Origin of the sequence: Acinetobacter sp. MF4642 (assembly GCF_002018925.1) — a bacterium.
Lineage (GTDB): Bacteria > Pseudomonadota > Gammaproteobacteria > Pseudomonadales > Moraxellaceae > Acinetobacter > Acinetobacter johnsonii.
In genome coordinates, this window is record NZ_MVON01000017.1 from 1 (window position 1) to 55,588 (window position 55,588).

General features: G+C 42.6%; 65 protein-coding genes, 4 tRNA genes and 3 pseudogenes. 47 read left to right on the forward strand and 25 right to left on the reverse strand.

All coding sequences use genetic code 11. The features are described from left to right. Positions 1-156: 156 nt before the first annotated feature. From MF4642_RS17360 to plsB, 4 genes are all read right to left on the reverse strand, one after another. Positions 157-279: a hypothetical protein gene (locus tag MF4642_RS17360; protein WP_413772806.1), complete on the reverse strand. Its 123-nt coding sequence runs from the start codon at positions 277-279 to the stop codon at positions 157-159. Between the two features lie 128 nt (positions 280-407). Next, entirely contained in the window at positions 408-602 is a 195-nt protein-coding gene (locus MF4642_RS17365) for a tetratricopeptide repeat protein (RefSeq protein ID WP_413772697.1), read from the reverse strand. Between the two features lie 193 nt (positions 603-795). Continuing rightward, the gene (locus MF4642_RS10255) at positions 796-1,236 is read right to left on the reverse strand and encodes a hypothetical protein (protein ID WP_078426164.1); all 441 of its coding nucleotides are present in this window, start codon (positions 1,234-1,236) and stop codon (positions 796-798) included. A 323-nt stretch (positions 1,237-1,559) separates the two neighbouring features. Next, the gene (gene plsB, locus MF4642_RS10260; protein ID WP_005401290.1) at positions 1,560-4,133 is read right to left on the reverse strand and encodes a glycerol-3-phosphate 1-O-acyltransferase PlsB; all 2,574 of its coding nucleotides are present in this window, start codon (positions 4,131-4,133) and stop codon (positions 1,560-1,562) included. Between the two features lie 291 nt (positions 4,134-4,424). Between plsB and MF4642_RS10265 the strand changes: the two genes are divergently transcribed. Continuing rightward, a complete protein-coding gene (locus MF4642_RS10265; protein WP_010327600.1) occupies positions 4,425-5,297 on the forward strand; it encodes an acyl-CoA thioesterase in 873 nt (290 codons plus the stop codon). Between the two features lie 230 nt (positions 5,298-5,527). Continuing rightward, positions 5,528-6,787, forward strand: coding sequence for a dicarboxylate/amino acid:cation symporter (locus MF4642_RS10270; RefSeq protein ID WP_078426165.1), 1,260 nt, complete (start codon positions 5,528-5,530; stop codon positions 6,785-6,787). 54 nt (positions 6,788-6,841) lie between these two features. On the opposite strand, the gene MF4642_RS10275 is transcribed toward MF4642_RS10270, so the two are convergent. From MF4642_RS10275 to MF4642_RS10300, 6 genes are all read right to left on the reverse strand, one after another. Then, positions 6,842-7,777: a metal-dependent hydrolase gene (locus MF4642_RS10275; RefSeq protein ID WP_101495448.1), complete on the reverse strand. Its 936-nt coding sequence runs from the start codon at positions 7,775-7,777 to the stop codon at positions 6,842-6,844. Between the two features lie 147 nt (positions 7,778-7,924). Then, positions 7,925-8,785, reverse strand: coding sequence for a ribosome biogenesis GTP-binding protein YihA/YsxC (yihA, locus tag MF4642_RS10280; protein WP_078426166.1), 861 nt, complete (start codon positions 8,783-8,785; stop codon positions 7,925-7,927). Positions 8,786-8,888: 103 nt separating this feature from the next. After that, positions 8,889-9,338 (reverse strand): RrF2 family transcriptional regulator, encoded by a 450-nt coding sequence (locus MF4642_RS10285; protein ID WP_005401285.1) that lies wholly within the window; start codon positions 9,336-9,338, stop codon positions 8,889-8,891. Positions 9,339-9,427: 89 nt separating this feature from the next. Beyond that, positions 9,428-10,636 carry an NO-inducible flavohemoprotein gene (gene hmpA / locus MF4642_RS10290; RefSeq protein WP_078390009.1) on the reverse strand — a complete coding sequence of 403 codons (1,209 nt, stop codon included), beginning with the start codon at positions 10,634-10,636 and terminating at the stop codon, positions 9,428-9,430. A gap of 149 nt (positions 10,637-10,785) precedes the next feature. Further along, a complete protein-coding gene (locus tag MF4642_RS10295) occupies positions 10,786-12,369 on the reverse strand; it encodes a helicase HerA-like domain-containing protein (protein WP_078426167.1) in 1,584 nt (527 codons plus the stop codon). An 8-nt stretch (positions 12,370-12,377) separates the two neighbouring features. Next, positions 12,378-13,586, reverse strand: coding sequence for a PLP-dependent transferase (locus MF4642_RS10300; RefSeq protein ID WP_078426168.1), 1,209 nt, complete (start codon positions 13,584-13,586; stop codon positions 12,378-12,380). A gap of 161 nt (positions 13,587-13,747) precedes the next feature. Here MF4642_RS10300 and MF4642_RS10305 point away from each other — a divergent pair, with 161 nt between their 5' ends. From MF4642_RS10305 to MF4642_RS10455, 31 genes and pseudogenes are all read left to right on the forward strand, one after another. Next, entirely contained in the window at positions 13,748-14,485 is a 738-nt protein-coding gene (locus MF4642_RS10305) for a type 1 glutamine amidotransferase (protein WP_078426169.1), read from the forward strand. Positions 14,486-14,749: 264 nt separating this feature from the next. Beyond that, positions 14,750-15,061: a 30S ribosomal protein S10 gene (gene rpsJ / locus MF4642_RS10310; protein WP_000070912.1), complete on the forward strand. Its 312-nt coding sequence runs from the start codon at positions 14,750-14,752 to the stop codon at positions 15,059-15,061. A gap of 60 nt (positions 15,062-15,121) precedes the next feature. Further along, entirely contained in the window at positions 15,122-15,760 is a 639-nt protein-coding gene (gene rplC / locus MF4642_RS10315) for a 50S ribosomal protein L3 (RefSeq protein ID WP_004691328.1), read from the forward strand. Between the two features lie 11 nt (positions 15,761-15,771). Further along, positions 15,772-16,374, forward strand: a complete 603-nt coding sequence (gene rplD, locus MF4642_RS10320; RefSeq protein WP_004691326.1) for a 50S ribosomal protein L4 — start codon at positions 15,772-15,774, stop codon at positions 16,372-16,374. Beyond that, positions 16,371-16,691 carry a 50S ribosomal protein L23 gene (rplW, locus tag MF4642_RS10325; protein WP_004691323.1) on the forward strand — a complete coding sequence of 107 codons (321 nt, stop codon included), beginning with the start codon at positions 16,371-16,373 and terminating at the stop codon, positions 16,689-16,691. The genes rplD and rplW overlap by 4 nt, the downstream gene beginning before the upstream one ends. Positions 16,692-16,702: 11 nt before the next feature. Beyond that, on the forward strand, positions 16,703-17,527 hold the full coding sequence (gene rplB, locus MF4642_RS10330; RefSeq protein ID WP_004691322.1) for a 50S ribosomal protein L2: 825 nt from the start codon (positions 16,703-16,705) through the stop codon (positions 17,525-17,527). A 19-nt stretch (positions 17,528-17,546) separates the two neighbouring features. Then, the gene (gene rpsS, locus MF4642_RS10335) at positions 17,547-17,822 is read left to right on the forward strand and encodes a 30S ribosomal protein S19 (RefSeq protein WP_004281508.1); all 276 of its coding nucleotides are present in this window, start codon (positions 17,547-17,549) and stop codon (positions 17,820-17,822) included. 9 nt (positions 17,823-17,831) lie between these two features. Next, positions 17,832-18,161 carry a 50S ribosomal protein L22 gene (gene rplV / locus MF4642_RS10340; protein ID WP_004691320.1) on the forward strand — a complete coding sequence of 110 codons (330 nt, stop codon included), beginning with the start codon at positions 17,832-17,834 and terminating at the stop codon, positions 18,159-18,161. Position 18,162: 1 nt separating this feature from the next. Next, a pseudogene (rpsC, locus tag MF4642_RS10345) lies at positions 18,163-18,979 on the forward strand (30S ribosomal protein S3). Continuing rightward, the gene (gene rplP, locus MF4642_RS10350; RefSeq protein ID WP_004691317.1) at positions 18,919-19,332 is read left to right on the forward strand and encodes a 50S ribosomal protein L16; all 414 of its coding nucleotides are present in this window, start codon (positions 18,919-18,921) and stop codon (positions 19,330-19,332) included. Before rpsC ends, rplP begins: the two are co-directional and overlap by 61 nt. After that, on the forward strand, positions 19,332-19,529 hold the full coding sequence (gene rpmC, locus MF4642_RS10355; RefSeq protein ID WP_004650482.1) for a 50S ribosomal protein L29: 198 nt from the start codon (positions 19,332-19,334) through the stop codon (positions 19,527-19,529). Before rplP ends, rpmC begins: the two co-directional genes overlap by 1 nt. Beyond that, complete coding sequence (gene rpsQ / locus MF4642_RS10360) at positions 19,526-19,783, forward strand: 30S ribosomal protein S17 (RefSeq protein WP_004691314.1); 258 nt, start codon at positions 19,526-19,528, stop codon at positions 19,781-19,783. Before rpmC ends, rpsQ begins: the two co-directional genes overlap by 4 nt. A gap of 92 nt (positions 19,784-19,875) precedes the next feature. Continuing rightward, the gene (gene rplN, locus MF4642_RS10365) at positions 19,876-20,244 is read left to right on the forward strand and encodes a 50S ribosomal protein L14 (RefSeq protein ID WP_004657680.1); all 369 of its coding nucleotides are present in this window, start codon (positions 19,876-19,878) and stop codon (positions 20,242-20,244) included. Between the two features lie 9 nt (positions 20,245-20,253). After that, on the forward strand, positions 20,254-20,571 hold the full coding sequence (gene rplX / locus MF4642_RS10370; RefSeq protein ID WP_004691313.1) for a 50S ribosomal protein L24: 318 nt from the start codon (positions 20,254-20,256) through the stop codon (positions 20,569-20,571). A 15-nt stretch (positions 20,572-20,586) separates the two neighbouring features. After that, positions 20,587-21,123 carry a 50S ribosomal protein L5 gene (gene rplE, locus MF4642_RS10375; RefSeq protein WP_004691311.1) on the forward strand — a complete coding sequence of 179 codons (537 nt, stop codon included), beginning with the start codon at positions 20,587-20,589 and terminating at the stop codon, positions 21,121-21,123. Positions 21,124-21,132: 9 nt separating this feature from the next. Beyond that, complete coding sequence (rpsN, locus tag MF4642_RS10380) at positions 21,133-21,438, forward strand: 30S ribosomal protein S14 (RefSeq protein ID WP_004691309.1); 306 nt, start codon at positions 21,133-21,135, stop codon at positions 21,436-21,438. Between the two features lie 12 nt (positions 21,439-21,450). Continuing rightward, a complete protein-coding gene (rpsH, locus tag MF4642_RS10385) occupies positions 21,451-21,846 on the forward strand; it encodes a 30S ribosomal protein S8 (protein WP_004691308.1) in 396 nt (131 codons plus the stop codon). A gap of 13 nt (positions 21,847-21,859) precedes the next feature. Next, positions 21,860-22,393 carry a 50S ribosomal protein L6 gene (gene rplF / locus MF4642_RS10390; protein ID WP_004691306.1) on the forward strand — a complete coding sequence of 178 codons (534 nt, stop codon included), beginning with the start codon at positions 21,860-21,862 and terminating at the stop codon, positions 22,391-22,393. 14 nt (positions 22,394-22,407) lie between these two features. After that, positions 22,408-22,758, forward strand: a complete 351-nt coding sequence (gene rplR / locus MF4642_RS10395; RefSeq protein ID WP_004650473.1) for a 50S ribosomal protein L18 — start codon at positions 22,408-22,410, stop codon at positions 22,756-22,758. A 2-nt stretch (positions 22,759-22,760) separates the two neighbouring features. Then, complete coding sequence (gene rpsE, locus MF4642_RS10400) at positions 22,761-23,258, forward strand: 30S ribosomal protein S5 (protein WP_004691304.1); 498 nt, start codon at positions 22,761-22,763, stop codon at positions 23,256-23,258. A gap of 6 nt (positions 23,259-23,264) precedes the next feature. Then, positions 23,265-23,441, forward strand: coding sequence for a 50S ribosomal protein L30 (gene rpmD / locus MF4642_RS10405; protein ID WP_004691302.1), 177 nt, complete (start codon positions 23,265-23,267; stop codon positions 23,439-23,441). Positions 23,442-23,444: 3 nt separating this feature from the next. Then, positions 23,445-23,885 carry a 50S ribosomal protein L15 gene (rplO, locus tag MF4642_RS10410; protein WP_004691300.1) on the forward strand — a complete coding sequence of 147 codons (441 nt, stop codon included), beginning with the start codon at positions 23,445-23,447 and terminating at the stop codon, positions 23,883-23,885. A 45-nt stretch (positions 23,886-23,930) separates the two neighbouring features. After that, complete coding sequence (gene secY, locus MF4642_RS10415) at positions 23,931-25,250, forward strand: preprotein translocase subunit SecY (protein WP_171054269.1); 1,320 nt, start codon at positions 23,931-23,933, stop codon at positions 25,248-25,250. 19 nt (positions 25,251-25,269) lie between these two features. After that, the gene (gene rpmJ / locus MF4642_RS10420) at positions 25,270-25,386 is read left to right on the forward strand and encodes a 50S ribosomal protein L36 (RefSeq protein WP_000867907.1); all 117 of its coding nucleotides are present in this window, start codon (positions 25,270-25,272) and stop codon (positions 25,384-25,386) included. Positions 25,387-25,493: 107 nt separating this feature from the next. Next, positions 25,494-25,850, forward strand: coding sequence for a 30S ribosomal protein S13 (gene rpsM / locus MF4642_RS10425; protein ID WP_004691296.1), 357 nt, complete (start codon positions 25,494-25,496; stop codon positions 25,848-25,850). A 19-nt stretch (positions 25,851-25,869) separates the two neighbouring features. Then, positions 25,870-26,256, forward strand: coding sequence for a 30S ribosomal protein S11 (gene rpsK / locus MF4642_RS10430; protein ID WP_001040166.1), 387 nt, complete (start codon positions 25,870-25,872; stop codon positions 26,254-26,256). Positions 26,257-26,268: 12 nt separating this feature from the next. Next, positions 26,269-26,895, forward strand: coding sequence for a 30S ribosomal protein S4 (gene rpsD / locus MF4642_RS10435; RefSeq protein WP_004691294.1), 627 nt, complete (start codon positions 26,269-26,271; stop codon positions 26,893-26,895). Positions 26,896-26,911: 16 nt separating this feature from the next. Next, complete coding sequence (locus MF4642_RS10440) at positions 26,912-27,919, forward strand: DNA-directed RNA polymerase subunit alpha (protein ID WP_004691292.1); 1,008 nt, start codon at positions 26,912-26,914, stop codon at positions 27,917-27,919. 18 nt (positions 27,920-27,937) lie between these two features. Continuing rightward, positions 27,938-28,303 carry a 50S ribosomal protein L17 gene (gene rplQ / locus MF4642_RS10445; RefSeq protein WP_004691290.1) on the forward strand — a complete coding sequence of 122 codons (366 nt, stop codon included), beginning with the start codon at positions 27,938-27,940 and terminating at the stop codon, positions 28,301-28,303. A gap of 195 nt (positions 28,304-28,498) precedes the next feature. Beyond that, a complete protein-coding gene (locus tag MF4642_RS10450; protein ID WP_078426170.1) occupies positions 28,499-29,989 on the forward strand; it encodes a flavin-containing monooxygenase in 1,491 nt (496 codons plus the stop codon). Positions 29,990-30,127: 138 nt separating this feature from the next. Further along, entirely contained in the window at positions 30,128-30,919 is a 792-nt protein-coding gene (locus MF4642_RS10455) for an alpha/beta fold hydrolase (protein WP_078426171.1), read from the forward strand. A 34-nt stretch (positions 30,920-30,953) separates the two neighbouring features. Here MF4642_RS10455 and MF4642_RS10460 read toward each other — a convergent pair whose 3' ends face one another. Further along, positions 30,954-32,126, reverse strand: a complete 1,173-nt coding sequence (locus MF4642_RS10460; protein WP_078426172.1) for an acyl-CoA dehydrogenase family protein — start codon at positions 32,124-32,126, stop codon at positions 30,954-30,956. Between the two features lie 192 nt (positions 32,127-32,318). On the opposite strand from MF4642_RS10460, the gene MF4642_RS10465 reads away from it, so the two are divergent. The 6 genes and pseudogenes from MF4642_RS10465 to MF4642_RS17370 all read left to right on the forward strand — a co-directional run. Further along, positions 32,319-32,576: a succinate dehydrogenase assembly factor 2 gene (locus MF4642_RS10465; protein ID WP_004977895.1), complete on the forward strand. Its 258-nt coding sequence runs from the start codon at positions 32,319-32,321 to the stop codon at positions 32,574-32,576. Positions 32,577-32,581: 5 nt separating this feature from the next. After that, positions 32,582-32,968 (forward strand): protein YgfX, encoded by a 387-nt coding sequence (locus tag MF4642_RS10470; protein WP_078426173.1) that lies wholly within the window; start codon positions 32,582-32,584, stop codon positions 32,966-32,968. A 519-nt stretch (positions 32,969-33,487) separates the two neighbouring features. After that, positions 33,488-34,525 carry a hypothetical protein gene (locus tag MF4642_RS10475; protein ID WP_004977889.1) on the forward strand — a complete coding sequence of 346 codons (1,038 nt, stop codon included), beginning with the start codon at positions 33,488-33,490 and terminating at the stop codon, positions 34,523-34,525. 71 nt (positions 34,526-34,596) lie between these two features. Then, on the forward strand, positions 34,597-35,169 hold the full coding sequence (gene rrtA, locus MF4642_RS10480; RefSeq protein WP_004977887.1) for a rhombosortase: 573 nt from the start codon (positions 34,597-34,599) through the stop codon (positions 35,167-35,169). Between the two features lie 182 nt (positions 35,170-35,351). Further along, positions 35,352-36,954, forward strand: a pseudogene (locus MF4642_RS10485) (hypothetical protein); the annotation flags it as partial. A gap of 140 nt (positions 36,955-37,094) precedes the next feature. Then, positions 37,095-37,634 (forward strand): annotated as a pseudogene (locus MF4642_RS17370) (TRAP transporter large permease subunit); the annotation flags it as partial. Positions 37,635-38,056: 422 nt separating this feature from the next. Here MF4642_RS17370 and MF4642_RS10490 read toward each other — a convergent pair. Genes MF4642_RS10490 through rnr form a run of 5 tightly spaced genes read right to left on the reverse strand, consistent with a single transcriptional unit; the run spans position 38,057 to position 44,225 of the window. Continuing rightward, entirely contained in the window at positions 38,057-38,476 is a 420-nt protein-coding gene (locus MF4642_RS10490; protein ID WP_078426175.1) for a hypothetical protein, read from the reverse strand. 12 nt (positions 38,477-38,488) lie between these two features. Next, positions 38,489-38,701: a YheV family putative zinc ribbon protein gene (locus tag MF4642_RS10495; RefSeq protein WP_171262515.1), complete on the reverse strand. Its 213-nt coding sequence runs from the start codon at positions 38,699-38,701 to the stop codon at positions 38,489-38,491. Positions 38,702-38,753: 52 nt separating this feature from the next. Beyond that, positions 38,754-40,796 carry a M3 family metallopeptidase gene (locus MF4642_RS10500; protein WP_171262516.1) on the reverse strand — a complete coding sequence of 681 codons (2,043 nt, stop codon included), beginning with the start codon at positions 40,794-40,796 and terminating at the stop codon, positions 38,754-38,756. Between the two features lie 52 nt (positions 40,797-40,848). Continuing rightward, positions 40,849-41,730 (reverse strand): VanW family protein, encoded by an 882-nt coding sequence (locus MF4642_RS10505; protein WP_078426177.1) that lies wholly within the window; start codon positions 41,728-41,730, stop codon positions 40,849-40,851. A gap of 56 nt (positions 41,731-41,786) precedes the next feature. Beyond that, positions 41,787-44,225, reverse strand: coding sequence for a ribonuclease R (rnr, locus tag MF4642_RS10510; RefSeq protein ID WP_193791714.1), 2,439 nt, complete (start codon positions 44,223-44,225; stop codon positions 41,787-41,789). Positions 44,226-44,489: 264 nt separating this feature from the next. Here rnr and MF4642_RS10515 point away from each other — a divergent pair. From MF4642_RS10515 to MF4642_RS10525, 3 genes are all read left to right on the forward strand, one after another. Then, a tRNA-Ser gene (locus MF4642_RS10515) sits at positions 44,490-44,579 on the forward strand. A 14-nt stretch (positions 44,580-44,593) separates the two neighbouring features. Further along, positions 44,594-44,670 (forward strand) — tRNA-Arg (locus tag MF4642_RS10520). A 48-nt stretch (positions 44,671-44,718) separates the two neighbouring features. Beyond that, positions 44,719-44,795: transfer RNA gene (locus tag MF4642_RS10525), tRNA-Arg, on the forward strand. Between the two features lie 65 nt (positions 44,796-44,860). On the opposite strand, the gene MF4642_RS10530 is transcribed toward MF4642_RS10525, so the two are convergent. After that, positions 44,861-45,541, reverse strand: a complete 681-nt coding sequence (locus tag MF4642_RS10530) for a hypothetical protein (RefSeq protein ID WP_227518537.1) — start codon at positions 45,539-45,541, stop codon at positions 44,861-44,863. Between the two features lie 245 nt (positions 45,542-45,786). Between MF4642_RS10530 and MF4642_RS10535 the strand changes: the two genes are divergently transcribed. The 3 genes from MF4642_RS10535 (at position 45,787) to MF4642_RS10545 (ending at position 47,318) form a co-directional block, all read left to right on the forward strand. After that, positions 45,787-45,863, forward strand: a tRNA-Arg gene (locus MF4642_RS10535). 270 nt (positions 45,864-46,133) lie between these two features. Further along, positions 46,134-46,631: a YcxB family protein gene (locus tag MF4642_RS10540; RefSeq protein ID WP_078426179.1), complete on the forward strand. Its 498-nt coding sequence runs from the start codon at positions 46,134-46,136 to the stop codon at positions 46,629-46,631. Positions 46,632-46,673: 42 nt separating this feature from the next. Further along, positions 46,674-47,318: a fumarylacetoacetate hydrolase family protein gene (locus MF4642_RS10545; protein WP_005401263.1), complete on the forward strand. Its 645-nt coding sequence runs from the start codon at positions 46,674-46,676 to the stop codon at positions 47,316-47,318. Positions 47,319-47,378: 60 nt separating this feature from the next. Here the strand turns inward: MF4642_RS10545 and MF4642_RS10550 are convergent, their stop codons facing one another. Beyond that, positions 47,379-48,185 (reverse strand): AraC family transcriptional regulator, encoded by an 807-nt coding sequence (locus MF4642_RS10550; protein ID WP_078426180.1) that lies wholly within the window; start codon positions 48,183-48,185, stop codon positions 47,379-47,381. A gap of 104 nt (positions 48,186-48,289) precedes the next feature. On the opposite strand from MF4642_RS10550, the gene MF4642_RS10555 reads away from it, so the two are divergent. Further along, positions 48,290-49,225, forward strand: coding sequence for a DMT family transporter (locus MF4642_RS10555; protein WP_078426181.1), 936 nt, complete (start codon positions 48,290-48,292; stop codon positions 49,223-49,225). A 111-nt stretch (positions 49,226-49,336) separates the two neighbouring features. Here MF4642_RS10555 and MF4642_RS10560 read toward each other — a convergent pair whose 3' ends face one another. Next, positions 49,337-50,587 carry a YihY family inner membrane protein gene (locus MF4642_RS10560; protein ID WP_004691249.1) on the reverse strand — a complete coding sequence of 417 codons (1,251 nt, stop codon included), beginning with the start codon at positions 50,585-50,587 and terminating at the stop codon, positions 49,337-49,339. A gap of 115 nt (positions 50,588-50,702) precedes the next feature. Here MF4642_RS10560 and wrbA point away from each other — a divergent pair, with 115 nt between their 5' ends. Then, positions 50,703-51,296: an NAD(P)H:quinone oxidoreductase gene (wrbA, locus tag MF4642_RS10565; RefSeq protein ID WP_078426182.1), complete on the forward strand. Its 594-nt coding sequence runs from the start codon at positions 50,703-50,705 to the stop codon at positions 51,294-51,296. Positions 51,297-51,360: 64 nt separating this feature from the next. Here wrbA and MF4642_RS10570 read toward each other — a convergent pair whose 3' ends face one another. The 6 genes from MF4642_RS10570 to MF4642_RS10590 form a co-directional block, all read right to left on the reverse strand. Next, positions 51,361-51,714 (reverse strand): DNA-directed RNA polymerase subunit P, encoded by a 354-nt coding sequence (locus MF4642_RS10570; RefSeq protein ID WP_078426183.1) that lies wholly within the window; start codon positions 51,712-51,714, stop codon positions 51,361-51,363. A 211-nt stretch (positions 51,715-51,925) separates the two neighbouring features. Then, the gene (locus tag MF4642_RS17185) at positions 51,926-52,327 is read right to left on the reverse strand and encodes a GGDEF domain-containing protein (protein WP_227518538.1); all 402 of its coding nucleotides are present in this window, start codon (positions 52,325-52,327) and stop codon (positions 51,926-51,928) included. 18 nt (positions 52,328-52,345) lie between these two features. Next, entirely contained in the window at positions 52,346-52,978 is a 633-nt protein-coding gene (locus tag MF4642_RS17190) for a GAF domain-containing protein (protein WP_227518539.1), read from the reverse strand. Positions 52,979-53,256: 278 nt separating this feature from the next. Beyond that, complete coding sequence (locus MF4642_RS10580) at positions 53,257-53,832, reverse strand: xanthine phosphoribosyltransferase (RefSeq protein ID WP_078426184.1); 576 nt, start codon at positions 53,830-53,832, stop codon at positions 53,257-53,259. 90 nt (positions 53,833-53,922) lie between these two features. Then, a complete protein-coding gene (locus tag MF4642_RS10585) occupies positions 53,923-54,633 on the reverse strand; it encodes a DUF3108 domain-containing protein (protein WP_078426185.1) in 711 nt (236 codons plus the stop codon). 155 nt (positions 54,634-54,788) lie between these two features. Next, positions 54,789-55,466: a hypothetical protein gene (locus MF4642_RS10590; protein WP_078426186.1), complete on the reverse strand. Its 678-nt coding sequence runs from the start codon at positions 55,464-55,466 to the stop codon at positions 54,789-54,791. Positions 55,467-55,588 lie beyond the last annotated feature (122 nt).

Consider the following 55,588-nt stretch of genomic DNA (forward strand, 5'->3'; position numbering starts at 1 on the left):
CGCGACTCATGAGTGCTCGGTTATATGCGGGCCAATTGGTTGTGCGGTAGATTTTGTGTGTAGGCTTCTTCATTTGAAAATTATATCGCTGAAAAACCCTTTACAGATAGGTTTGTGCAACAAAGCCTAGTTGTTTCATGTGCGTTATTCTATGATTTAATTAGAAGATAGTTCATTCAACTCTTTTAAAGCTTCACCTGCTGCCGCATTGCCATTTTCATATGATTTAGTAAACCAAAATTTTGCTTTTTCTAAATCATTATAAGTATTTGCATATATATATGCTGCATTATTCTGAGCTTCAGGTAGGTTTTGTTCTGCTGCTTTAAGATAAAGTTCTAGAGCCTTTTCTTCATTTTCTGAACAACTACACCATCACGATAAGCATTAGCTAAATTATATTGAGCTTAACTTAATCCAGACTTAGCTGCTAACTGATAAAATTCTAAGGCTTTTTTTCTATCTTTAGTAACGTAATTCCCTGAGTCATACATTAACCCTAAATTATATTGAGCTTCGGGAAAATTTTGTTCCGCAGCTTTATTAAGCCAAAACAATACTTTCTCAGGATTCTTATCTGTACCTATTCCCTTAGTTAACATGGCTGTTAAATCATTTTGAATGACAGCATTCCCATTGCTTTGATGATTATTTGGCGTTGTTAGTAAAAGCCCAGTAAAAACTGGTTTTAGTGAGATGAGCTCTTGGGCATATTTTAATTAAAGTTTTGGTATTTATATAAAAAATTAATAATATAGCGTAAGAGGTATTATGTTAACTGTATGAGAAATAACATTATTCGCATACTTCTATACTTTCTTCTTTTTCAATAAAATTAATTAAGTCATTATTTTTTATGCAAAAATAATTTTTAAATTCGTATTGTCGAAAAGTTTTCCCTCTTTGTAGTTCAACTTGAATATACGTTTCTAAAAAATCTGATTTCAAACTACTCTTTGGGAAACAAAAAATATATTTACTACTTGTATTAGATAGATTTTTTAAACTTTCTTTATAAATAGTTTCTGATAATTCATCATTAGGATTTCCATCCATATCTTTAAAAAATGTATCGAACATTGAAAACTCTTTAGACTCAAAAATCTTCTTAGGTTTCAATGAACAAATACTTTCATTATTTAGAATTTCGTATTGAAAGTAACGAACACGTTTTTCTTTACAACCTATAATTGAGAATGATGCCAATAAAATACTTAAAAAAACTATATATTTCATTATTGTATACTTTGGTAAATTAAAAAAAGCAGTGGAGCTACTGGAATTAGAGTTATATTTGAAACTAATCTATATCCTACTGGATCATTAATGATTGGTTGTACTAGCTTGTTGTTCAGTATTTAATTTTAAAGTTTATATTTCTTGCTAATTCATGAATATATGGATCATAAATAGAATTAGGTAAAGTCCAAATTTATAAAAAGTATTCCTCAACTATTTATCTATTTAACCTATATTGGCTTAAATTTTTTATTTAGTATTTTCTTGTTGAACAGCATAGGCACCTACATTTTGTAGATACCTATGCTTTTAAAAAGAAATTACTTCTTCTTACGTTTCAAACGCTTCTTCGCTTGTTCAGCAGCTACTTTGTCGAGCGTGTCTTTCAGTTCTTCATCGCTGAAAGTAGTGATGTGTTGCAACATTTGTAGCGTGACATCATCCAGTACCAAGTTGGCATATTGAGCAACGTTTTGGAAGTTCTCATCAAACACAATCGCGTTGTCTGAGTTGGTGCTGATATAACCCTGTTGCGTCAGCACTTTAATAAAGCTTTGGAACAGGGCTTTATCAAAGAATTCAGGTGAATTGAACTCATATAGGACAGATAGACGCTGACCCACCAAATGACTGAGCTCTTCCACCTGACGTGCTGAAATATTCCCAGAACCACGCTGTGTAATCAGCGCAAGCGTCATGTAGTAACGTTCAAGACTCTGCATGACTGGCGCTGCCAATACCACCAACTGGTTATGGTCTTCGCTGTTTGGAGCAGGAGAAATCAAGTGGCCTTCGGCATCTTCAGAAATCAGTTTGGCTTGAATCAAACCATCTACATAAGCACAGATTTGATCTTTGAGTTCAGCATCTTCCCATTTTAAAAACAGTTCTGCTTTTAAGAATGGATACAGCGTGCGAATTACATTGATTAAATCACCACGGCCAATGGTTCCATTATGTTCAACCAAAGCGGCAACAAGAGATGGCAATACAAAGGCATGCAAAATGTTATTACGGAAGTAGGTCAGCAGTACTGCTTGATTGTCCGCAATCGCAATAATGTCACCAAGAACGTGATTGACGCGTTTGATCAGTTTCAGCTTTAAACCATAAGCAATGATTTCTTTACCTGATAATGGCGTGACCAAGAGGCGCTCATCATAAGGAAGAGTTGTTAGTAGTTTGCGATAGGTATCAAGCTGTTTGATACAAATTTCTTCATCCAGAGTATGCTTCTCAGTAGCCAGCAGCACCAAAGACAAGAGTGAAACAGGATTCACCACAGCTGCACGGTTAATATTTTCTAAAATTGCATGTGCAGAACTGTTGACTGCATCAGAGACTTCTTGCGGAATTGGATCATCATTTTTAGCAATTTGCACATTCTCAGCGCCATGCTTTTTCAACATGTCATCGAGGAAAACGGGCTCACCAAAGTTGAGATGGACTTTCCCGAAAATACGTTCAATTTTGCGTAAAGTTTGTAGAATCCCAAAGACAGACTCGGCTTCTTTCGGTTTACCGTTCATCTCGCCGACGTAGGTCGCACCTTCCATTAAGCGTTCATAGCCAATATAGGTCGGAACAAAGACAATCGGTTTGGCGCGACCACGCAAGTGACTGTGCACCGTCATGGCTAACATACCTGTCTTCGGTGGTAGCAGACGACCTGTACGTGAACGACCACCTTCGATGAAGTATTCCAAAGGCGTATTACGCGACAAAATACTGTATAGGTATTCTTTAAAGACCGAAGTGTAGAGCGCGTTACCGCGGAAAGTGCGGCGAATAAAGAATGCACCGCCACCACGTAGAATTTGCCCAACAAATGGCATATTCAGGTTATCGCCCGCAGCAATATAAGGCACCATCAAACCACGGTTATACACCACATAAGACAGCAGTAAATAGTCGATATGACTACGGTGACATGGGGTATACACAATTTCGTAGTCTTTAGCCAACTCACGAACTGTATTGAAGTTATGCACTTCAACCCCGTCATAGAGCTGGGTCCATAACCGTGCCAGCGCCATTTCCGCAAAACGGATGGTTGAGTGTGAATAGTCCGATACGATTTCATTGACATAACCAATGGCACGACGTTCAGCGTCCAACATGCTAATTTTGCCGCGGATACTTTCGCGGCGAATCGCATCTTGTACATCACTGGCTTTAATCAATGAATGCATCACGTTGCGACGGTCCGAAAGATCGGGACCGAGTACCGCTTCACGGTGTGCATCGAGCTGATTATTTAAGGTGTTTAGAATGTAGGTCGCAGGCGATAAATTCGGATAGGTGGTTTTTGCAAAGTCGACCAAAGCACGTAAAGATTGACTTTCATGAAACTCTAAAAATGATTGACGACCATGTAAACCGATATTCATCAGCTGCTTCACCGTACTTGGAGTTGCCCAAGTGTCAGTAAATAGCAATTTAAACCAAGAGTCTTCTTTATCTGGTGAACGTCCCCACAGTACCGTCACAGGCACCAGCTCTACGTCTAAATCGGGTTGTTGCTCTAATGCTTCAACTAGACGTAACAGGCGCGGTGGAAAGGTGTGTGGTGAAGGGTTAAGTAAATTATTTTCATCGCTATGCTGTAAAAACACGATCGATGCTTTTTCTTGATGTGTCCCCACGACCAAAGGATCGAGTGCAGGAGCAAGTTTTAAACGACGCGTTTCACCATCCACCAATAGCGCATTACTGCGTGAGTGGTTTTGAAGCACATAACAGACAATTTTTTTGGGATGGCCTGAAGCTGCTGGGTCAGCATCTGTTGCTGTCGGTTCTGTTGGAACCTCACCCAATACATGTGGGGTTACTATGAGGTCAAGAAGCTTACTTGAAAGCTTTCTATACATTTGACCAAAGCCACTTTTGGACATATACACTCCTGCTTAAATGACCAATCCCGCAGTTTGTCTGAAGGGGTATTTATTTTGCGTAATTGTAAACATAAACCGTATGTCATTTCCTGACAAATTTGTTTTATATGGTGAATTTTATCGTTAAAAATCGTATTTTTAGTCGGAAATAACGAAGAAAACTTATGACAACTCAGTCAAGCAATTTATAGGGTTTTAGTCTGAATTTATGGCAAAATAGATTTTAATATCGATATCATACCTCATCACTTTACAGAAAAATCTGGTCTCTCACCATTAAGTAGGTTGCTTATGAATGCCTTAACCCAAGAGTTGGTTGAATTACTGAGCCTCGAAAAAATTGAGGAAAATATCTTTCGTGGACAAAGCCGTAATTTGGTTGGGAAGCGTGTTTTTGGCGGACAAGTCTTAGGTCAGGCCCTACGTGCGGCGTCATATACGACGGATCGTCCAGCTCATTCTTTACATGCATACTTTTTATTTGGTGGTGATGTGAACGCACCGATTATCTATGAAGTTGATCGAATTCGTGATGGTCGTAGTTTTGTCAGCCGCCAAGTGCGCGCTATTCAGCATGGTAAAACCATCTTTATGTGCATGGTGTCTTTTGCTGACAATGAAGAAGGCCTGAATTATCAAATCGGTGAGCCTGAGTATCCAGCACCAGAGTCTTTAAAGTCTGAGGCTGAACTGAAAAAAATGATGGTGGAATTTGTGCCTGAAAATGTGCGTGCAAGTTTCATGCGCGATCGTCATGTGGAAATTCGTCCTATCAATCCACAAAACCCGTATCAACCGCAGCCTGAAGCACCTGTGTATGCGCACTATATTCGCACCCATGACCGCATTGCAGCAGAAGTGGATGAAATTTCGTTGCATCAGGCGATTGCGGCATTCTATTCAGATTTCACTTTAATGACCACGGCACTGCGCCCGCATGGTTTAAGTTATCTTTCCCCAAGTTTGCAGTGTGCGAGTATCGATCATGCTATGTATTTCCATAAACCCTTTCGCGTGGATGACTGGATGCTGTATGACATGGATGCGACAGTCAGTGCCAGTTCACGCGGTTTGAATTTTGGACGAATGTGGCAAAACGGTGAGTTGGTGTGTAGTACCACTCAAGAAGGTTTGATTCGGCTCCGCGAAATCGAAGCCCAATAAAGTCTGAGTACAGAAAAAGCTGAGTGATATGACTCAGCTTTTTTTATGACCGACTTTATGACTGAAAGGTGGTCAGGGCAGAGCTAGAAGTTGAGCTTGAATTGTAATGGTCTCATCTTTTGGGGAGAGGTATATGGGGAAATGTGCAGTACTTGTGACAAAAAAATGCTCGATTGTAGTCCGTTCACATGGCATAGTTTCCCAAAGAAATCTTTGAAAAGCATGAAGCTATGAGCTTAAACACGCAAATTCTAATTGCCGCGATCTTCGGGGTCATCTTCGGATTTATTCTAAATCTTTTCCCGGGTAGCGCTTTTTTAGAGATGAGTTTGTATGGAATCGGGGTGGTCAGTAGTATTTTTATTGGTCTATTAAAAATGCTCTTGATTCCCCTTATTTTTAGCTCAATTGTGGTGGGAGTATCTAACTTACAAGCGGGCGGCCAGCTCTCCCGTGTTTGGAAAATTACGCTGGCATGCTGTGTTACCACCACGACTTTGGCGCTGATATTGGGTTTAAGCTGCGCGCATTTATTTGAAGTCGGTAAAGGTGTCGATATTGCCATGTTCCAAGACGCCATGGCCTCTCATCAAACTCCAGATACGCTCACTCCATCTTCGTTTTTTACCAACTTTATTCAAAATACGCTGATTAACCCATTCAAAGCTTTTGCCGAAGGCAATGTTTTAGCGGTAGTGGTTTTTGCTCTGTTCATTGGAGTGGCGCTCGTCAAGGGCGGCGAAAAATTCCGTACCGTGCGTAAGCTGAGTCAACAGTTCTTTGACATCATGATGTTGATGATTGGTTGGGTGATGAAGCTAGCCCCGCTAGGAATTTTTGCCTTACTTGCTAAGTTGATTGCCACTGAAGACATTTCTGTATTGAGTCGTTTGGCAGAGTTTGCGGCTGTGGTAACGGGCACTACCATTTTTCATGGTCTGGTGGTTTTGCCGCTATTACTGTGGATTTTTGGCAAGATGAACCCGATGACCTTTTTTAAAGGCACGCGTGTGGCGTTGATTACGGCTTTTGCCACCAGTTCAAGCTCGGCAACTATGCCTTTATCCCTCAAGTGTGCGCAAGAAAATCTTGGTGTACGTCCGCAAACGGCAGGCTTTGTGATTCCGTTGGGGACGCAGCTCAATATGGATGGTACTGCGCTGTATGAGGCAGCGGCGGCTTTGTTTATTGCCAACTTGATGGGACTCGATTTGACCTTGAGTCAGCAGCTGGTGGTGTGTCTGACGGCGATGATTGCTTCTTTAGGTGCTCCAGGGATTCCGAGTGCAGGCATGGTCACTATGATTATGGTATTGCAGTCTGTCGGGCTTCCTGCTGAAGCGATTGCGATTTTATTACCGATTGATCGCTTACTGGATACCGTGCGTACTGTGGTGAATGTACAAGGTGACATGATGATTAGTGTGGTGGTGGATCGACATACCCAGGATCTGGATGCACCTTTGCCCAATTTATCGAATCCGTCTTAAGTTTTGCTCTAAAATAAAAAAGCAGCTATTAAGCTGCTTTTTTTATTTTAGGATTTAAGCGACTTTGAGCATGGCACGTTTAGCCGCTGGGGATTGGTCTAAGTAGGCAATCGCATCTTCTGTTTTGGCTTCGTGTACAGGGTCATACCACGGCACTAAATAGCCAAATTGCTGTGAGATGAGCCATAACGGACTTGGTAAAACTTGATGATTCCGTTTAGAAATAGACAGCCACTCACGCCAAATCCAAGGTTTAAACAGACTGGGTTGAATCGACTTAAAGCGGTCATCTTGTTTCATAATATGGGCCGCACCATCGACCCATAAGCCCAGAACGGCAGCAATCACCACCAGACTCAAATAATAGCGCGCAATATAACCCCCGCCTAAATGTCGGTATAAATCAAATGCGACGGTACGGTGTTCAATTTCTTCTGCGCCGTGCCATTTGATCAAGTCTAACATCGCAGGGTCAGCGCCCATTTTTTCCCATTCGGTGTTGTCCAGTACATATTTTCCAAGGACACAGGTCATGTGTTCCACCGTGGCAATAATACCGAGTCGAAACAGATCCCACTGGTGCTCAAGTGCTTTAGGTACAGTGAGATCTAGTGGTTTATCAGCCAGTAATTTTCCAAATAAGAAATCCATCAACTCTAGATTACGGGAGACATCAATCTTTCTTTGGCTGAGATACTCTTTATTGGCTGAGTTGTGTGCCTGCGCATGCATGGCTTCTTGGCGAATAAAGACTTGTACATCCTGCTTCAGTTTTTCATCGCTAATTTGCGGTAAGACTTTGTTATAGAGGCGGCAAAACCAGAACTCACCTGCGGGCAGAATCATATTAATTTCATTGATGAAATAGCTGGCAAAAGGTTGGTTGGGAATCCAATCAATCGGACTGTCTTGCCACTCAAATTTAACTTTGCGAGGCTTAATTGTGTAGGTTATAGAAGAACGAATTTTGTTTTTTTCAATCGAGACCATAATTTCATATGCTGACCTATTTTTATATGTGTTGAACTTTTTCACGAGCTGAATAAAGTCAGTATAAAAAAAGTCCCCGATTGCGATTAGCAATAGGGGACACAGATACAGCAATAGATGATGCTTTTATAGGTTGGCGTTTAAAACTTAAGCCTCAGACTGTGGTTTTGTTTCCACATCATCTTCAGCATCAAGATCCATAGCGGGTTCAGGATCTTCATCGAATTCGTCTGCATCTAGCTCATCGGCTGTCGCATCTGGAATACTGCTTAAGTCAAAGTGTTGAGCTTGGTCTAAAGTAAAATTCAGTCGTCCGCCCATCACACTTGCCAGTTCTTCTAGGCCTTGTTTATTGAGAGAAGAGAACAATTGAATTGAGAAATCCAGTTTCATTTTTTTCAATTGGGCTTTAACTTCTTGTAATGCTTTAGAGGCAGGGCCACGGTTGAGTTTATCAGACTTTGTTAGCAGTACATGCACAAACAATTTACGTGAATACGCCCATTCCAACATCATCACGTCAAAGTGCTGTAGTGGATGACGAATATCCATCAACAATACTAAGCCTTGTAAGCTTTTACGCTGAATCAGGTAATTTTCTAACTCTTTTTGCCACACGATTTTCATCGCTTCAGGCACGGCTGCATAACCATAACCGGGTAAGTCGACGAGACGTTGGTCAGGATTACCCAGACTGAAAAAGTTAATCATCTGCGTACGACCCGGTCTTTTCGAGGCACGAGCCAATTGCTTTTGGTTGGTTAAGGCATTGATAGCACTAGACTTACCTGCATTTGAACGACCCGCAAAAGCAATTTCATAGCCTGTATCTTCTACACACAGGTTGAGCTTCGGGGCACTCATTAAAAACTCTGCTTTACGCAGCCAGTTGAGAGCGCGCACAGCATATTCAGTAACTGCAGAATCTACCTTTTTTTCATAGCTAATTTTTTGCTTTGGGGCAGCAGCAATTTTACTGTTTTTGGATTTTCCTCGGCTGTGGTGCATAACTCAACTTCAATTTATGATCTACAATCAGCCATTATAATGGAAGTCGAGCAGGCAATCGACCTTTGCAGCGTAAAGTCCGTAATCTTGTCTATAAAAGACCTTAATCGACGAGATTGATCAGGTTAATCGGCGAGTGGGTCGTGAATTTATTCTGAGCTTCAGTGCCCAGTACATCTGCTAAGGTATATTGGTCTAAGCTGTGATAGAACTGATCCAACGCTTGATCTAAGATCCCTTTCAGTCCGCAATTTGAACGAAGTACGCAAGGTGGGGTGTTGCATTCCACAATGTTCTGATCTGCTTGTAAGACCCGCACAATCTCGCCCAGTCTTAAATGTAGGGTTTCTGGATTGAGTCGAATCCCACCGCCACGACCGCGTGCGGTAATAATCCACTGCTGTTTCGCCATAAAGTGTACGATTTTCATCAAGTGGTTTTCAGACACTTGTAGTGCTTGCGCCAGTTCTGCAATGGTATGCGGCAGCGCTTTCGGCTGCGAAACATACATCAGAATTCGCAAAGCATAATCGGTAAATTTATTGAGCTGCATGAGGGTAATGATCGTTGATAAGCAAAAAAACAAAGGGCTAGTCTAGCATAACCTGACTAACCCTCTCTATTTTATGCCGATGGCATGGATTAGTGATGAACACCACCTGTGCCAAAAGCTTCACTGTGAATATTTTCGGCAGGAACACCACGGGCAATTAGGGCTTTTTGTTGTTCAGCCATAAATGGCATTGGGCCGCATAAGTAGTAGTCTGCTTGAACAGGTAAAATCGCGCTATCAATGGTACTCAAATCAAGGCGACCCTTCGCATCATAATCTTGACCTAAAACATCGCTTTGATGTGGGAACTCATATGCAGTAAAGGTGCTTAAGCGCGGGTATTTGGCTTTTAAGTCATGAATATGTTGTTTCATGGCATGCACTTGTTTGCTACGGCAGGCGTGCACAAAAGTCACAGGTTCTGGCATATCTAAAGTCACCAACTGATTTAGCATCGCTACCATTGGCGTGAGGCCTACACCACCACTAATAAAGACATTGCGTTTGTTTGGGTCAATCAGGTAGAAGTTACCTGTTGGTGCAGACACTTCAATTTCAGCACCTTCGGCTAAACCATGCAGGGTATTTGACACCCAGCCTCCTGCCAAATCGCCTTTTTCATCTTCGCGTTTGACCGAGATACGTAAATAGTCAGCTTGAGGGCTAGTTGAAAGGGTGTATTGGCGAGGTTGTTTTAGACCAAGTTCCTCAACAAATACACGTACTGAAATATACTGACCTGCTTCATATTTTGGTAAATCACCACCGTCCACAGGGGCAAGATAGAAAGAAGTGATTTCATCGCTTTCAACCACTTTTTTCGCAATTTTAAAGTTGCGCCAGCCTAACCAGCTCCCTTTGGTTTGTTGATGTTGCTCATAAATCGCTTTTTCAGTGCTAATGAATAAATCAGCCAATTGACCATACGCCGCAGCCCAAGCATCAATCAATGGATCCTCCATTGAAATACTTAAAACTTCACTAATCGAATGGAGGAGGTTTTCCCCAACAATATTGTAGTCGGGTGCTTGAATATTCAAGCTGACATGTTTGTGGGCAATCAGCTCAACCACAGGGAGTAATACTGAAGGATCTTCAATGTTTTCTGCATAGGCCAACACAGCACCCGCCAAAGCTTGGGCTTGAGCACCACTGCGTTGATGCCCCATATTAAAGGTTTCTTTTAAATTAGGATTGTTGCCTAACATGCGGTTATAAAAATAACCTGTGAGTGCAACACCATTTTCACGAAGGACAGGAACAGTTGCTTTTACAAGTTCAATTTGCTGCGGAGTCATGTTTGATCTCTCTTGGCTATCATTTATAAGATGTATTTAAAATATACCTTTAAAGATGTAATGTAAATAAATCTTTTGGTAAAAGCTTAACTTTTATATGGGATATATGAATATCCCATAAATTTTGATTTTTAGATTTAAAAAGTAGATCACTTACGACCAAACAATGAGCCGAGTAAACCACGGACGATTTTTTGTCCCGTACTGCCCCCGAGACTACGTGCGGCGCTTTTGGCAAAAGTTCCTACTGTGTCTTGAATTAGCTTCTCACGCTGTTTTGCTTCACGTTCAGCTTCTTTTTGCTGTTCTTTCGCAATCCGCTCTTGCTCACGTGCTTGTTGCTTCGCTAGTGTTTCAGCTTCTTTGGCCTTCTGTTTCGCTAGCGCCTCTTGTTCTTTGGTTTGTTGTTTCTCTTGCTCTATCTGTACCGCTTGTTGTTGGCGTTCAACCACTTTATTTTGTAGAAGTTCAAAAGCACTTTCACGGTCTAGGCGTTTTTCATAAATGCCTGCCACGATACTTTGTGAAATCAAGGCTTGACGTTGCTCTGGGCTAATGGGACTGAAAGACGAGTAGGGTGGCATCACCCATGCACGCTCTACGACTTGCGGCGTGCCTTGTTCATCTAGGCAACTAATCAAAGCTTCACCCACAGCTAGCTCGGTGATGGCTTGCTCAACTTTAAATTCAGGATTGGCACGGAAGGTGTCTGCAGCTGTTTTAACTGCTTTTTGATCTTTCGGGGTAAAGGCACGTAAGGCATGTTGTACGCGATTGCCGAGCTGCCCTAATACGCTTTCAGGCAAATCCAGTGGATTTTGCGTGACAAAGTAAATACCCACCCCCTTGGAGCGGATCAGGCGCACCACTTGTTCAATTTTTTCTTGCAGCGCTGCACTGGCATTGTCAAATAGCAAATGCGCTTCATCAAAGAAGAACACCAGCTTGGGCTTATCCATATCGCCAACCTCAGGTAGCTGTTCAAAGAGTTCAGAGAGCATCCAGAGCAGAAAAGTGGCATAGAGCTTTGGGGTATTCATGAGCTTGTCTGCGGCTAAGATATTGATATAGCCATGACCATTACTGTCGGTCTGAATAAAGTCGAGAATATTTAAACTGGGCTCCCCGAAGAATTGATCACCGCCTTGATCGGCCAGTGCTAATAAATTCCGTTGAATCGCGCCAAGGCTGGCAGGAGATAGGTTGCCATATTCGGCTTTAAACTCTGCGGCATGTTCACTGACATAACCAATCATGGCTTTTAAGTCTTTAAAGTCGATCAGTAACATGCCTTGATCATCTGCAATACGAAATACCGCAGAAAGTACCCCTTCTTGGGTGTCATTCAAATTCAGCATACGTGCCAGCAACAGTGGGCCAATTTCGGTAATCGTGGTACGAATAGGATGACCTTGTTCAGCAAATAAATCCCAAAACACCACGGGGGATGCAGCAAAGGGAATGCTTTCGATGCCTAAACTTTTAATGCGTTCATCAAATTTGGGATTGGATGCACCTGCTTGCGCTAAGCTGGAGACATCACCTTTGGCATCGGCTAAAAATACGGGCACTCCGAGTCTGGAAAAACTTTCAGCCAACACCTTCAGGGTTACAGTTTTACCTGTCCCTGTTGCCCCTGCAATTAAGCCATGACGGTTGGCAAACTTCGAGTGTAGAACAACATCTTGTTGGGTATTCGTGGTTTTCTTAGCAATGATGATCGGGGTGCTCATACTTCTTCCTATTCAATTTTTTTGTGATGGTTATTCAGTTGTTTTAGTGCGTTTTCTATATCTTGAATTAAATCGGCAGGATGTTCTAGTCCTATACAAAAGCGAACCAATAAACCTTGTTGTAAATGTGTATGCTCAAGTGCACGCATGTCTTTGAGGTCATACAGCATCACCAAACTTACAGGACCACCCCAACTAAAGCCGAGTTTGAAGACTGACAGAGCATCACAAAACTGACGAATATCCTGTAGATCAAATTCGGGCTTGAAAATGACACTGACCAAACCTGCACTGTGTTGATCGACACAAATGTCTTTCCAATATGAATGACCTGCAGCACTCGAGTCAGCAGGGTGTAATACCTGCACAAATTCGGGTTGTTGTTTTAGCCATGCCAGTAGCTGTAGCGCACTTTCAGACTGTGCGGCATACCGAACGCGCATTGATGCCAGACTGCGTTGGACTTGAGCAACATCATCCCCAGAGACGCTAATGCCTTGAATGGCATGCGTACGAAAGAGTTGATGATGTAAAGCTCGTTCGCGTGTCACGACTGAGCCCATTAAAATGTCTCCGCCGCCACTTGGGTACTTGGTTAAAGCATGTACTGTCACATCTACACTTAAGTGCTCATCACTAAAATCAAAAGCATTAAAGGCAAGGCCTGCGCCCCACGTGTTGTCTAAAGCAGTGAGCACATGATGTGCTTGTGCCTTTTTCACCAGTCCGACCAAATCTGGAAACTCCAGTGTGACTGAGCCTGCGGCTTCTAGCCAAATCAGTTTTGCTTTTTCCGTCGGTTGGAAAGAGGACACATCAATAGGGTTATAAACACGAATATCAATGCCATAGCGTTTTTCTAGATTACGAAGATGCTCCATGTTTGGCCCGTAAATATTATCTGCCACCCAAACTTCATCACCATGACTTAGAAAGCATGAATTCACCAAATTAATTGCAGACAATCCACTTGGTGCGAGTAGGCAGTACTTTCCACCTTCAATTTGTGCAATGTTATCGCCCAATGTAAATGTGCTGGGGGTGCCGTGGGTGCCATAACTATAGTCATAGTCATCGGTCCAATGGCGATTAAACAGTGCATCTGTATCTTTAAAAATAATCGTCGATGCACGATACAGGGGAGGTTGGACCGTTGAAATGTACTGAGGCGCTTGTCTTGGTGCATGAACCAATGCGGTTTGCGGGTTTTTTTTCACGAATCGACTCATCATAAAGCGATAAATTGTTTTTAGCTTAAGAGAAAGTTTCTAAATAGGCGAGAAAATTGAACAAATGTGAATAAAGGTAAGCAAAATAAAAAGTTGGCTTCAATTTTGCTAAATCATCGATAAGGATAGTAAAAAGAAGGCATAAGCGCATGACGTCGCATTTAAAAGTACATTATTTTCAGCATATTGCTGGTGAAGGGTTCGGCAGTTGCTATACGTATTTAAAACAACAAGGTGCAGTGATCAGTGCAACAGAGTTTTTTGCTTTACCTATAGATCAAGCCTTAGAGATAGAAGCTTTACCGAGTGTTGAGGATGTTGACTTACTCATCATTATGGGGGGCACCATGAGTGTGAATGATGAAGCGAATTTTCCATGGTTGAAGATTGAGAAGCGTTGGTTAAGGCGTTACTTGGCCGCAGGAAAACCTGCGATTGGTTTATGCTTGGGTGGGCAACTGATTGCCAATGCGCTCGGTGCCGCGGTCAGTCGCAATGAACAACAGGAGTTGGGTTGGGCAACAGTACGTAAAATCCAGCACGTCCCAACAGAATGCTTTGAGTTGCCTGAACAGTTTAATGTGATGCAATGGCATAGCGAGACCTTTGAAATTCCAAAAGGTGCTGTACATTTGGCTGAAAATACAGTCTGTCGCAATCAAATGTACCAAATTGGAAAGAATGTATTGGGTTTTCAATTTCACCCAGAGATCGTGCCAGAAACCTTAGCACTTTTTTTGGAAAATGATGACGAGCTGAATAAGTTTTCGGGGCAATACGTGGCAACTGAGACTGAATTGAAAAAATCGCCGAAATTAAATTTTATTGAGGGAAATCAAATTCTTAACAGTGCAATTGATTATGTGTTGCGGCAAACAGTCTATTGATGCTTTTTTAAGCTACTGATAATCCAAACAAATTGAATATATTGTAAAAAATCAAAAATGGATTTGCTTATGCATTAAACAATGGCTATAATGAGCGACCCTTTAATGAAAGGGGGTTAACTGCGAATAAAGTAGTTAACATCGTGACAGTCGTGGCATCGATCATGACCTTAGTGATATTTCACTGCTCTTGACACTTACCTTTTAGTGGGGTGAGATGCGTCAGGAGTGATTCTTTATATATTTGGCTTGGAGTTTACTGGTATGTCTAACCAGAGAATTCGTATCCGTTTGAAGTCTTTTGATCACCGTTTAATTGATCAATCAGCTCAAGAAATCGTAGAAACAGCAAAACGTACTGGCGCACAAGTTTGTGGTCCAATTCCAATGCCTACACGCATTGAACGTTTTAACGTTTTAACATCACCACACGTTAACAAAGATGCGCGTGACCAATACGAGATCCGCACTTATAAACGTTTGATCGACATCGTTCAACCTACAGACAAAACTGTAGATGCATTGATGAAGTTAGATCTTGCAGCTGGTGTTGATGTTCAGATCGCATTGGGTTAAGGCTTTCGGGTTAATTAACGCTCTAAGTTAATTAGGCCGCTTTTTTAGAGGTTTATGCACATGGCTATTGGTTTAGTCGGTCGCAAGTGCGGTATGACACGTATCTTTACAGATGCTGGTGTTTCTGTGCCTGTTACAGTGATTGAGGTTGATCCTAACCGCATCACTCAAATCAAAACGCTTGAAACTGATGGTTATCAAGCGATTCAAATCACTACTGGTGAACGTCGCGAATCTCGCGTAACTAACGCTCAGAAAGGTCACTTCGCGAAAGCGGGTGTTGCTGCTGGTCGTCTAGTTCAAGAATTCCGTGCAACAGAAGCTGATCTTGAAGGTCGTGAAGTTGGTGGAACTATCGGTGTAGACATGTTCACAGTTGGTCAAGTTGTTGACGTAACTGGTCAGTCGAAAGGTAAAGGTTTCCAAGGTGGTGTTAAGCGTTGGAACTTCCGTACGCAAGATGCGACTCACGGTAACTCACTTTCTCACCGTGTTCTGGGTTCTACAGGTCAAAACCAGACTCCTGGTCGCGTATTCAAAGGCAAAAAAATGGCTGGCCATTTAGGTGCTGAACGCGTAACTGTACAGGGTCTAGAAATTGTATCTATCGACGCAGAACGTTCAGTTTTAGTAGTGAAAGGTGCAATTCCTGGCGCTACTGGTGGTGACGTAACTGTTCGTCCTACGATCAAGGCCTGAGGGGAAATAACGTGAATTTAAATACTGTTTCCGGCTCTGCTGTTGAATTATCAGAAGTTGCGTTCGGTCGTGAATTCAATGAAGCTCTTGTACACCAGGTTGTTACAGCTTATTTAGCTGGTGGCCGTCAAGGTTCAAAAGCTCAGAAATCACGTGCAGACGTTTCTGGCGGTGGCAAAAAGCCATTCCGTCAAAAAGGTACTGGTCGCGCTCGTGCTGGTTCTATTCGTAGCCCAATCTGGGTAGGTGGTGGTAAAACTTTTGCTGCTCGCCCACAAGATTGGTCTCAAAAAGTTAACCGCAAAATGTATCGCGGTGCAATGCAATGTATCTTAGCTGAACTTGTTCGCCAAGATCGTCTTGTATTGGTTGAAGAGTTTGCTGTTGCTGCTCCAAAAACTAAAGAGTTGCTTGCAAAACTTAACGACTTGAATGCTACTCGTGCATTGATCGTTACAGAATCTGTAGATGAGAATCTATACCTTGCAGCGCGCAACATTCCACACGTTGATGTGGTTGATGCTGCTGCTATCGATCCTGTTAGCTTGATTGCGTTCGATAAAGTTGTTATGTCTGTAGCTGCTGCTAAGAAAATTGAGGTAGAACTCGGATGAACAACGAACGTATCTATCAAGTCCTACAAGGACCTGTATTCTCAGAAAAAGCACAAGTTTTAGGCGAAACTGCTGGTGTTCAAGTTTTCAAAGTTGCACTTGATGCAAACAAACTTGAAATTAAAAAAGCTGTTGAGCAATTGTTTGGTGTTCAAGTTGTTAAAGTTAACACAACGATCACTAAAGGTAAGACTAAACGCTTTGGTAAAACATTAGGACGTCGTTCTGATGTTAAAAAAGCATACGTCACCCTGAAAGCTGGCCAAGATGTTGAAATGGCTGACTTGGGCGATACCGCTGAAAGCGCAGCGGAATAAGGACGAGAATTATGCCAATTCAAAAATGTAAGCCAACGTCTCCTGGACGTCGCTTTGTAGAGAAAGTCGTTCACGACCATCTTCACAAAGGTGCGCCTTATGCTCCGTTGGTTGAAGCTAAAAAACGTACTGGTGGTCGTAATAACAACGGTCACATCACGACTCGTCACGTTGGTGGCGGTCACAAGCAGCACTACCGTCTAGTTGACTTTAAGCGTAACAAAGATGGTATTCCTGCAACTGTAGAGCGTATTGAATACGATCCTAACCGTACAGCACACATTGCATTAGTATTGTATGCTGATGGTGAGCGTCGCTACATCATCGCGCCTAAAGGCCTTCGCGCTGGCGATAAAGTTCAATCTGGTAACGATGCTCCAATTCGTCCAGGTAACTGTTTACCGCTTCGCAACATGCCTATCGGTTCTACTCTTCACAACATCGAACTTAAAATCGGTAAGGGCGCGCAATTAGCTCGTTCTGCTGGTACTTCAGTTCAGTTGTTGGGTCGTGACGGTTCTTACGCTATCGTTCGTTTACGTTCTGGTGAAATGCGTAAAATTCACGTTGAGTGCCGTGCAGTTCTTGGTGAAGTTTCTAACCAAGAAAGCAACCTTCGTTCACTTGGTAAAGCAGGTGCAGCACGCTGGCGTGGCGTTCGTCCTACCGTTCGTGGTATGGCGATGAACCCAGTAGATCACCCGCACGGTGGTGGTGAAGGTCGTAGCAAAGGTATTCAACCTGTAAGCCCATGGGGTCAAAAAGCTAAAGGGTACAAGACACGTACCAATAAGCGTACGACTAAGATGATTATTCGCGACCGTCGCGTTAAGTAACAAGTAAAGGAATCTGACAATGCCTCGTTCTCTGAAAAAAGGCCCATTCGTCGATGCGCACTTGTTCGCTAAGGTTGAAGCGGCTATCGCGGCTAATAACCGTAAGCCGATCAAAACTTGGTCGCGTCGTTCGATGATCCTCCCAGATTTTGTTGGTTTAACAATTTCTGTACATAATGGCCGTAACCATGTTCCAGTGATCGTATCTGAACATATGGTTGGTCACAAACTTGGTGAATTCGCGCCAACTCGTACCTATCGTGGTCACGGTGTTGACAAGAAATCTAAACGTTAAGGTGCTATGATGGAAGTTACTGCTAAATTACGCGGTGCCGCTATCTCGGCACAAAAAACTCGTTTGGTTGCAGACCTAATCCGTGGCAAATCTGTTGCTCACGCGCTTAATATTCTCAACTTCAGCAACAAAAAAGCTGCGGTTTTGGTTAAAAAAGCATTGGAATCTGCAATTGCAAACGCTGAACACAATAACAGTTTAGATGTAGACGACCTTAAGGTTACTACGATTTACGTTGACGAAGGCACTAGCCTTAAACGTATTATGCCGCGTGCTAAAGGCCGTGCAGATCGTATTACTAAGCGTACTTGTCACATTACCGTTAAGGTAGGGGTTTGATATGGGTCAGAAGGTTCATCCAATCGGTATCCGCCTTGGTGTTGTAAAACGTCATAACGCCAACTGGTATGCGAGTCCGAAACAATACGCTGAATACTTGCTTAAAGATCTTCAAGTTCGTGAGTTTTTAACTAAAAAACTTAAGAATGCAATGATCAGCAATATTCTTATCGAACGTCCTACGGGCGCTGCTAAAGTAACTATTAGCACTGCACGTCCTGGTATCGTTATCGGTAAAAAAGGCGAAGACATTGAGAAACTACAGCGTGAACTTACTCAAATTATGGGTATTCCAGCGCAAGTAAGTATCAATGAAATCGATCGCCCAGACTTAGACGCTCGTTTAGTTGCTGAAGCTATCGCTTCTCAATTGGAAAAGCGTGTAATGTTCCGTCGTGCTATGAAGCGTGCGGTTCAAAACACAATGCGTGCTGGTGCTAAAGGTATTAAAGTTGAAGTATCAGGCCGTTTAGGTGGTGCTGAGATTGCTCGTACTGAGTGGTATCGTGAAGGTCGCGTACCTTTGCATACACTTCGTGCAGACATCGATTATTCAACTATGCGTGCTGAAACGACTTACGGTACGATTGGTGTTAAAGTTTGGATCTTCCGTGGTGAGATCTTGGGTGGCATGAAACAAGTCATGAACCCAGCTCCAGCTGAAGAACGTCCAGCTAAACGCGGTCGTGGTCGTGGTGAAGGTCAAGAGCGTCGTGGTCGTCGCAATGATCGTTCTGCTGAAAAAGGAGAATAATCCATGTTACAACCTAAACGTACTAAATTCCGTAAAGTGCAGAAAGGCCGTAACACTGGTCTAGCTCACCGCGGTAGCTCGGTATCTTTTGGTACAATCGCACTTAAATCTGTTGAGCGTGGTCAAATGACTGCTCGTCAAATTGAAGCAGCGCGTCGTACAATCAGCCGTCGTATTAAACGTGGTGGTAAGATCTTTATCCGTGTTTTCCCAGACAAGCCAATTACTTCTAAGCCTCTTGAAGTGCGTATGGGTAAAGGTAAAGGTTCTGTGGAATACTGGGTTTGTCAAATCAAACCAGGTAAAGTCTTGTACGAAATTGATGGTGTTAACGAAGAATTGGCTCGCGAAGCGTTTACGCTTGCAGCTGCTAAACTTCCGTTTAAAACCACTATCGTGACTCGGACGGTAATGTAATGAAAACTAAAGATCTACGTGAAAAGTCGGTAGAAGAGTTGACAGCTTTGCTTGATGAGCAACAGCTTAACCAATTCCGTCTTCGTATGGCAAAAGCAACTGGTCAATTGGGTAAATCGCACGAAGTTGCACTTACTCGTAAGACAATTGCTCGTATTAAGACACTCCTTACCGAAAAACAGGGGAACGGACAATGAGTGAACAAACAGTTCGCACGTTAACCGGCAAAGTAGTAAGCGACAAAATGGACAAGTCTATTGTTGTACTTATCGAACGCCGCGTTCAACACCCGTTGTATGGCAAATCAATCCGCCGTTCAACTAAATTACATGCTCACGATGAGAACAACACAGCTAAAACTGGCGACGTTGTGACTATCAAAGAAAGCCGCCCAATTTCTAAAACTAAGTCTTGGACTCTAGTTGAAGTTGTTGAAGCTGCTGCTGAGTAATTAGACGTATCTGTTGCATCATCGGTTAATTTCGAGTACTCTTTGAGCCTTTCGAAATTGTGACCGGTGATGCTCGGTTTTGGAGTAGGGCAATGATTCAAACCGAAAGTATGCTAGACGTAGCAGACAATAGTGGTGCTCGCCGCGTACAATGTATTAAAGTACTTGGTGGTTCACACCGTCGTTATGCTTCTGTTGGCGACATTATTAAAGTTACTGTAAAAGAAGCTATTCCACGCGCACGTGTTAAAAAAGGTGACGTGATGAATGCTGTTGTAGTTCGTACAAAATTCGGTATCCGTCGTCCAGACGGTTCAGTGATTCGTTTCGACGATAACGCTGCTGTTATTTTGAACAACAACAAAGCGCCGATTGCAACTCGTATTTTCGGACCAGTGACTCGTGAACTTCGTACTGAACAGTTCATGAAAATTATTTCACTGGCTCCTGAAGTTCTATAAGAGGCAATCATGGCTAAGATTAAAAAAGGCGATCAAGTTATTGTGATCGCAGGTAAAGAAAAAGGCAAACAGGGTACTGTTCTGTCTGTTTCAAATGACCGTGTTATGGTTGAAGGCCTTAACTTGGTTAAGAAGCATCAAAAGCCGAACCGTGCAACAGGTGCTGAAGGCGCTGTAGTTACACAAGAAGCTTCGCTTCATATCTCTAACGTGGCAATTTTTAATGCTACAACCCAAAAGGCTGACCGTGTTGGTTACCAAGTGACTGAAGGCGTGAAAACTCGCGTTTACAAGTCAAATGGTGAATCAGTGGCGGTAGCGAAGTAATAGGTTGAAAAGGCAATGGCCAGACTTAAAACGCGTTACAACGACGAACTTAAGGCTCAATTACAAGAGACTTTAGCCGTTAAAAATGTGATGGATATTCCTCGCATTACTAAAATCACGATCAACATGGGTGTTGGCGCAGCTGCTGCTGACAAAAAACTCCTTGATGGTGCTCTTGCTGATATGCAAGCTATCGCTGGTCAAAAACCAGTTCTTACGTTAGCTCGCAAATCAATCGCTGGTTTCAAAATCCGTGATGGTTGGCCGATTGGTTGTAAAGTTACTTTACGCGGCGAACGTATGTACGAATTCTTAGACCGTCTAATCTCGATTGCGATCCCTCGTATCCGTGACTTCCGTGGTTTCTCTGCGAAATCATTTGACGGTCGCGGCAACTACTCAATGGGTCTTAAGGAACAAATCATGTTCCCTGAAATCGATTTTGATAAGATTGATCGTATTCGTGGTATGGATATTACCATCACTACGACTGCTCGCACCGATGACGAAGGCCGTGCGCTTATGCGTGCATTCGGCTTCCCGTTCAAATAAGAGGTCGATATGGCTAAGAAAAGTATGATTAATCGCGAATTGAAACGCGAAGCTACTGTTGCTAAATACGCTGCAAAACGTGCTGAATTAAAAGCTGTTATTGCAAACGTAAATGCTAGCGACGAAGAGCGTTTCGAAGCGATGATGAAATTCCAAGCATTACCACGTAATGCGTCTCCAGTACGTTTACGTAACCGTTGTGGTTTAACTGGTCGTCCTCATGGTTACTTCCGTAAGTTCGGTTTAAGCCGTAACAAATTACGCGATACAGTAATGCAAGGTGATGTACCGGGCGTTGTTAAGGCAAGCTGGTAAGGAGCACTATAGATGAGTATGCAAGATACCGTTGCCGACATGTTAACTCGTGTTCGTAACGCGCAAATGGCAAAGAAACAAACCGTTTCTATGCCAAACTCTAAGTTGAAGGTTGCTATTGCAAACGTTCTTCAACAAGAAGGTTACATTTCAAACGTAGAAGTTGCTGATGCTGAAGGCAAAGCAACTCTTACTTTGACTTTAAAGTATTTCGAAGGCAAGCCAGTTATCGAAACTGTGAAACGCGTAAGCCGTCCAGGTCTACGTCAGTATCGTGGTAAAGATGCACTTCCGAGCGTTAAGCAAGGTTTAGGTATTGCAATTGTTTCTACAAGCAAAGGCATCATGACTGATCGCGCTGCACGTGCTGCAGGTATCGGTGGTGAAGTTATTGCTTTTGTTTCTTAATAGGTGATTCCTCATGTCTCGTGTGGCTAAAGCCCCAGTAACTGTACCTAACGGTGTAACAGTTACTCAGAACGGCCGGCAGGTCGAAGTGAAAGGTAGCAAAGGTACTTTGTCTTTCACCCTGCATGCGCTGGTCGAGCTTAAACAGGAAGACGGTATTTTAGCGATTGCTCCAAAAGCTGAGTCGAAAGACGCTTGGATGCAAGCTGGTACTGCTCGCGCTGTGCTTAACAACCTTGTAAAAGGTGTGAGCGAAGGCTTCGAACGTAAGTTACAACTTATCGGTGTTGGTTATAAAGCTGCGGTTAAAGGTAACATTGTTAACCTTAACCTTGGTTTCTCTCACCCGATCGACTATACGCTTCCTGAAGGTGTAACTGCTGAAACTCCTACAGCAACTGAAATCGTTCTTAAATCTGCTGATAAAGCACGTTTAGGTCAGGTTGCTGCAGATATCCGTGGTTACCGTCCACCAGAGCCTTATAAAGGTAAAGGTGTTCGTTATTCTGACGAAGTTGTACTTCGTAAAGAAGCTAAGAAGAAATAAGGCGCGAGGTTCTTATGAACGAAAAGAAACAATCCCGTTTGCGTCGTGCGAAAAGCACACGCTTGCACATCCGTGCGTTGGGTGCGACTCGTTTGTGTGTAAACCGCACTCCGCGTCACATCTACGCTCAAGTTATTTCAGCAGATGGTGGCAAAGTTTTAGCGCAAGCTTCAACTTTAGATGCTACTTTACGTGCTGGTACAACTGGTAACGTTGAAGCAGCTACTAAAGTAGGTGCTTTAATCGCAGAACGCGCTAAAGCAGCTGGTGTTACTAAAGTTGCATTTGACCGTTCTGGTTTCAAATATCATGGTCGTATCAAAGCCTTGGCTGATGCTGCTCGTGAAAACGGCTTGGAGTTCTAATCATGGCTAAAGTTGAACAAAACGAAGGTCTTGTTGAAAAGCTGGTTGCCGTTGATCGTGTAGCCAAAGTTGTTAAGGGTGGTCGTATCTTCTCTTTCACAGCATTGACTGTGGTTGGTGATGGTAATGGTCGTGTAGGTTTTGGTCGTGGTAAAGCACGTGAAGTTCCAGCTGCTATTTCTAAAGCACTTGAAGCTGCTCGTCGCAACATGATTACTGTTGACCTTGTTAACGGTACTGTACAGCACCCTATTAACGCGCGTCACGGTGCAAGCCGTGTTTACATGCAGCCTGCTTCTGAAGGTACTGGTGTAATCGCTGGTGGTGCTATGCGTGCAGTTCTAGAAGCTGTAGGCGTACGTAACGTATTAACAAAATGTTATGGTTCTACTAACGCTGCAAACGTAGTAAACGCGACTTTTAACGGTCTGCGTGATATGACTTCTCCTGAGAAGGTTGCTGCGAAACGTGGTCTTACAGTAGAACAAATTCAAGGGTAATCAATCATGAAAACGATTAAAGTTACCCAGACTAAATCTTCTGCGCATCGCTTGAAAAATCACAAGCTTAGCCTACAAGGTTTAGGTCTGCGTCGTATTGGTCATACCGTAGAAGTGCAAGATACGCCTTCTAACCGTGGTATGATCAACCAAGTCTACTATATGGTTAGTGTAGAGGAATAAGCCATGACTCTGCGTTTAAATGAGCTTGCACCTGCTGAAGGTGCAAAACGTGAAAATCGTCGTCTAGGCCGTGGTATCGGTTCTGGCGTTGGTAAGACTGGTGGCCGTGGTGTCAAAGGTCAGAATTCACGTAAGAGCGGTGGTACTCGTCCAGGCTTTGAAGGTGGTCAAACTGCGTTATATCGTCGTTTACCTAAATTCGGTTTCACTAGCCAAATCGCTTTGAAAACTGCTGAAGTACGTTTATCTGAGCTTACTAAAGTGGAAGGTGACATCGTTAGCCTAGAAACTTTAAAAGCTGCAAACGTTGTACGTAAAGATATGTTACGTGCTCGTATCGTACTTTCTGGTGAAATTACTCGTGCATTCACTGTTCAAGGTGTTGCTGTGACTAAAGGCGCTAAAGCTGCTGTTGAAGCTGCTGGCGGTAAAGTCGAGGAGTAATCGCTAGTGTCTATGTCTCCTAGTTCTTCAGGTCATGTCAATATGATGAAAGGCCAGCCATTTCATGTGAAATACCGTGAAATTATTCGCCGCATGATGTTTCTCATCGGTGCATTATTGGTTTTTCGACTAGGAGCACATATTCCAGTACCAGGCATTAATAATGCCGCACTTGAAAATCTTTTTAATGCAAACCAAGGCACGATCCTTGGTTTGTTTAACATGTTTTCAGGTGGTGCATTAGAGCGTATGTCCATTCTTGCTCTTGGGATTATGCCGTACATTTCTGCATCGATTATCGTGCAGTTAATGTCTACAGTTATTCCTTCGCTGGAAGCTTTAAAGAAAGAAGGCGAACAAGGCAAGCGTAAGATTAATCAATATACGCGACAGGGTACATTGTTCCTTGCACTCGTGCAGGCAATTGGGATGTGTGCTGGTCTGATCAGTCAAGGGATTACCTTAACTGCAGGTCTGGCTTTCTACGTACCAGCTGTAACCTCTTTGGTTGCAGGTACAATGTTCTTGATGTGGTTAGGTGAGCAAATTACCGAACGTGGGGTGGGCAATGGTATTTCCATGATCATCTTCGCCGGTATTGTTGCAGGTTTGCCGAATTTAATTCTGCAATCAATATCATCAGTAGATAATGGTCAAACCAGTCTAATCGGCTTGGTTATTTTTGGCGTGTTGTCTCTGGCTGTATTAGCTGCAATTGTGTTTATTGAGAAGGCGCAACGTCGTATTCCAGTAAACTATGCTCAAAAACAACAAGGACGTCGTGTATTTACTGCACAACAGTCGCATTTGCCATTGAAAATTAATATGGCCGGTGTGATCCCTGCGATTTTCGCAAGTTCATTGCTTTTGTTCCCTGCGAGCTTAGGTCAATGGGTGGGTAGTGCAGATCCGAATGCGGGTATTATCAAACGTAGTTTGCAAGATTTGGCATTGGTGCTTTCGCCTGGTCAGCCGTTGTATTTGGTGCTCTTTGGTGCGTTAATTATCTTTTTCTGTTACTTTTATACAGCGCTTGTATTTAGCCCGAAAGAAGTATCGGAAAACTTGAAACGCAGCGGGGCTTATGTACCTGGTATTCGTCCAGGTGAGCAAACTGCTCGTTACTTAGATCATATTCTTAACCGTTTGACATTTATTGGCGCGATTTATATCACCATCATTTGCTTAATGCCGATGATTTTACAAAGCTCATTTGGTATTCCATTCTCTTTAGGTGGTACCTCTTTGCTTATTGTTGTGGTGGTAGTGATGGACTTTATGGCTCAGCTGCAAGCACATCTCACCTCGCATCAGTACGATAATCAAACGTTAATGAGAAAAACGACTGCTCATCCTAAGGGATAAGCGCACTTGAGGTTTCATCATGAAAGTACAAGCTTCTGTAAAGAAAATTTGTGGTAGCTGTAAAGTTATCCGTCGTAATGGGGTTATTCGCGTAATTTGTAGCGCAGAACCTCGTCATAAGCAGCGTCAAGGTTAATCTGATCAAGACCTGTTGATTTCAGTAGGCTAATTAGGTTATTATCCGCCCCTCAAGATTTTTGTGGGGCGGTTGATTGTCTTAACTGCCTTTTTGGAGAAAATTGAATGGCTCGTATTGCCGGTGTAAACATTCCGGATAACAAGCATGCTGTTATCTCTCTAACGTACATCTTTGGTGTAGGTCGCCACACTGCTAAGAATATCTTGGCTGCTGTTGGTATCGCGCCGACTACAAAGATCCGTGAATTAGATGACGCTCAGCTTGATGCGATTCGTGCAGAAGTTGCTAAGGTTCCGACCGAAGGTGATTTACGTCGCGAAATTTCCATGAACATTAAACGTTTAATGGATTTAGGCTGCTACCGCGGTCTTCGTCATCGTCGCAGCTTGCCTGTCCGTGGACAACGCACCAAAACTAACGCACGTACCCGTAAAGGTCCGCGCAAACCTATTAAGAAATAAGATTTCTGGAAGCTAAAAGATGGCTAAAGATACTCGCACACGCAAGAAGGTCACTCGTACCGTCTCTGAAGGTGTTGCACACATTCACGCTTCTTTTAATAACACCATTGTGACTATTACCGATCGTCAAGGTAATGCACTGGCTTGGGCTACCTCTGGTGGACAAGGCTTCCGTGGATCACGTAAATCAACTCCGTTTGCTGCTCAGGTAGCTGCTGAAGTTGCTGGTAAAGCTGCTTTAGACTACGGTTTGAAAAACTTGGACGTCCTTGTAAAAGGTCCTGGTCCTGGTCGTGAATCTGCGGTTCGTGCTTTAGGTGCAGTGGGTTATAAAATTAACAGCATTACCGATGTGACGCCAATCCCGCACAACGGTTGCCGTCCACCTAAAAAACGTCGCGTGTAAGGAGAAACATTCATGGCTCGTTATATTGGTCCAAAATGCAAACTCTCTCGCCGCGAAGGGACAGACCTGCAATTAAAATCTGGCGTTAAACCATTTGACGTCAAAACTAAAAAAGCTGCTAAAGCTCCTGGCCAACATGGCGGAGCGCGTGGTGGCAAACAATCTGAGTACTCACTACAATTACGTGAAAAACAAAAAGTACGTCGTATGTACGGTGTTTTAGAGCGTCAATTTAGTAATTACTATAAAGAAGCTGCTCGTGTGAAAGGCGCAACTGGTGAAAACTTGTTGAAACTGCTTGAAAGCCGTCTTGATAACGTCGTTTATCGCATGGGTTTTGGTTCTACACGTGCAGAAGCTCGTCAGCTTGTATCTCACCGCTCGATCACTTTGAATGGCCGTCGTGTTAACATCGCGTCTATCCAAGTTAAAGCTGGTGATGTAATTGCTGTGCATGAAGGTGCTAAACAACAATTGCGTATCAAAAACGCAGTTGAATTAGCTGCACAACGTGGTATTCCTTCTTGGATGGAAATTGACCATTCTAAGTTGGAAGGTACGTTTAAAGCTGCACCAGATCGTTCAGATTTACCTGCTGAAATCAACGAAAGCTTGATTGTAGAATTGTATTCTAAATAATCCTTGAGGTAGCAATATGACGCGTACTGCAAATGAGTTTCTAACTCCGCAAGCGATCAAGGTCGAAGCGGTTAGCGGGACCTCGGCAAAAGTTATTCTAGAACCCTTAGAGCGTGGCTTTGGTCATACTCTGGGCAATGCTTTACGTCGCATCCTTCTTTCTTCTTTACCTGGCGCTGCTGTGGTTGAAGTTGAGATTGAAGGTGTCGAGCACGAGTACAGTACTTTGGAAGGCTTGCAGCAGGACATCGTCGAGCTCTTGCTGAACCTAAAAGGATTGTCTATTAAGCTGTTCGATCAAAATGAAGCTTATTTGACATTAGAGAAACAAGGTCCTGGCGACGTAACTGCCGCTGACCTTCGTTTACCTCATAATGTTGAAGTGGTTAACCCTGAACATTTGATCGGTACTTTAAGTGCTTCAGGCTCATTAAAAATGCGCTTGAAAGTTTCTCAAGGTCGTGGTTATGAAACTTCTGACTCGCGTTTCCCAGAAGGCGAAACTCGCCCTGTAGGTCGCTTACAGTTAGATGCTTCTTATAGCCCAATCAAACGTGTGTCTTACACAGTGGAAAACGCTCGTGTAGAACAACGTACAGACCTTGATAAATTGGTCATTGATCTTGAGACCAACGGTACAGTTGATCCTGAAGAAGCGATCCGCAAAGCGGCAACAATCTTGCAACAACAAATTGCAATTTTTGTTGACCTTCAGAAAGATCAAGCTCCTGTTGCTCAAGAACCTCGTGAAGAAGTTGATCCGATTTTGCTTCGTCCAGTAGATGATCTAGAGCTTACTGTTCGTTCTGCTAACTGTTTGAAAGCAGAAAACATTTACTACATTGGTGATCTTGTACAGCGCACTGAGGTTGAGTTACTCAAAACTCCTAACCTTGGTAAAAAATCGCTTACTGAGATCAAAGATGTTCTGGCTTCAAAAGGCTTACAACTCGGCATGCGTTTAGAGAACTGGCCACCAGCTAGTCTCCGTATGGACGATCGTTTCGCCTATCGTAGCCGTTAATTAAGTAGGACTATCACCATGCGTCATCGTAATAGTGGTGTGAAATTAGGCCGTACAAGCAGCCATCGTAAAGCGATGTTTCAAAACATGGCTAACTCTTTGTTTGAGCACGAGTTGATCAAAACAACTGTGCCTAAAGCAAAAGAGTTACGTCGTGTAGCTGAGCCTTTAATCACTTTAGCTAAAAACGATACTGTTGCAAACCGTCGCTTAGCGTTTGCTCGTACTCGTTCAGCAGCAACTGTTGGTAAATTATTTACCGTTCTTGGCCCTCGTTACAAAGAACGTAACGGCGGTTATCTACGTGTTCTTAAAGCGGGCTTCCGTGCAGGTGATGCTGCGCCGATGGCTTACGTTGAACTAGTAGATCGCGAAGTTAAATAATTTCGTAGAACTATTCAGTTGTTCTTAGAAAAAGACCAGTGTTTCACTGGTCTTTTTTTATGGGTTTTTGTTCGACAATCTTTGTATTTTGGCCTGTAGTGACATATTTTACGAAAGATCTGCTTAAACTTGACATTGTGTATTGTCAGTTTTATGGTTTAATAATAACAGAATATAAGACAGGATAAAAACAACATGGATAAGCACGTCGATCTGCTCATTGTAGGTGCTGGTATTTCAGGCATTGGCCTTGCGGCACATTTAACTAAGCATTGTCCACAACGTTCGTTTGAAATTATTGAACGTCGTGACAGCTTTGGTGGAACATGGGATTTGTTTAAATACCCAGGTATTCGTTCTGATTCAGATATGTCGACCTTTGGTTTTAATTTTAAACCGTGGCAACAAGCCAGCGTTTTGGCAGATGGTTCTTCGATTAAGGGCTATTTGGCGGAAGTCATTGATGAACAGAAACTCAAAGAAAAAATTCATTTTAAGCATCGCGTAGTCAGCGCCAATTATGATTCTGCTCAGAAAAAGTGGCAGGTGGTGATTGAGAATGCAAAAGGCAAAAAAGAAAACTGGATTGCAAATTTTGTGTTTGGCTGTACAGGCTATTATAACTACGACCAAGGCTACCAACCTGATTTTCCAAATAAAGAAGTATTTAAAGGCGAGTTTGTAAATCCACAGTTTTGGCCTGAAAAATTAGATTATACAGGTAAAAAAGTCGTCATTATTGGCAGTGGTGCGACAGCGATCACACTGGTGCCAGCAATGGCCAAAGGTGGAGCGGCGCATGTCACCATGTTACAACGCTCTCCAACCTATATTGCCTCGGTGCCATCGATCGATTTTGTTTATGACAAAATGCGTAAAGTATTACCAGAAGATGTGGCTTACAAACTGACGCGTGCACGTAATATTGGGATGCAGCGCGGGATTTACGCACTCGCGCAGAAGCAACCGAAATTGCTCCGTCGACTGCTGCTCCAGTCGATTAAGATGCAGCTCAAAGGTAAAGTGGACATGAAGCACTTCACCCCAGAATATAATCCTTGGGATCAACGTTTATGTGTGGTGCCAGATGGTGATTTATTTAAAATTCTTCGTTCAGGCCAAGCAAGTGTTGAAACAGATCAGATAGAGCGCTTTACTGAAACAGGTCTTCAATTAAAGTCTGGTCAACATTTAGAGGCCGATATTGTCGTATCAGCCACAGGTCTAGAGATTCAAATCTTAGGTGGTATACAAGCCACGATTGATGGAAAACCGTTAGATACCTCTAAACATATGTTGTATCAGGGCGTGATGGTGAGTGATGTACCGAATATGGCGATGATTATTGGGTATATTAATGCGTCATGGACTTTGAAAGTGGATATTGCCGCTGAATATATATGTCGCTTACTCAACTATATGGATCAAAAGCAGTGGGCTGAAGTGATCCCGCAAGGGGATGCAACAGAGCTCATGGATGATACGGTCATGGGCAGTTTGAGTTCGGGTTATATTGCACGTGCTGCTAATGTAATGCCAAAACAGGGTAAACATGCACCATGGAAAGTCAGCAATAATTATCTTGCGGATCGTAAGACATTGAAAAGTGCTTCTTTTGAGGATGGAGTACTGAAATTTGCTAAACGTGATGCAGCATTGAACCAGAAACCTAAACTAGTTTCTTAAGCTGAGTAGTGGATTTAAAAGGAGCGTAATGCTCCTTTTTTTAAGGAAATGACTTTAGGGGGTTCTGTTTTTACTTTCTTAAACTGTTGGAGTGTTGGATGATTTTAAAAACTTAAAAGATAATGAATAGGGAATATTTTGAATATCTTAGAACAAAGTTACCAAGTCCCATTTGCATCAAATATGATTCATGCCAAAAAATGGCACACTGATGTAGTAGATCATGCATTAGCTCCGATTATTTTAATGCACGATTCATTAGGTTGTGTGGCTTTGTGGCGGGATTTTCCTGCTCAACTGGCACAAGCGACCGCGCGGGTGGTTTATGCCTATGATCGTTTAGGTTTTGGTTTATCCGATCCGAGTACGCAGCCCTTGGCACATAGTTTTGTCATCACTGAAGCAGAACAAACCTTTAAAGCTGTATTGGATTATTTTTCGATACAGAACTTTATCATCCTAGGGCATAGCGTGGGCGGGGGGATGTCTGTTGCGATTGCTGCGGCGTATCCAGAGCGTTGCCAAGGATTAATTTCAATCTCTGCACAGTATGCGGTTGAAGCACTGACACTAAAGGGGATAAGTGAAGCGAAAGTTGGCTTTCAACAAGCGGGACAAATGGAACGTTTGGAGAAATATCACCCTGAAAAGGCGCAGTGGGTACTTGATGCATGGACTGAAACATGGCTATCGCCCATTTTTCAAGATTGGAATTTGGCCAGAGTGATTGATGGTGTGTGTTGTCCAACGTTGGTTATTCATGGTGAACTGGATGAATATGGCAGTACGGCACAACCTCAGCAGATTTTTGAAGGGGTGTCTGGACAGGCTGAACTGCATATTTTAGAAGGTCTACATCATATGCCACATAAAGAGCAGCCAGAGTTGGTGGTTGCTTTGATTGCGGAGTTTCACCAAGCACATTGTTAAAACTAAAAGCCCATCCAAAGATGGGCTATTTGAGTTAAAGAGAACGCGAAATGAGCTCTTTCATAATTTCATTGGTTCCTGCATAAATGCGATTGGCACGATTATCTAGATAAGCTCGTGCAATCGGGTATTCCAGCATATAACCATAGCCGCCATGCAGTTGTAGACATTCATCGACAACTTTAGAAAACATCTCGGAAATTTTATATTTGGCGGCTGCAGCGGCATCAATACCGAGACTCTCTTCCAGTTGCAATTGCATACAGCGGTCAAGATAAGCGCGGCAAAAATCGATTTCTGTACGTGACTCCGCCAGTTTGAAGCGGGTATTTTGAAAGCTCGAAATCGTTTTTCCAAAAGCTTTACGTTCTTTGGTGTACTGAACGGTATGTGCCAGTGCTGCTTCTGCACCCGCTTGGCAGATAATGGCCACCAACATGCGCTCCCAAGCCAGTTCTTTCATCAGCATCATAAAGCCCATGCCTTCCATACCGAGTAAATTTTCTTTGGGGACTCGAACATGATCAAAAAATAATTCGCAGGTGTCTTGCCCTTTCATTCCAATTTTATTGAGGGGTTTACCTTTACTGAACCCTGCACGATTAGCTTCAACGATGATTAATGAGAGATTGGCTGAACCTTTTTCGCTGTCGCCTGTTTTGCAGACTACAATCGCCATATCGCACAAATAACCATTGGTAATGAAGATTTTGGAGCCATTGATAATATAGTCATCACCGTCTAAAACAGCCGTCGTTCGTACCGCTTGCAAGTCTGAGCCTGTGCCAGGTTCAGTCATAGCAATGGCTGTGACGGTTTCACCTGAAGCCATTCGCGTTAACCAATAGTGTTTTTGTGCTTCACTGCCAAAGTTATTGATATAGTTCGCGACAATGTCCGAGTGTAGTGAAAATCCAGTTGAGGAATCCATGGCATAGGCTTGCTCCTCAATCAAAATCATACTGTACAAGCGGTCTACACCTGAGCCACCATAAGCTTCAGGCATGGTGGCGCACAGTAGCCCCATGGCACCTGCTTTATTCCATAGCTCACGATCGACATGCTGCTGTTGTTCATATTTTTCAATATTTGGAACAACTTCTTTGGCATAAAACTTTCGCACAGTTTCTCGAAATGCCTCATGTTCAGCATTAAATAAGTTGCGCGGCAGCATATTGTTTAAAGGGCGAATTGCGCCTGATTGCATGGAAGCTCATCCTGATGTTGTTATTTTGCTAAGATAGTAGTGAAAAGCAGGACATGCGACAATGGACTGAATGCTCAAATCTATTTGATTTTTTGATGAGTTTTGCCAGTTGTTAAAATTGCGACATTTAACTAGTGGCGAGGGAGGTGTGATCGGTTAAACTAAGCCGTTTCAATTAATTTGGGGAATGTAATGACTGAAGAAATGAGCTTGGAAGAACGTAAAGTAATCTACCGTGCACGTCGTGGTTTAAAAGAAATTGATGTGTACTTTGACCCTTATGTGAAAAATTATTATCTTCAGGCGGATCCTGCGGAAAAGGCCATGTTTGCGGCCTTGGTTGAACAAGAAGATCCAGATTTGCTGGATTGGTTTATGGAAGTCTCTGAGCCGCCACGCCCTGAAATGAAAACCTTGATTCAAAAATTAAAGCATTATGTACACGGATAAGTGCAATGGAACATCGTCATTTTCAACTTAAACCCAGCCGACTGGCTTATGTGTTTCAGTTGTCGATTTATGCCGTTCTGATGCTGGTCTTGTATCAGCTACTTCCTTTAGGAGTGTGGCTGATCGCTTTGGTTGCAGGCTTTGTGCTGTATTTGTTTTTTCTACGTGGGCCGCAACATTTTCAGCTTCAGCATTTAGATGGCCGTGATTGGTCTTTGTCACTTCAGAAACAAACCAATGTGCAACGAGTGCAAATCAGCCATATTGTTGATCATCGTGCTTATATTGTGATTTATTTTCAACACTTTAGAGCTAAACCGATGTTGGTTTGGTGTGATCAGTTACCCATCACGCAATGGAAAGCCCTGAAAATACTCACTAAAATGCAATAATTGTTGGACAATTTTAATTCGCATTATTTATTTAAGTGATTGAAAAATAATAAATATAACCGTATCGCATTTTACTTTGTCTGACATATCTGAAGAAACTGATGTGCTTTTTAAGATTGTCAGACAACTTTCCTGCAGTTTTTTGATCTTAAAATGTACATTCAAATCACCAACAGCAAACAAGGAAAATCGTATGATGATCCCAACTTGGATGTTTCTAGTGGTAGCAATTGTGTTAGCGATTGTTATAGGACGATTAGGAACTGTGCTGAAGGAACGATTTGCACCAAACAAAGCCTAGCTAGGCTTCACAGTTGATAAGTAGCATGTGCCGAACCGTCGCTATGCTACTTTTTTTTGCCTAAAAAAAGTTGAGGCGTCATTTTAGTCAATTTTCCGCTTTTTATTTCATGGCAGAGTAGTGGTCTGATTTAGAGTAAATACTCTTTTCTTCGGAAAATGCTTCTGCTATGTTTGTCAGCATGGACACATACAATTATACAAATAGAGGACAGGAAAATGTCGCAAGTCCAAAAAATAGGCCAAGGTGTGGCTGTTGTAGCGCTTACAAGTTTATTATTTTCGGGTTGTTCACAAGTGGTTAAAACAGGCGCCAATGTTGCGCTCGGGTTTAGTGAAAAACATATTGTGCCGCCTATCTTAGCCATGGAAGATGCTGAGATGGTGTGTAACTCAGGCAATGCTTTGACTCCTGCGATTATGTCGACCAAAGACATGGGGGCAGATCCAACGCGTGTGGCAGTTTTACTGTATTCAGCATCGGGTATTTGTGCGGAGAATCAGGCGCTTGAGGCAGAGTTACGTTATTTGCGTGCTTCGAAAGCAGGCAATGTTTCTGAAGCACAGGATGCTCGAATTGAACAAAAGCGTTGGGCGGCGACTGCAGCACAACGTCAATATACTGGCTATCAACTTTTTCAAAACCGCTGGGAAAAGAAATATAAGAAACCATTGGGTGAAGGCTGCCCAAAAATGAACAGTGATTTGGATCAAACTGTATATATGCTGGGGATGTTGAGTGGGTTACAAGCCATGACCAATGATATTAACTCAGGTGGTGCAGTCAATGTGCCTAAAGACATTGCAGCCATTGTTGAACGTGGGATGGTGTGTCTAGACAATGAAAAGTTTTGGGGTGCGCCGAATGCAACACGTGCGGTGATTTGGACCTTATTGCCAGGTGCGGGTGAAGGTAAACCTGATCCATATCAGACCTTGAAACAATCGATGCAAATAGGAGAGCAAAAAGGGGTTCGTTTATCTCATGCAATGTATGCTATAGCGGCTCAAGCCAGTGGTGACGATGCTAAGATTCGTGATGCATTGAAAAGTTATGCGGCCTCTTATAGCGATGAAAAACAGAGCAATCCACAATTTAAACTGATTGATAGTATGGCCTCGAGTATGGTTCAGGGGATTTCAGATCGTTATTGGACTGAACACACGGGGACACGAACTGGGGATGGGGGTATGGCGCATTTCTGGGATGAAAAAGAAGACCGTTCTGAGCTAGATGAGTTGTTTAGTGAAAGTTAACTAATTTTAAACTGAGCCGAAGCGCAGAAAAAATAACAATAAATAAATGAGCAACACGATAAGGACATGTGATGCATGATCAATTTCTGAATCGAAAAATCATTTTGATTGCGTTTGTCGTGTCGATCTCGGCATGCTTACAGATTTTTAAAGATCAATTTATTTATTGGCGAGTGGATATTTTTCCTGAAATTTGGCGCTTGTGGACCGCGCATTGGGTACATGTGGGATGGATTCATTTTGCACTCAATATGCTGGCTTTCATGTGTTTGCCTTTTATTTTTCCACGGGCCCGTGTCTGGCATTTTGTGGCCTTATTGCTGATTTTACCGCCGTTGATTAGTCTGAGTTTTTATTATTTTTTGGCGGATATTGAAGCCTATGCAGGGCTGTCTGGTGTGCTGCATGGGATGTTCACTGCCATAGCCATTGTCCATTTGCTGTATCGTAAAGAACGGATGTTTGCGAGTTTGGTGTTGTTTCTCATTTTAGGCAAATTGATTTGGGAAAACACCTTTGGCGAGAGTGCTACGGCTGAACTGATCGGGAGTCCAGTTTTGGTCGAAGCACATTTGTTGGGCGTGATCTGGGGAATTGTGATTGCAGCTTTGTATTTAATCGGGGTGAATCTATTTGATGAATAGAGGATTGACCTAAATTCTAAAAAGAAAATCCAGATTGTCATATTCAAAAATATAAATTTGATGCAAAGATGAACAAAACAAAAATCTAAAGGCATAGAGAAAGGACAAGCTCGAGCCGACTAAAACGACTGGTTCTACGGTGTATTGCGCTGGACAGAACGGTAATAAAAATAGGAAACAACATGCAGAATCATGGACAGCGCAGATCAGGACTCGATCTGCTGAAGTATATATGGACCGAGTGGATTTCTACTTTTGTCATTCTGATTTTACTGTTACTTACGCTATTAATTGGTACAGGTGAAATGATCCATGGCCAATTGCTACGTATGGGCGAGCGCTTATATGGCGATCCAGCCACAGGTATGCAGTATTCTTTTTTAAGGGCAGAGCCAGCCAAGCCAGAGTGTAATCGTCAGCCGAATGTTGATGCTTTGGTCAAAACCCAAATGCAAGCCAACGCTGCAGATGAGTTCGCCGACTTCTTTGGTACGGCTTCGGAAGCGGATGTGCGTGCGTCCATTTTGGCAGGTGTGCAGCAGTGTGAAGAAAAGTATCAGTTTTATGATAAAGCCATGCAACATATGGAGGCACACCCAAGTATTCGTGCCTATCGTAATTTTGAAACCACTTTTTTTGGTATTTTTAAATTCGGAACAGAAAATCGCGCCATTCTATTAATTTTTATGGTGGTTTTAGCTGCGATTAGCGCGACCTTAAAAATCCATCATATTGGTTTGCGTGGTCCTGCAACCAAGCTGGATTATCGTGTTTATAGCCTACTGATGACACTGGGTAATGGTTTATTAACTTACTCGAGCATTAGCCAATTTAACTCAGTTAAAGACTCGGGTGTACCGATGAATGGCGAAACCCAGCTGATTTATTGGCTGTGGATGATTCTGTTTTCGGTACTTACCTTGATAAGTGTGTGGCAGCTGTTTAGCCCACCGAAAGAGGCCAAAGCCGGCGGGCGTCTAGGCTTTGCTTTCCTGAGTGTGCCTCTGTATGCCTACATGGCGGTGATTACAGGTGTGGCATTTATCTTCTTCATGGACTACCCCATGGGGCAAGGGATTTACTTGGGACAGTTGGTTGAATTCTCCAGTATTTTCCTGAATTTAGCCCTATTTATTTGGGCGGGTATGTTGTTGAAACAAACCCGTGTCGTGGATCTGTTCTTAAATATTTTGCGTCCATGGAATTTGGCTCCTGAAACTTTAACTTGGTTGATTTTAATCGCTGCGGCTTTACCGACCGCATATACGGGTGCATCAGGGATCTTTGTGATTGCAGCAGGGGCGATTATTTATAAAGAAGTCTGGAATGCAGGTGGCCGTCGTCAGTTTGCTTTGGCTGCAACGGCAATGTCAGGTTCGCTGGGTGTAGTTTTGCGTCCATGCTTATTGATTGTGGTGGTGGCATCTTTAAATAAAGAAGTCACGACGGACTTACTTTATCAATATGGTGTTTACACGTTCTTACTGACCTCAACACTGTTTTTAGTGGTTTCACTCTTCTTTGCAGAGAGTAAATTCCGCATCGCGGCACCGAGTTTGGCCGCACCGAAATCAGGGCGTGCTTTCTTAGCAGTTGTGCCGTATATCGTGATTTTTGTCCTCACGTGGATGTTCTATAAATTCTTATTAAACACTGACCTAAATGAATTTACTGCACCCGTGATGATGCCTGTGATTTTATTGATGATCGTATTGTTTGATAAATTACGTCATCAGCCTGCGCCTTTGCCTGCTGTGGGGCATTGGGATGAGACACTCAGCGCAAATTATAACTCGGGCGGTGAACCTGCATTGGCTGGGGCTCAAGTTGCCCATGCAGAATACCGTGAAGGGCTACATGGTAATGCCGCAGATGATGGACAAGTGGTAAATCATGGGGTGGTTCAATCCAGTTCCATGGACGTGTTACGCCAAGTCGGTTTTTGGAAGTCGATGCATATCTCGACCAGTGAAACCGTTGGACACATTGGTGCTTTGGTCATTTTAATGGCGCTGTCGGTAAGTGTGGGGGGATTGCTTGAACGTACGGAGGTAATGAGTTTCTTCCCGACTGATATTAGCAGTACGTTCTTGGTCATTACTCTGATTTTGGGGTTGATGGTCTTTGTTGGGATGATTATGGATCCGTTTGGCGCCGTGATCTTGATTTCTGCGACGGTTGCACCTGTGGCCTATCAATATGGTATTCATCCTGTCCATTTTTGGATGATCACCTTGATAGGTTTTGAGTTGGGTTATGTGACACCACCTGTGGCACTCAATCATCTTTTAGCAAGACAATCCATTGGTGATGCCGAGGTGAATGAGGCCGATGAGGAAGTGCGTCATTTGTCTTTCTATTATCGTTATGAGCGTTGGATTTTACCTTTGATCGTGTTGTTCCCAGCGATGCTGATCATTGCTTATGTTCCATACTTCTTTAAGTTATTTGGCTGGTATCACTAAGTTGTGAACTTGAGTTAGACCATAAAAAAGCATCTTTGGATGCTTTTTTATGTTTTGGAGTTATTGGAGATACTTCTGAAGAAAATAGCTTCTTTCTAGGAGTTACCCACTCAAATCGTCACTTATATCAAAACAAAGTACAAGAATATTGCTAAGTGTCCCATCTTAAAAATCAGCCAGCACTTAAGCTCAATGAAAAGAATTAATCGACAAATAAAGTCTTTCTAAAAGATATCTTTGGTATGAGCTAGGGGCTGTGATGTATAGCGACTAGAGACTTTATTAGTGGAGGTGGTTCAAAAGAGATGATGAGTTATGTAATAGCTTAGTGCTGATTGAAAAGGTGGGTGAAGCAGCAGGGCAAAAAAAGACGTTAGCGTATCAGTCGATAAGCTAACGTCTTTAAAAATAACAACCGTATTTTACCGAGCAGCCAATTGGGCTTCTAACAGTTTAATCTGTTCTTCTTTGAGTTTTACCAGCTCATCGGCATCTTTGTGCTGTGCTTGCAAGCTCTTTTCCTGTTCCTTCAACTGGCTTTGAATATCGTCCAGTTTCGCCACTTCTTCTTTAGCAAGTGAGGCATTTTCAGGTACAGGTGCTTTTAAAATATCTTCTTCGACCAATTTAATGGTGTTGTCAGCCATGGCGGTCGAAGCTGCTTTTTCAGCTTCTGGAAGCGCCTTCACGGTCGGTTGAATCAACTCCGCTTGGTGCATCGGTGTTGCAGACTCTTGTGCAGCAAACAACCATTGATAAAGTGCAAAAATCGCAATGATTGCGACTAAACCTGCTGTAATACCCCAGAGTAATTTAGGGTTGTTGTGTTGTACGGACGACATTCGATTCAACCTTTATTCTTTGGATTGACGTGGTTTAAATTGAATGACCCCAACCTCGTCAGGGATAGCGGGGATCTGAGGCTCGTCTACATGAGTTGGACGATTCTCAGAATAACTACAGTCGATACATTCAATCCATTCATCGTCATTCGAGGTAAGCATAACAACTCGATCCATCGCCTGACATTTAGGACATTTTGCACCTGCAATGAAACGACGTTTAATAGTCATTAGACTTACCTTCTGAACAATTTAGGCGCCTAGTTTACTCACTTTTTTAGCGGTTCGTCCAACCTTGATGACGAAGTAAAGCATCTATTTTTGGCTCGCGCCCACGGAAATTGATAAATGCATCAAGCGCTGTATCTTTTCCGCCAACTGCTAGAATAAACTGGCGAAATTCTTTTCCAGTGGCAGTATTAAAAATCCCTTCATTTTCGAAACGATCGAAGGCATCACTGGCCAAAACTTCCGCCCATTTATAAGAATAATAACCCGCTGCATAGCCGCCTGCGAAAATATGGCTGAAGCTATGTTGGAAGCGGTTATAAGGAGTAGTCTCTAAAACAGCGTATTGTGCACGGATGTCATTTAAGGTGGATTGGATCTGATCTGCTTTCAAAGCAGGGGCTGCTTTATGAATGCTGAGATCGAACAGGGCAAACTCAATTTGACGTAAACTTTGCATGCCAGATTGGAAGAAACGCGCGTCCAGCAAGGCTTTCAGTAGACTTTCTGGTAAGGTTTCTTGGGTCTCAATATGTGCACTGAGCAGGTCTAAGCTTTCGGTATCCCATGCCCAAAACTCCATGAATTGGCTTGGTAACTCTACCGCATCCCATGCCACGCCGTGTGTCCCCGCAACCGCAATATTGTCGACTTCTGTCAACATATGATGTAAACCATGTCCAAATTCATGGAACAATGTGATCACTTCATCATGTGTCAGTAGCGCTGCTTGATCTCCCACTGGTGGCGTAAAGTTACACACCATATAGCAAATCGGTTTTTGTAGGCCGTGCGTTGTTTGGGTGCGAGAGCGGAAACCACTCATCCATGCGCCACCACGTTTGCCCTGACGTGCATAGAGGTCAAAGTAGAATCCACCGACCACTGCGCCTTGATCTTCTAGTTCAAAATAGCGTGCATCTGGGTGCCAAACGGGGGCTTCACGCTCCACAATTTGAATCCCATAAAGACGATTCACAATGCTAAATAAGCCCTGCAAAATCTTGGGTGCAGGGAAGTAGGGCTTGAGTGCTTCTTGAGATAAATTGAACTGTTGGACTTTCAATTTTTCCGAATAATACGTGCTGTCCCACGGTTTTAAATCCTCAATGCCATCTTCAGCTGCAATGGCTTTCAGCTCCGCCACTTCTTTGAGCGCAGGGGCACGTGAATGTTCAGCCAAATCACGTAAGAACTGATCTACCGTTGCTACATTTGGCGCCATTTTGCTGGCCAATGAAAGCTCGGCATAATTATTGAAACCTAACAGTGCAGCCATTTCCAGACGTAGGCTTAAGATTTCTTCCATCACTGCGGTGTTATCAAACTCAGCGTGTTCAGACTGATCTGATGCACGTGTGGTATAGGCACGATACAGTTCTTCGCGTAAAGGACGGTTTTCCGCGTAGGTCATAATTGCCAGATACGACGGGAAGTCTAAAGTGGCAACGGGTTGATCCAGTTCGCGCTGCTGACCATATTGTTTTAATAGCTCTACACTGCTTTGTGGTAAGCCTGCCAGTTCGTGGTCCGCTAAAGGTTTGAAATAGGCTTGTGTTGCATCAAGAACATGGTTGGAAAAGTCTGAAGACAGTTGTGATAAACGTGCCGAAATTTCTGCATAACGTTTTTTGGCTTCACCTTCTAAAGCCACCCCTGACAGTTTGAAGTCGCGCAGTGCAAGTTTAATCGCACTTTGTTGGGCTTCAGGGAGGTGATCAAATTGCGCAGCATCATGAATGTGTTGATAGGTTTGATACAGCGCTGTGTGTTGACCTAACTCGGTATAGTATTCACTTAAACTTGGTAATAGTGACTGGTATACCTCACGAGTTTCAGCATTGTTCATCACTGCATTGAGGTGGGACAGCACACCCCATGCTTCACTCATATTATTTTCTAAATGATCAACTTGTTCTAAGACCGCAAGCTGTGCCTGAATCGATTCAGGGACTTCGCTCAGGTCTTTTAAGAAATGTTGACCCTGTTGAATGGCTTGTTCGATCTGCTGTTGGAGTTGTACTAAGGTGATTTGATCAAACGGTGGAACAGGCAAGGTTGCTTTTTCTAATGTCATGCGTTTAAGCCAAATTAAATGTTCAGTTATCACTAGATGTAAGGGTGATGCCGTGGGAAATCAAGTTTTAATTGGTTTTGATGTTTTGCACCGCTTGAAATTCAGCCCATGAAGGGTAGTGCTGATCAATGCGTGAGGGCTGATAAAGCACTTTGGCAAAGTTACGGGTCATGCATTCAGTTGCTAAGATTTCACCGCTTTTATATTTTTCTTTACGGTGTCGCCAAATTTCGTTTTGTCGGTAGTAATCCGTCCCGATTTTAAGGAAGGCATGCTGTTGTTCAAATACATGATAGACATAGCCTAAATCGACTGAACAACGCAGTTCACCTTCTAAACATTTCTCACTAAACCACAGCCGAATTTGAAAACTATGTGGGGTGGGGTTGTAAAATTGATAATCGATATAGTTATAAAAAATTGCAGCGCCACTCCCAAATGGAAGTACACGGCCATGATCTGGGAACGGGTCAAAGGAATGCTGTGAACGTTGTACCACTTGTAGCGGGCTATGTAAGACAAGCCAGTGAATGAGATTGGCAATTTGGCAAATCCCGCCACCAATACCACCGCGTGCTTGACCAAAGCTGAGTTCCATTCCCTCGACATAGCCTTTTTGAGTTGTTGGTTGTCCCACCAACTGACAAAAAGAAAAAGTTTGTTGTGGATGGATTAAAATCCCAGAAATACACGGACTGGCAATTTTAAGATTGATGACTTTATTGTGTTGCCAGTGCTGATCGCTGTCGCCTAATTTACGAATCAGAACGGACTGATGCTTTTTGACGCGGAAAGCCAAAGGGACGTCAGAAAATGAATGGGCATAGTCTTTCCCATCTGTTTTCCACTGCCAATAGCGCATCATACGTCGACTACGCGTGGCCATGAAGTAAAGCAGGGGATGATATTGGCTGATGGGTTTGCTTAAAAATAAACGCAAAAAATTCATATTGGCCCTATGAAAAAAGGTGCTAGGGCATGAAGCCCTAGCACCTTTTACATCATTTACTCAGTTTTCGTTTTTGCGTTGGATTTTTTCTTTTTAGGTTTCGACTTTTTCTTCACTTTATCTTTAACCTTTGTTTCAGACTTTGATGAAGATTTTTTACTAGGCTTTTTGCTGTAGGAGCTAGGTTGGGATTTATCTTTTTTGCGTCGTATGGGCTGGTCTCCGCTGTTACTGGGAGAGGCGTTTGTCGACTCGCTGAAGACTTCTTCTTTACTTTCGCTTCGTGCTGTTTTGGCTTTACCAACACGGGGTGCTCGACTACGTATGGGCCGACCACCATGTGAGAGTTGCTGCAATAATTCAAAATCAATTTTGCGGTCTTCTAAATTCACTGCTGCAACTTTGATTTTCACTTCATCGCCCAAGCTAAAGCTTTGACCACGTGCTTGCCCAATCAAGCTCTGACTTGGTTGGTCATAGACAAAGTAATCATCGCCCAGTTGGCTGACATGGATCATGCCGTCAACATATAAGTCTTTGAGTGTCACAAACAGACCAAATTCTGCTACTGCAGAAATGGTGCCGACAAACTCTTCACCCAAATGCTGCTGCATATAATGACATTTCAACCATGTGGTGACAGAGCGAGATGCTTCATCTGCACGACGTTCAGTCGCTGAGAAATGTTGACCAGCATCATCTAGCGCAGCCCCTGAAAGAGGTGCCGGTTTATGTTTTAACTTGGCTTTAATGGCACGGTGTAATAACAAGTCTGGGTAACGACGAATTGGAGAAGTGAAGTGCGTATAGGCTTCATATGCCAAACCAAAGTGACCTGCGTTATTCGCGCCGTAGTAGGCTTGCATCATCGAACGTAACAGCACGGCATGGATACTTGGGGCATCAATACGGTCTTTGGTTGCATCAATCACGGCTTGGTAGTCTTTCTGAGTCGGCTGTTCTGGGAACGGTAGACCGAGCAGTTTGACAAAGTCGCGTACTTTTTGAATACGTGAAAACTCAGGTGGTTCATGAATACGGTATAACATTGGCACATCATGTTGTAGTGCATATTCAGCCGCTGCCACATTTGCCAACAACATACATTCTTCAATCAGTTTATGCGCATCATTACGCGTACGCGGTAAAATTTCCTTAATGCCGCCCAGCTCATCAAAGGTCATGTAAGTTTCAACAGTTTCAAATTCCATGGCATGACGTTCAGCACGTAAACCTTTGAGGACTTGATAGAGTTGGAACAGGGTGTTCAAGGATTTGCGAACATCACGGTCTTCAGGAATGGCACTGCTGTCGCCTTCAAAGTACTGGGCAACATTGGTATAGGTTAAACGTGCCTTTGAGTGCATCACAGACGGGTAGAACTCAAACTTGGTGACGCGACCGGCACGTGACAGGTTTAAATCACAGACCATACATAGACGGTCTACATGCGGATTGAGTGAACATAAGCCATTCGAAAGAGCTTCAGGCAACATCGGTAAAACAAAGTGAGGGAAATACACCGATGTACCCCGTTCTTGAGCTTCATCATCTAGTGGTTTGCCAGAACGGACATAGTGACTGACATCTGCAATGGCCACCACCACACGGTAACCGCCGCCTGGACGTTTTTCTGCATAGACCGCGTCATCGAAGTCGCGTGCATCTTCACCATCAATAGTGACTAAGGCTAAATCTCGTAGGTCAATACGACCTTCACGGTCCTGCGCTGAAGGCTCTTTAAAGCTTTCTGCTTCTTTAATAACTTCTTCTGGGAACTCATATGGCAAACCAAACTCTAAAATGGTTTGCGGAATAATAATTTCAGTGTCGGCCTTGTCTGCCATCGATTGCACAATATGACCTGTCGCCAACTCATCTTTGGTTGGGTAGTCATCAATTGCGACACGAACCGAATCGCCCACTTTGACTTGTGCGTGTTCGATTAATTCTTTTTCTAAAGTAATCGGTTGGTGCGCATTCGGATTTGCTGGCTGAATAAAGTATTCACCATCATGTATTGATACTTTACCAATAATTTGCTTCACACGGTGTTGCACTACCTCAGTAATAAAGCCCCAAGCTTTACCTTTGCGGTCTACTGAGGTTTGACGCACTTTAACACGGTCACCATTAAACACTTGGCGCAGTTCGCGTTCAGGTAGAAGTAAGTCTTCATGACCTGCAATATTGGCCGTGCCAAAGCCTTTACTGTTGATGTAAACCGTTGCTTCATGTTCAGGTTGCTCTTCGGCAATTTGAAACTTGAAGCCATCTTTCATCAGTTGACCATCACGAACCATCGCAATTAAGCGATGGCTGAGCGCTTCAATGCTTTTTTGATCTGCAATTTCAAAAATTTCGACCAAGTCCGCATGCGATAAAGCCGTCTTTTTTTCTTCGATGGTTTCTAAAATGAGCGTGCGGCTTGGAATAGGGTTGTCATAACGTTCAGCTTCAGCTTTTGCTTCAGGATCGACCCAATTTTTCATAATGTCTTTGGCTGTATGTCAGTAGATAGGATTAGCATAAGTCATGCGAAGACAGACTGCACGCAAATGATTGCAATATTGTGTTTTATGTCGGCAATTTAGAATATCTGCTGTTTTATTCAACATGCAGATGTAGAGAAAAGAATAAATTCTGCTGAATCCGCTCTAAATTGTTTAAAAAGTATTTAATTGAACAGAAATATGCAAAAAATTGAGTGTCTGTGCTTGCAGTGCTAGCATGAAGTTTGTATTATGGCCGCACGTTACGGTGAGATGGGTGAGTGGCTGAAACCACATCCCTGCTAAGGATGCGTACGGGTAACTGTACCGAGGGTTCGAATCCCTCTCTCACCGCCAACTTTACTTATATCGCGCTCATAGCTCAGCTGGATAGAGCACTTGGCTACGAACTAAGGGGTCGGGAGTTCGAATCTCTCTGAGCGCACCAATAAGTAAACTGTATGTAACGTATCGCCTGAATTGGCACACAAGTAATGCGCTCATAGCTCAGCTGGATAGAGCACTTGGCTACGAACTAAGGGGTCGGGAGTTCGAATCTCTCTGAGCGCACCAACTTGAAAAATCAACCGCACATGTTGCGGTTTTTTTGTGTCTGATCGTTTTATATTTGAAAAATATTAATTTCTCAAGAATGTAATTAATGTGATTGCAATTAAATAGCAGTAACACATACAGATTGCGATAATAATAGTTTTATTGATCTTTTTTTGCATTTTAATATTTTGAGGAATGCTATCGGAAATCTGAAAAGATGCCACAGATCCGAAGAATAAATAACTTATAAATATGAGTATGAGTGAAATCCATAAACTATTTTTTTTATTAGAAATAGAGTTTTGATCATCTGGAGGTGTAGTTAAATAATTAAATGTTTGTTGGCGATTGTTTTGATCTATGAAAATGATGTCTTTTAAATGTAGTGAAGTATATCGCCCTGTCCGTTTATGTATTTGAGCATAAAATAGTACACTTTCAACTTTTATTTCAGATGAATAAGCTAATTTACAGATATTTTTTAGTTTGTTAGTGCAAAGTTGAGAATAAAATACGTCACCATTCTGGCTTATATATAGGCTTTGACTATTATCTCGAAATTTTGACACGGTAAAAAAATAGTTTGAAGTCATATGCCTTTCAAATACGTGCCATTCGTTTGAGTGTAAGCTTTCAATATATCGAACTTGATTTTTTATTGTTTTAATAGAATAGCCAATGACGATGAGCAGGATAAGTACAGATGCTATTGCTGGTCCAATTTTACTCATGTTTAAAGTTGATTGATCTACTTGATTTGGCATTTGTATCTTAAATTAATTTTATGTAATTCTTCTATTTGATTATAAAGAATCTCATACTAGTTGTGGTTGCTGTTTGTGAATTTGCACTAATTTTTAATGTATTGAGTGAATGTTGTAATTATTTATATATTTTTTAGCGACTTAATCTGATTTATGTACGATTAATAAACATTTGATGGTTTGTTACTACAAAATGACTTATCAAAATGAAATAAACCATATACAATGCACCCGATCAAGACGTCGCGCTCATAGCTCAGCTGGATAGAGCACTTGGCTACGAACTAAGGGGTCGGGAGTTCGAATCTCTCTGAGCGCACCAACTTGATCAATATTGAAAAAACCGCACATGTTGCGGTTTTTTTGTTCCTGAACTTTCTGTTCAGTAGAAATCCATAGCATGGATAGATTTTTTGCCGTAGTTATTCAGTTGTTTCTTACATCTCAGTTTTATAATGCGGTTCTGATATCGGTATGGCCTCGGCTTAAGTGGATAGCCAGCTAATCAACATCGATCTGCTAAAGTCCTAAAAAAATGACCGATTGTGTTGTAGTATTGAGCACAATATTTTTAGCTATTTGATATGACCCTATGTCAGAGAACAAGCCTGCATTATCGACACGTTATTTCCTCACTTTAGAAGAATCCCAAGATGGCTTTGCCTTAGCGACTTTTGGTAAAAAGCAAATGACGCGTTTTATCACGCCGTTGATTAGTGTCGGGATTATTGTGTGGGGCTTTATGCTCGGCTTTTCAGGCGTCGGTCGCTACTATGTGGCATTGGGTATATTTTTCTTGGTTTTACAAATTCTCATGCGCTATTGGTTCCTGCCGATGATGTTTAAGCGCCAATTTGTGAAATATCAGTTTGGTAAAAGTGAGCAAGGCATCGATTTATACCAAGATTATGCGGAAATTTATGCCAATGGTCGCAAGCAAGTGGTCCATTATAATGAAGTGCAAAAGTTTGCCAGTGGCAAGCTAACCTATATGCTTGAGCTGAAAAACCGTACTGTGGTGATTGTGCCTAAGCGTGCGTTGGTCGATAGTGCGGATCAAGCAAAATTTGAAAATACTTTCAAAAAATAAGCATTTTGTTCCATAACACCATCAAAAAATCAGAGGAAGATCATGAGTACACGTCCATCTAAAATTGTCTGTGTCGGTCGTAGTTATGCAGACCATGCCAAAGAATTAGGCAATGCGATTCCTGATCGTCCGGTTTTATTTATCAAACCGCCGAGCAGTTTGCTCAGTTTAGATGCAGGCATCTCTTGGAATCCTGCATGGGGTAGCTGCCATTATGAATGTGAACTGGTTTTACGCATTGACCATCGCCTAAGCAAAGCAACCGATCCAGCTCAAGCTCTGCAAGCAGTGGGAGCTGTGACTTTAGGTTTGGACTTAACCTTACGTGACTTACAAGATGATTTGAAAACCAAAGGCCAGCCTTGGGAGCGTGCCAAAGCCTTTGATGGTTCGTGTGTGTTGGCAGACTGGGTTGCTGTTTCCGATGTGGTACAGGACTGGGATGATGTGCACTACAGTTTTCATGTCAATGATGAGCTGCGCCAAGCGGGCAACACTGCACACTTAATTTTTGACATTGGCACCTTGTTGGCCGACATTAGCCAAGTCTTCACTTTGGAAGCGGGCGATGTAGTCATGACAGGTACACCTGCTGGGGTTGCTGCACTACAGGCGGGTGAGCAGTTGAAAATGACTCTAAAAGGCAAAAACCAAGACTATTCTTGGAATACCTTTGTTAAAGCTTAATTTACAGGCTTTCAAACCCCATCATTCAAAAAGATCACTTCGGTGATCTTTTTTTTAGCGTTATTGGTGGCTATGGTACAGTTTGCGGAACTGATCGGGGGTATACACCATCCAGCGTTTAAACATATTAATAAAGGCCGATGCATTGGCATAGCCAAAATCCAGCGCGATACTTTCGACTTTTTTTCCTTCTGTCAGCATGCTCATGGCTTTCATGACTTTTAAACGCTGTCGCCATTCATTCAAGGACATGCCAAGTTCTTTTTGACTATAACGTGCCAGTGTGCGTTCAGTCATATTGTGCTGTACTGCCAGTTGTTGCAAAGAACTGTTGTCCGCAGGGTGCAGATGTAAAAAATCTAAAATGCTTTTCAGGGTAGGGTGTTCAGAGTGCGGTAAATAGCTGCTGACCAATTCTGCATGATGTAATTGGTCAAGCAAGACATAGAGTAAGCGCATGTGCTCAGGTGAATCATCTGGCAGACTATGTTGTCTCAAATGTTTGAATAGTGCCGAGACCAAAGGTGAGCTGAGCATAATACCCGCTTGTTGAGGCAGATGAGTGCATAAGCTTTCATGGATATACAAGGTGCCATGCGAAACATCGGTACGATTTAAGCTGCTATGGGCTACATTGGGTGGAAGCCAAATACCATAAGGTGGCGGGGTAAGGTAGTCAATCTGGTTGATATTCACTTCCATCACACCATTAAAGGCGTATACAAATTCGCCCCATGCATGTCCATGCACAGGATAAACCGACTGCGCGGGGTCTTCGCGAAAGCTGATCCACAATAATTTATCAATATGATCATTGGTCGGTAATTGTTTGAGTGGCACGCTCTTTTTTTGTTGTCGTTGGGGCATGGCTGAAATTGCCTGAATAAGAAGATCTCTTGTCTGTTTTAAATTATATGTTTTATTTCAGACAAATCTATAGTGAGCTTTGATCTTTTTCAGTGGAGCAGGTCGTGAGTAGTCGTCAAGCGCTGGACAGTAAAGCTTCAGGGATTATGTTTGGGCTGTGTATTTTGTGGGGATTGCAACAAGTGGTGTTAAAGCTTGCTGCCCCCGATATTTCTGCAGTGATGCAAATTGCACTTCGCTCAGGTCTCTCTGCGTTGATGGTTTACCCCATGATCAAGCTGGCAAAGGGCACATCTTTATGGGGGCGAGACTACTTAGCCGCAGGAATTTTAGTTGGGCTTTTATTTGCAGCAGAATTTTTTCTGGTCGCTCAAGCTTTACGTTTTACCTCCGCGGCGCATACCGTGGTTTTGCTGTATACCGCGCCTATTTTTGTAGCATTGGGTTTGCACTGGAAATTACCCTCTGAACGTTTATCGCTCATTCAGTGGTTGGGCATTGCATGTGCATTTTTCGGGATCGTGATTGCATTTTTATTTCGTCCTGCAGCTTCACAAGCGGCTGCAAGTTCTGCACTTTGGGGCGATGCTTTAGCACTCTTAGCAGGGGGGTTGTGGGCCGCCACGACCATTGCAGTTCGGCTGACGAAACTAGCAGAAGCACCAGCGACCCAAACTTTGTTTTATCAGCTCTTTATCGCTTTCTTGGTGTTATTGCCTGTGGCTTTCTTCATGGGACAGGCGACGATTCACTGGTCTGTATTATCCCTTACAAGTTTGCTTTTCCATACCGTTGTCGTGTCATTTGCCAGTTATCTGATTTGGTTTTGGCTGTTGAAAAAATATTTGGCATCGCAGTTGGGTGTCTTTTCTTTTTTGACCCCAATCTTTGGGATGTGTTTTGGTGTGGTGTTACTCAATGAACAGTTGGAACTCAACTTTTTGGTAGGTACATGCTTTGTGTTGATGGGTGTGATGGTGGTGAGTTTGCATCACAAAATTAAGCAGTATGCACAAGCCTTTAAAATGGCTTTACAGTAAATACTGAGTTGGCTTGAATCTGCCTTAAATTCAGGGTGAAGGTTGAACTTAGATTGCTTTGATTCAACATATTAAAAAACGTGTCTTGGACACGTTTTTTAATATGAAGTCTTAAGATTTATCATCAAAAATTGTAGACAGCGGAATGGCGAGTTTGGCCGCCAAGTAATCATCCGACTCAACTAACGCTGGGCCAATTTTCTGCATCCAGACATCATCAGGATGGACATTACCCAAATCTTTACGCTTTGGTAAAGGGTAAGGAAGTTTGCTGTAAAAACTCCAAAAATCGACTTGAGATAAATTACGTACCAGCACATATTGGTTGTCATCGGTACGTTTGACTAAGTTTTGCTGTTCAAGCATAAACACGTAACTCGGCCAACGTCCCAATTCATCTCGCCCTAATACATCCAACGCTTCATCATCAGAGACACTGAGTCCTTGCTGTTGCTTTTTATAAAACAGCTCCAGCAAATCTAACAGCATAATGACAGGGTGCCTTTTTTGCTCTTTATGGGAGGTAAATGCGGTCAGGGCATAACTAATTTCGACCCCAATCAGGACAATATTCCACGACAGAAAGATCCACAACAGGAAAATGGGAATCGCAGCAAATGCACCATAGATAATTTCATAACTGGTGAAGTTCGACATAACGAAGCCGAACAAATTTTTCAGAAGTTCAAACACGACGGCACTAAATAAACCTGCAATCAAAGCCGATTTAATCGGGACACTGCGGTTTGGAATGGTCCAATTCAGAATAAAAAAACCGACGACGGTTAAGCAGAATGAAATCAGCCACAGGACAAATGCGCCATCAAGCTCATAGCCTGCAAAATTATTGCTCAGAACATTGAGCGAAGCCATCGTCGACGAAATAACAAAAGCACTACCGAGTAGAATAGGGCCCAAAGAAATAATGGTCCAATAGCGCATAAAGCCAATAATGCCACCGCGAGTCTCACGAACGCGCCAAATTCGGTTAAAGACTGTTTCAATACTGGTTAGCATCATGACGGTGGTGACGAATAAAAATAAGATCCCGATAATGGTTAAATTACTGGATTTATCGGTAAACGCATTTAAGGCCTTGTCAAAAGCAATCGTGGTTTTCGGTAAAAAATTACTATAGATCAGTTGTTGTAATTGCTGCCGTGCAGGTTCAAGCGCTTTAATTGAGGAAATGATCACCAAAAAAACGGTTAGCATCGGAACGACGGCAAACAGGGTGGTATAGGTTAGTGAACCCGCTTGTTCACGACATCGATCGGCCTCAAAGCGTCGCAGTACAAATAAAACGAACTGAAACCAAGTTTTCTCATAGAAAGGAAGTTTTCTTAAGTACTGTTCTAACATAGGCAAAGTATCTCTTTTGTTTTCTTCATCTTTTCTACATTTTTCACCCTAAGCTTAACCAAAAAATAGGAAAAATACCGTATAGTTTTATTTTTTCTGTCACCGAACTCTATTCATGCAAACCTATGTTTTAGTTTTATATTACAGCAAATATGGCAGTACCCGTGAAATGGCGCATCTGATTGCAAATGGAATTGAAGCCAGTGGTGTTGCAGTTAAAATTCGAACAGTGCCAAATATTGCCACTGTGGTGAAGGCAGCAGAGCCGAGTATTCCTGCAGAAGGCGATATTTATTGTAGTTTAGAGGACTTGGCAAACTGTGCTGGTTTGGCGCTAGGTTCACCAACCCGCTTTGGCAACATGGCTTCTGAAATGAAATATTTCCTCGATCAAACCACCAGTCTTTGGCTCAATGGAGCTTTGCATGGCAAGCCAGCTTGTGTGTTTACCTCGTCAGGTTCGATGCATGGCGGCCAAGAAAGTACTTTATTGACCATGCTGCCACCATTGTTTCATCATGGCATGATGATTTTAGGGTTGAACAATGCCATTCCCGCATTGTCACATACTAAAACAGGTGGAACACCGTATGGCGCTAGCCATGTCAGCGGGCCTCGACATGATCAGAGCTTAAGCCAAGATGAAAAAGTGCTGTGCGAAGCTCAAGGTAAGCGTCTTGGGGAAGTTGTGAAGAAACTACAAGCCTAGAACATTGAGACATGAAAAAAGCCCATCAATGATGGGCTTTTTATTATTGGGCTGGCGTCAGATGCTACTCTTTGAATTTTGTACCGCACTTGAGACATTTATAGTCAAGAAATACATTTTTATCGACAATCACACCCGCTTTTTTACCAAAACGATGTCCTAAAAAACCACCTGTCACACCAATACTGACCGCACCGACAAAAGTGCCAATGGTGCCACCCATAATCACCCCAAGAGGTCCAGCCGCTGCACCGATCGCTGCACCAATAGAGGCCCCAGATGCTGCACCACCGACGGTACCAGCGGTTGCACCTGCCGAACTGAGCAATACGCCCCCTATTTTAGTCAGTTGTTGCTCGTGATTGCGTTTTTCAACATCACTAGAGCCACATTTTGGGCAGAGAATTGTATTTTCCATAGTCTATTGGCCTATTCGGGATACCAGTGATTGAAGCTGGCAGCCGTTTTACGGTGTGGATGACACGTTGCGCAGAACAACCGTGTTTTGCGCTTTAATTTGAAAGATCTAAACAACTGAATCTAGAGTAAATCTTAGTTGAACTTGCAGCAATAATATTTATTAAACTTGTAATTTCTTGAGTAGTTTATGCTGTGTTTTTAAATATGGTTTAGTTGGCAAAGTGAATTCGGTTTCTTCCTGCTTGCTTGGCACAGTACAAGGCTTTATCTGCACGTTTAAAGACATCCTCTGCATCTGCGTCATGTTTGCCGACTTCAGCAACCCCTATACTGACTGTGAAACACAGCACTTCTTGCTCATAATGCACTTCCATGGCTTCAATCGTTGAACAAATGCGTTTAAAGACCCGCATGGCTTCATCACCCAAGCAGGCGGGTAAAATAATCGCAAACTCCTCACCACCGATACGGGCTAAAAAGTCTTCGTCACGCAGTACGCTGCGGATTTTTTTGGTCATCTTTTTCAGCACATGGTCACCTGCGGTATGCCCATAACAGTCATTCAGCTGTTTAAAGTGATCAATATCTAAGATACCTATCGTAAATGGCACGCGAGTATGGCTGAAGTGCTACATGGTTTGATTACTTTCTTGCACAAATTCACGACGGTTAAAAGTTCCCGTAAGCTCGTCTGTAGATGCTAAGACCGCCATTTCTTGCACTTGTAAATGTAATTTAATGTTTAAAGCTAACCAAGTGGCGAGACTCTGTAAAAGAATTGCTTGTTGTAGGGTGTAGTGATGTTTACGTTGATCTGCCACGTTTAAGGTACCAATACACACGCCATTGTGAATCATGGGTGCATCCATACAGGTTTCCATCCCATGCTCAGAAAGCATTCTACAATCCAGCTCATCAGACTGACTTAAATCATCACAAATGATCAGCTTTGCACAGGCAAAGACGCGTCCGACAAAAGTCTGCCCAATCGGAATTTTAAAATCCATCAGAATCGCATGATTGCCTGAGATCGAATACAGCTTGAGATATTCTTCAGTATCTTGCAGGGTAATACTGGCCCGATCCGCATCAAACACGTGAGAAATCCAGTAAGCAATGGTATCTAAAACAGCTTGTAAGGAGTCTGCTTTACTCAAGTCGTGAATGAAGTCTACAGGGAGTTGAATGGAGTGTACGCCATCAAATCCAGATAATTGGCTTGGGGTAAATGATCGTTCAGTTAATTGTTTCTTATTTATCATTCAATACGGTATCTCTATAAAATAGTATCCAGTTTAGTCTTTATTGGTTTTGCTCTTAGAAAGTGGACATTACCTTTTAGATTTGATCATGCTATATAAATCGCGTTTCTCCAACTTCAGTGTGTAATTAAATTGAAAAAAAAAACGATATATTTTTACTTTAAATTAAAAATAACCTACAGCGCAAATGGGGCATTTACATGTGGATGACCCGCGGGTCATCTGAGTGACAAAAAAAGAGCACCTGAAGTGCTCTTTTTTGCAGTTAAACGCCGTGATTAGTCACGAACAAATTCAACTGTGCCATTTGCCAATGACTTTACGCGTGCCAAAGATTCAACGCGGTAGCCTTTTCCAAGCAAAATGTCACGACCAGGTTGGAATGATTTTTCAATCACAATACCGACACCAACAACTTCTGCTTTCGCTTGGTGAATTAAGTCAATCAGACCCAAGGCTGCTTGACCATTGGCCAAGAAGTCATCAATCACGAGGGCTTTGTCAGCTGAACTGATGTGCTTATTTGAAATTGCAATCGTGCTTTCCGTTTGCTTGGTAAACGAAAAGACTTTTGAGCGGTAAAGGTCATCTTTTAAGGTTAAAGATTGGTATTTACGCGCAAAAATAACGGGCACGCCCAGTTCTAAACCTGCCATGATTGCAGGTGCGATACCTGATGCTTCAATCGTGATGATTTTAGTGATGCCTGCATCTTTAAAACGAGCAGCAAATTCTTTACCGATTAATTGCATCATAACCGGATCAATTTGGTGGTTTAAGAAAGCATCAACTTTCAGAACTTCATCAGATAGAACGATACCTTCGCTTAAGATTTTCTGTTCTAGTGCGTACACGGGAGAATCCTCTAGGGGCAGGTGCTTTTTCAAGCAAAAGCGTATTTTAGGAAGCACCTGAAAAAATGCAAGTAAAATTCGTCAAAATGACTAATTGCTTGCACCTTTATAACCCGTTAATAGCAATCCATAGGATGTTTTCTTATCCACATGGCTGACTTTGACTGGAAGGTAGTCCAATTTAGGTGCTAACCAGAAAATGGTTTCGCGGCCAGGTTTGTCATGTTTCATGACCACTTTAATGGTGTCAAAGGTGCCATAATCGGTTTTGATTGACTCAGAACCCTGTTTTACAAATTTACGTGCTTCTACTTCTTTGGCATCGGCCAAATAATAAGTCGATTTTAAACCGCCATTTTTGATGTCTTCCCGAAGCTGTAATTCAGCATTCAGTTCATCCAGTACGCCAGCTTTCCAAGCGAAAGAACGCGCTTCTTTGTCTTTCTTAGTATTGATGGTTTTTGCCGCTGGATTGAAGTTAATACTCATGGTGTTGTTATGCACCAAAATTTTACTACTACGGCTAAAACTGCTGGACTGAATTTGCTTACCATTAAAACTAAAGCGACTGCTTTCGGTTGCAGAGGCGATACCACCAGCTTTGGCTGCAAAGACATAGTTCCAGTTATTGCCCGATTTCGATAACGTACGTGTCGCTGAGCCCATGTTTTTGCCATTGTAGTTAAATTGATAACTGGCTTGGAATGGACTCATGGCAAAGGTTTGACTGGAGAAACCGACAAAGAGCAAGGTGCTGACACCTGTTGCCATTGCGACTGTTTTCAACATTGATTTAGCCATAAGAAAAAGTTTCCTATTCAGTTGTAGGCACAAATTTTTTGCATAGAAATATTATGCACGTTGATTATGAAGAAAAAATTCGAAACATAGGGCAAACTGTAGTTTTATGTTTCTTTTACACAGCTTAAGTCACATTTTAGTCGCAGCATCCCGAGTTATTTTTGTCGAATTGGCGAGACCGTGCTTTCGTCTAGATTGGGTTCAATCAAGTCATCGATAGAGGTTTGCGAAAACTTATTGAACAATGCCGTTAAGTTGACATTACCGATCACTACCAATTCTGCTTCACGCAATACGGCATGATTGACATGGACTTTACCTAAGGTATCGATAATAGAACGATTTTTTCCTAACCAGCGATTCAGATCCAAATGCAGTAGATCATCTTTGACTTTAATCACATTCAGTTTTTCTAAAATCATGCCTAAGGGGTCTTGGTTCAGGACTTTTTGATAAAAGAATAGAGCACAGCGCACTCCCATTTTATGAAAAATCGTCGGGTATTCAGCATCCAGTACACTGGTGTCACTGATTTGCTCAAATACGATCAACTGTGTTTTTTTATTTAATTCCATTTGTGCCAGTTTCAAATCTACCGAGAGAGTGAGTTTGAGTCCGTTATAGTCGAGCGTGGCATATAAACGTAACCAATCATCATGTAAGTCAGCATGCAGGTCTTTCAACATTCTCACGTTGTCGGTCACAAAACGTTGAAAAGTGGCATTTAAAAAGACTTGAGACATTGGAAACTCGCGCTCATCCTCAATAAATCCTTCCGCCTTTTGATAAACTTGGCGTAAACGATTTGAAATGTTGGAAATAAGCGTTTGCATAAGAGGTGTCCTAGCTAATCAACGTGTTTGAGCGATCAGATCTCTGGTCGAAATGTTTGAAAAATACTGCTCATGAACCTTGCAGTTTAGCAAAATTAATTGCACCATTTTCATGATTTTAC

Excerpts from the sequence above, each read along its gene's own strand:
- MF4642_RS17365 (WP_413772697.1), bottom strand. The coding sequence starts at position 602 with ATGTTAACTAAGGGAATAGGTACAGATAAGAATCCTGAGAAAGTATTG.
- MF4642_RS10255 (WP_078426164.1), bottom strand. The coding sequence starts at position 1,236 with ATGAAATATATAGTTTTTTTAAGTATTTTATTGGCATCATTCTCAATT.
- plsB (WP_005401290.1), bottom strand. The coding sequence starts at position 4,133 with ATGTCCAAAAGTGGCTTTGGTCAAATGTATAGAAAGCTTTCAAGTAAG.
- MF4642_RS10265 (WP_010327600.1), top strand. The coding sequence starts at position 4,425 with ATGAATGCCTTAACCCAAGAGTTGGTTGAATTACTGAGCCTCGAAAAA.
- MF4642_RS10270 (WP_078426165.1), top strand. The coding sequence starts at position 5,528 with ATGAGCTTAAACACGCAAATTCTAATTGCCGCGATCTTCGGGGTCATC.
- MF4642_RS10275 (WP_101495448.1), bottom strand. The coding sequence starts at position 7,777 with ATGGTCTCGATTGAAAAAAACAAAATTCGTTCTTCTATAACCTACACA.
- yihA (WP_078426166.1), bottom strand. The coding sequence starts at position 8,785 with ATGCACCACAGCCGAGGAAAATCCAAAAACAGTAAAATTGCTGCTGCC.
- MF4642_RS10285 (WP_005401285.1), bottom strand. The coding sequence starts at position 9,338 with ATGCAGCTCAATAAATTTACCGATTATGCTTTGCGAATTCTGATGTAT.
- hmpA (WP_078390009.1), bottom strand. The coding sequence starts at position 10,636 with ATGACTCCGCAGCAAATTGAACTTGTAAAAGCAACTGTTCCTGTCCTT.
- MF4642_RS10295 (WP_078426167.1), bottom strand. The coding sequence starts at position 12,369 with ATGAGCACCCCGATCATCATTGCTAAGAAAACCACGAATACCCAACAA.
- MF4642_RS10305 (WP_078426169.1), top strand. The coding sequence starts at position 13,748 with ATGACGTCGCATTTAAAAGTACATTATTTTCAGCATATTGCTGGTGAA.
- rpsJ (WP_000070912.1), top strand. The coding sequence starts at position 14,750 with ATGTCTAACCAGAGAATTCGTATCCGTTTGAAGTCTTTTGATCACCGT.
- rplC (WP_004691328.1), top strand. The coding sequence starts at position 15,122 with ATGGCTATTGGTTTAGTCGGTCGCAAGTGCGGTATGACACGTATCTTT.
- rplW (WP_004691323.1), top strand. The coding sequence starts at position 16,371 with ATGAACAACGAACGTATCTATCAAGTCCTACAAGGACCTGTATTCTCA.
- rplB (WP_004691322.1), top strand. The coding sequence starts at position 16,703 with ATGCCAATTCAAAAATGTAAGCCAACGTCTCCTGGACGTCGCTTTGTA.
- rpsS (WP_004281508.1), top strand. The coding sequence starts at position 17,547 with ATGCCTCGTTCTCTGAAAAAAGGCCCATTCGTCGATGCGCACTTGTTC.
- rplV (WP_004691320.1), top strand. The coding sequence starts at position 17,832 with ATGGAAGTTACTGCTAAATTACGCGGTGCCGCTATCTCGGCACAAAAA.
- rplP (WP_004691317.1), top strand. The coding sequence starts at position 18,919 with ATGTTACAACCTAAACGTACTAAATTCCGTAAAGTGCAGAAAGGCCGT.
- rpmC (WP_004650482.1), top strand. The coding sequence starts at position 19,332 with ATGAAAACTAAAGATCTACGTGAAAAGTCGGTAGAAGAGTTGACAGCT.
- rpsQ (WP_004691314.1), top strand. The coding sequence starts at position 19,526 with ATGAGTGAACAAACAGTTCGCACGTTAACCGGCAAAGTAGTAAGCGAC.
- rplN (WP_004657680.1), top strand. The coding sequence starts at position 19,876 with ATGATTCAAACCGAAAGTATGCTAGACGTAGCAGACAATAGTGGTGCT.
- rplX (WP_004691313.1), top strand. The coding sequence starts at position 20,254 with ATGGCTAAGATTAAAAAAGGCGATCAAGTTATTGTGATCGCAGGTAAA.
- rplE (WP_004691311.1), top strand. The coding sequence starts at position 20,587 with ATGGCCAGACTTAAAACGCGTTACAACGACGAACTTAAGGCTCAATTA.
- rpsN (WP_004691309.1), top strand. The coding sequence starts at position 21,133 with ATGGCTAAGAAAAGTATGATTAATCGCGAATTGAAACGCGAAGCTACT.
- rpsH (WP_004691308.1), top strand. The coding sequence starts at position 21,451 with ATGAGTATGCAAGATACCGTTGCCGACATGTTAACTCGTGTTCGTAAC.
- rplF (WP_004691306.1), top strand. The coding sequence starts at position 21,860 with ATGTCTCGTGTGGCTAAAGCCCCAGTAACTGTACCTAACGGTGTAACA.
- rplR (WP_004650473.1), top strand. The coding sequence starts at position 22,408 with ATGAACGAAAAGAAACAATCCCGTTTGCGTCGTGCGAAAAGCACACGC.
- rpsE (WP_004691304.1), top strand. The coding sequence starts at position 22,761 with ATGGCTAAAGTTGAACAAAACGAAGGTCTTGTTGAAAAGCTGGTTGCC.
- rpmD (WP_004691302.1), top strand. The coding sequence starts at position 23,265 with ATGAAAACGATTAAAGTTACCCAGACTAAATCTTCTGCGCATCGCTTG.
- rplO (WP_004691300.1), top strand. The coding sequence starts at position 23,445 with ATGACTCTGCGTTTAAATGAGCTTGCACCTGCTGAAGGTGCAAAACGT.
- secY (WP_171054269.1), top strand. The coding sequence starts at position 23,931 with ATGAAAGGCCAGCCATTTCATGTGAAATACCGTGAAATTATTCGCCGC.
- rpmJ (WP_000867907.1), top strand. The coding sequence starts at position 25,270 with ATGAAAGTACAAGCTTCTGTAAAGAAAATTTGTGGTAGCTGTAAAGTT.
- rpsM (WP_004691296.1), top strand. The coding sequence starts at position 25,494 with ATGGCTCGTATTGCCGGTGTAAACATTCCGGATAACAAGCATGCTGTT.
- rpsK (WP_001040166.1), top strand. The coding sequence starts at position 25,870 with ATGGCTAAAGATACTCGCACACGCAAGAAGGTCACTCGTACCGTCTCT.
- rpsD (WP_004691294.1), top strand. The coding sequence starts at position 26,269 with ATGGCTCGTTATATTGGTCCAAAATGCAAACTCTCTCGCCGCGAAGGG.
- MF4642_RS10440 (WP_004691292.1), top strand. The coding sequence starts at position 26,912 with ATGACGCGTACTGCAAATGAGTTTCTAACTCCGCAAGCGATCAAGGTC.
- rplQ (WP_004691290.1), top strand. The coding sequence starts at position 27,938 with ATGCGTCATCGTAATAGTGGTGTGAAATTAGGCCGTACAAGCAGCCAT.
- MF4642_RS10450 (WP_078426170.1), top strand. The coding sequence starts at position 28,499 with ATGGATAAGCACGTCGATCTGCTCATTGTAGGTGCTGGTATTTCAGGC.
- MF4642_RS10460 (WP_078426172.1), bottom strand. The coding sequence starts at position 32,126 with ATGCAATCAGGCGCAATTCGCCCTTTAAACAATATGCTGCCGCGCAAC.
- MF4642_RS10465 (WP_004977895.1), top strand. The coding sequence starts at position 32,319 with ATGACTGAAGAAATGAGCTTGGAAGAACGTAAAGTAATCTACCGTGCA.
- MF4642_RS10470 (WP_078426173.1), top strand. The coding sequence starts at position 32,582 with ATGGAACATCGTCATTTTCAACTTAAACCCAGCCGACTGGCTTATGTG.
- MF4642_RS10475 (WP_004977889.1), top strand. The coding sequence starts at position 33,488 with ATGTCGCAAGTCCAAAAAATAGGCCAAGGTGTGGCTGTTGTAGCGCTT.
- rrtA (WP_004977887.1), top strand. The coding sequence starts at position 34,597 with ATGCATGATCAATTTCTGAATCGAAAAATCATTTTGATTGCGTTTGTC.
- MF4642_RS10490 (WP_078426175.1), bottom strand. The coding sequence starts at position 38,476 with ATGTCGTCCGTACAACACAACAACCCTAAATTACTCTGGGGTATTACA.
- MF4642_RS10505 (WP_078426177.1), bottom strand. The coding sequence starts at position 41,730 with ATGAATTTTTTGCGTTTATTTTTAAGCAAACCCATCAGCCAATATCAT.
- MF4642_RS10530 (WP_227518537.1), bottom strand. The coding sequence starts at position 45,541 with ATGCCAAATCAAGTAGATCAATCAACTTTAAACATGAGTAAAATTGGA.
- MF4642_RS10540 (WP_078426179.1), top strand. The coding sequence starts at position 46,134 with ATGTCAGAGAACAAGCCTGCATTATCGACACGTTATTTCCTCACTTTA.
- MF4642_RS10545 (WP_005401263.1), top strand. The coding sequence starts at position 46,674 with ATGAGTACACGTCCATCTAAAATTGTCTGTGTCGGTCGTAGTTATGCA.
- MF4642_RS10550 (WP_078426180.1), bottom strand. The coding sequence starts at position 48,185 with ATGCCCCAACGACAACAAAAAAAGAGCGTGCCACTCAAACAATTACCG.
- MF4642_RS10560 (WP_004691249.1), bottom strand. The coding sequence starts at position 50,587 with ATGTTAGAACAGTACTTAAGAAAACTTCCTTTCTATGAGAAAACTTGG.
- wrbA (WP_078426182.1), top strand. The coding sequence starts at position 50,703 with ATGCAAACCTATGTTTTAGTTTTATATTACAGCAAATATGGCAGTACC.
- MF4642_RS10570 (WP_078426183.1), bottom strand. The coding sequence starts at position 51,714 with ATGGAAAATACAATTCTCTGCCCAAAATGTGGCTCTAGTGATGTTGAA.
- MF4642_RS17190 (WP_227518539.1), bottom strand. The coding sequence starts at position 52,978 with ATGATAAATAAGAAACAATTAACTGAACGATCATTTACCCCAAGCCAA.
- MF4642_RS10585 (WP_078426185.1), bottom strand. The coding sequence starts at position 54,633 with ATGGCTAAATCAATGTTGAAAACAGTCGCAATGGCAACAGGTGTCAGC.
- MF4642_RS10590 (WP_078426186.1), bottom strand. The coding sequence starts at position 55,466 with ATGCAAACGCTTATTTCCAACATTTCAAATCGTTTACGCCAAGTTTAT.